We start from the raw sequence: 54,571 nt of genomic DNA on the forward strand, positions 1-54,571 counted from the left end.
CCCCCTACTGTGACGCGCCCATCCGGCACATCGACCATGTGGTCCCCTGGCGCTCCGGCGGAACCACCACACCTAACAACGGCGCAGGACTCTGCGAAGCCTGCAACCACACCAAAGAAAACCCCGGATGGAACAGCAAACCGCTCTCAGGAGAGGTCCACACCATGGAGCTCAGCACACCAACCGGGCACACGTACCAATCCACTGCGCCACCATTGCCGGGCTATGAGCGTGCCTCAGGAGGCGAAAGCGACCCCAATTCATCGGGTGACGCGTCATCATCGGATGGCGAACCATCAGGTACCGAGAGGCCCCCGCCTTCAAGACAGGAACCGCCTCATCGTGCCCGCCGACAACTCGTCCGCACCTAGATGCGAATCATTGGGATGCCGGGCGCTTCGGGCACCAGTTACTACGGTGCGCAGGCATCCTTCAATGCCTGGACTGACTCAGCCGGCACTTCGTCTCCTGCTTCCGCGATCTGGTTCAACGGCGTCGTAATCTCTGCGGGGACACCGGCAGCTTCGGCGGCCGAGACCAAGCCGACTAGGAGTTGCTTGTCCTGAACGCTGACCAAGCCGTCCTGAACTACAGCACAGACCTGCTTGGTCACTTCATCGGCGGCGGCCGTGGCCACCTTCGAGGCGGCGTCGCTGGCAGCGTTTGTGGCAGCTTCCTCCACGGCTCCACACCCGACGAGCAGCAACAACAACGGGGCGGCGGACAGGGCGGCTAGGCGACGGGTCATGAGTCCAGCCTAGCAATCGGAACGTGCTGGCAGATATCCCTATGCCATCATCTCCATGGTTGGTACGCTCACCGAATGCGGATCCGCCCGATCGATCTTGTGGATGTCCTGGTCTATCTGGTGGTGTTGGGCGTTTTTATCCAATTACTCCCGGCTGTTATTTCCGAGTCGTTCCTACTGGCCCTGCTGACGGCAATCCTGCTCAAGATCGTGCTTGAGATTGTGCTGCTCGCCAAGAAAAAGATCGTGGGGCGAATTCGGGGCGGGAAGACCGTCGTTGTCCGGGTCATTAGCATCGTGGCGCTGCTCCTTATCCTGCCAGGGAGCAAGTTCCTGGTTCTCGAGCTGGTGGCGTTCGCCTTTGGTGACGCCGTTCAGCTCGGCGGATTCTTCGCAGTTACTGCACTCATCATCGTCCTGATGCTGGCGCGCGGAGGCATGCGGCGCCTGTTCGGGCAAAAGGATGAATGACTAGGGCGGGCTACCTACCGCGAGCAAGACGGGCCGGCGATGCGCCCCACCTATGCTTGACGAATGGGAGAAAAGCCAGTGAACTTTGCGGCGTTGGCCGTCTGCATGATTGACATTTCGTCAGATATCCGGCGCAAGTCACTCAATGAGACCGGCCTGCCACCCATCTCAAACGGCGTCCTGGAAATTCTTCGCGTGGTGGAAGGCCACCCGGGCGTCACGGTGGCGGAAGTCGCTGCACGCCTGGGACGCCAACTCAGCAATGTCAGTGTCCAGCTCCGTGAGTTGGTTGCTGCCGGGCTGGTCACGCGCGTAAAAGACGCATCGGACAAGCGCTACGTTTCCCTACACCCCACGCCCGAATCCAAGAGGATCAAGGCCCTCTTGGACGGGGTGTGGGCCAGCGTTCTGGACAGTGCCAGCGAGCGACTCACCCCCGAGGAACGGGCACTCATCCAAGCCAGCCTTCCGGCGTTGCAGAAGCTGGCGGGAATACTATCCGAGCCTGAGCACCACGTGAACGGCCCCGCCACCAAGTCCACCCGGGCGTAAGCGACGTCACGCCACCTACGCTTACCGTCATCTCCAAAAGTACTTATACTTTTGTAAGTATTACTACTTCGATGATTGGTGCCCCGTGACCTCACAACTGCTCGATAAGACCACTCCCTCGGGGGGACCGGACGGGAAGAAAGCGATGGGTTGGCGGGCCCTGCCGTTCCTCGCGCTTGCCCAGTTCATGGTGGTCCTGGATGGAACCATCGTGAACCTGGCACTCCCCCGGCTTCAAATGGAAATGGGCATCAGCGACTCCACCCGAGCATGGGTGGTCACGGCCTACGCACTGGTTTTCGGCGCGTTTCTGCTCCTAGGTGGCAGGATCGCTGATTTTTGGGGCAGGAAGCGGACCTTCATCACCGCCTCCGCGGGCTTCGCGATCGCCTCACTCATCGGTGGCCTGGCCCAGCAGCCTTGGGAACTGATCGGGGCCCGTGCCCTGCAGGGTATCTTTGCTGCACTCCTGGCACCCGCAGCCTTGGCCCTGCTGACGGTCGCTTTCCCGGGAGGCAAGGATCGCGGCACCGCATTCGCCATCTTCGGTTCCATCAGCGGGGTGGGCGCGGCCGCAGGCGTCTTGCTTGGCGGCTTCCTCACCGAGTTCGTTTCGTGGCGCTGGTGCTTCTTCGTCAACGTCCCCATCGCCATCATCGCCCTCGTTGGCGTCTGGACCCTGGTGAGCGAAAGCAAAGCGGGCGGCTCCACCAAATACGACTGGCCCGGCGTCGTTCTTGCCGCGTCCGGCCTGGGCGCCCTCGTCTACGGTTTCGCGAATGCCGAACACGGCTGGGCGGCTATCGAGTCATGGGGCTTCATCGCCGCAGGCGTGGCCCTGCTGGTCCTGTTCGTCGCCGTCGAGCGAAAGGTCAAGAATCCACTGCTGCCGTTGCACGTCGCTACAGAACGCAACCGGGCGGCTGCCTTCCTGGCCTCATTCTTGGCCGGAGCGGTGCTGATTGGCGGCATCCTGTTCATCAATTTCTATCTGCAGATCGTACTGGCCTTCGCGCCCTTCGCAGCCGGAATCGCTTCGCTACCCATGACCGTGGTCCTGATCGTCACTGCTGGCCTTATTGCGAAGAACCTCCCCAAGCTGGGGGCAAGGATCCCCAGCGCGTTGGGGCCTATCTTCATTGCTGCAGCCATGCTGTGGCTTACCCAAGTCACTCCCGGGGGAACATACGCCGTCAACATGCTGCCGGCCCTCATCCTCATGGGCGTAGGCCTCGGAATGGTCTTTGTCCCCATGCAAAACCTGGCCCTGTTCGGAGTGGGCAAGGACGATGCCGGCGTCGCGAGCGCGCTGGTCAACGCATCACAGCAGATAGGCGGCTCGCTGGGCATTGCGCTTTTCAGCACCATCGCGGCGGCGGCCACAGCAGCGCTCGGCGGCGGGACGCTGGCTGCGCTGACCTCGGGCTACTCGCTGGTGTTCCTGTGGGCCGCCGGAGTGGCGCTGCTGATCGTCCCCGTCGCACTGCTCCTGATCAGGATCGACCGTAGGACCTTCAGCGGAACAAGCGATACCCCGCACGTTCACCTGGGTTGAGCCTCAGGGCCATCATCGTGTCGATGCTTTGTGGCGAAATACCTCTTCCGAAGGAGAATGGGACCATGCACAATCGAGAGCTGCCCGGCCTGGACGAGTTGCTGGCGGACGGCGAACTCCTGACCGTGGCGAAGGTAGCGGAATACCTCGCCGCGCATCGCATGGCGACCGCGAACTGGTTCGGTCCGACCGGCCGTTCACAAAACTCCACCTGGATCGACCGCGACGGCACGGGCTGGCGGGTGTGGGACACCGACGAACGAGCCGGGATCATGGACTTCACCATCCTTCGCACCCAGTCGGAAACAGAGGCGCTGCGCAGCTTTCTCCGCCGGGCGCGGCATCACCGCGACCTGGACAGCACGGCGGTCCGGCGCAACTATTGATGCGGTGCCGCACACAGGACACGGGGGGCCGCCGCGGCGGAACGGTTCTGCAATGACGACGGCGGATATCTCCCGTTAATATTGACATGACATAAGTCACATTCTGTAAGCTAATTCCACAGTCAGGCATCCGGCTTCCTTCGCCCTACCCGGGGAGGTCCTCACATGGCCCCGAATTCACTTAAGGCCGAGAATCTCATGGCCCATGGCGTCGCGCTGTCGGCGGCCACGATCGCCAGGCGACGGGCCGCCGCTCAGCACGGCAATCATGTAGTGGCAAACAAGCCCGATGCCCTCCTCGGAGCAATAGCCGTCCGGCAACTGTTCCACCGCTGGCCCTTGGTGCCCTCCCGCGAACTGGAACGCATCCGACACGTGCTGATCCACTGCGACCAACTTGGATCACCGGACACTCATCACTTATCCGAACCGGCGCAGGCGCTGCTGGATTTGATCAACTGCGAGTTGGAGCGTCGGCGCCTGGCAGGTAGCCAGGCGTCCGGAACGGCGCCGGTCGGTGACGCAGTGGTGGAAGGACAGCCGCCATCCGCCCCGGACAAGGATGCCGCCTGAGGCAGGCAGGCACCCTGGCCCCGACATTCCTGAGGGTGCGGTTGCTACGGGACGGCCGCTACGACGTCGATCTCCACCAAGAAGTCGCCCAGGAACGAACCCACGGTGGTGCGCGCCGGGTATGGGGCAACAACGTACTTTTCGTAGATGGCGTTGAACCCGTCAAAGTCGCGCCCCGGGTGGTGCAGGTGCACGGTCGCCTTGACTACGTGGGAGAAGTCCAGGCCGTGGGCACCCAGGACTTCGCCCACGTTCTTCATGGCCTGAATGGTTTGTTCCTCGATGGTGATCCCAACCCGCTCGCCCGTGATGGGGTGGTGGGGTGTTTGTCCCGCCGTGAACAGGAATCCGTTGGCCACGATGGCCTGGGAATAGGGGCCGGCCGGGCTTGGTGCGAGGTCCGTAGTGACTTGGAGTCGGGTCATGATGGTGATGCCTTTCGTGGTGCTTGGAGTTCTTACAAAACCGATGCTTACAAAACCTTGGAGAGGAACGCCTTGGTGCGTTCGTGCTGCGGATTGCCCAGCACTTGCTCGGGCGGGCCGCTTTCGACCACCACGCCACCGTCCATGAACACCACCTGATCGGCCACCTGCCGGGCGAATCCAAGCTCGTGGGTCACCACCACCATGGTCATTCCTGCTTCAGCCAGGGACTTCATGACGTCCAGGACCTCGCCCACCAGTTCGGGATCCAGCGCGGACGTGGGTTCATCAAAGAGCATCAGTTTGGGCTTCATGGCCAGCGCCCTGGCGATCGCGATGCGTTGCTGCTGTCCACCGGAGAGCTCCTGTGGGTAGGAGTGTCCGCGGTTGCCCAGGCCTACCCGGTCCAGAAGTGCCTGCGCTTCCACCACAACCTCGCGCCGGGGCCGGCCAAGCACATGCACGGGGGCCTCGATGATGTTCTCCAGCACCGTCATGTGGGGGAAGAGGTTGAAACGTTGGAACACCATGCCCGCGTTGAGCCGCGAACGGGCCGTTTGGCGTTCCTTCATTTCGTAGAGCTTGCCGTTGCGTTCGGCGTAGCCCACCAGGTGCTCGTCAACATAGAGGCGGCCGGCGTCAACCTTTTCAAGGTGGTTGATGCAGCGCAGGAAGGTGGTTTTGCCGGAACCGGACGGGCCGATCAAACAGGTCACCGATCCCTTTTCAACCCTAAGGTCAATGCCTTTCAGGATTTCAATAACGCCGAAGTTCTTCCGGACTCCCCGGGCTTCCACCATGGCGGTAGTCATCATGCTGTCCTTGTCTTAGGCTTGCGGATCCGTCGCGGCGCTGAGTCGAAACCACGGCCGTACCGGCGTTCAAGTTTGTTTTGGAAGAAGCTCAGGACGGTGGTCATGAGCAGGTACCAGAGGCTCGCAACGATCAGCAGCGGAATGGTTTGGTAGTTGTTCGCATAAATGATCTGGGCGGAGTAGAGCAGGTCCGAGATCGCCAGGACGCTCACCAAGGACGTGCCCTTCAGCATCGAAATGACCTGGTTGCCGGTGGGGGGAAGGACCACGCGCATGGCTTGCGGCAGAATCACCCGGCCCATCAGCTTGCCACCGCTCATGCCCAGGGCCCGGGCGGCGTCGTACTGGCCTTTGTCCACCGAGCCGATGCCGCCACGGATGATCTCGGCCATGTACGCAGCCTCGTTAAGGGACAACCCCAGCAGTGCCGCACCCAGCGGGGAGATCAGCACATTTGCCGATCCCAACACCACGGATGGTCCACCGAAGGGAAGCCCGAAAGCGATCACCGGATACAGCGCCGCAATGTTGTACCAAAAGATCAACTGGACCAGCAGCGGCGTTCCGCGAAAGAACCAGATGTAGCCGCGGCTGATGGTGCTCAGGATCGGGTTGTCGGAGAGCCGCATGATGGCCAGCAGCGTTCCCAGCGCGATGCCCACGGTCATGGAAACTACGGTCAGCAGAAGCGTCAGCCCTGCACCGGCGAGGATCTGTGGGGCGAACAGGTAGGACACCACAACGTCCCAGCGGTAGCGTTCGTTCACTGCGACATCCCAGGCAGCACCCGGCGCCACCAGAATGAGGACGATCGCCAAGGCCAAACGGACCGGGTGCTTCAGGGGCACCACCGGGATGGAGTCACCGGCCGCTGATGTGGCCGGCTCCTTGGTATCGGGGGCTGAGGGTTGCGTATTCATAGCAGTCACCTCTTTCACTACTGGGCGAAGTTGACGCGGGCGTCGGTGATGGCACTGGATTCAAGGCCGTACTTCCCGAGGACCTTGACGTAGGACTCGCTCTTGATCACGGCATCCAGTGCCGCGGATACGGACTTCACCAGGCCGGATTCCTTCGGCACGCCCACCCCGACGGGAGCGAACTCGTATGTCCGGGCAACCTCGATCTGCGGGTTCTGGGTGGCGGCGTAATTCAAAATGGGCGAGTCAGCCAGCACCGTGTCCAGGCGTCCGCTGGTCAGTGCGGAGATGGCCTGCCGGGTGTCCTGGAATTCGCTCTTTTGAATGGCGTCTTTGCCGGCGGCTGTGCAGGCTTGGTCATAGGTAGGGACATTCACGGTCAGCTGGTAGGAGCCCGTGAGGAGCCCTACTTTCTTGCCACAGAGTGCGTTCTCATCCTTGACTCCACCAGGGTTGCCTTTGGGCACTGCAATCGCATTGCCTATCTGCATGTAGTCAACAAAGTCCAGGACTTCCATCCGCTTCTCCGTGGGCGTCATGGAGGAAACAGTCATGTCGTAACGGTCAGCTGCAAGGCCCGGAATGATGGAATCGAAGTTGGCCACCTGGATGTCCACGGTGACACCCAAAGCCTGGCCGATCAGACGAGCCACGTCCGGGTTGGTTCCGGTCATTTCCTGCGTGCCTTCGCGGTAGAACTGCGTCGGCGGCTCGTTGGTGGGGATGGCAACGCGCAGCACCTTGGAAGCCTTGATGGACTCCGGAAGAAGGTCGACGGCGGCCTGGTTGACTTCCAGCGCAGGGACACCGGTACCCGCTGCGGCAGCGCCGCCGGACGGGTTCGACGCCGATGCGTTGCCGGCGGGGCTGCACGCCGTCACTGACAGCATCAGCGCTGCAGTGACAACGGCGACCGGAAGGCCGAGCTTGGTTCGTTGTAGCGTTGGGGAATTTTTCATGTCAGGGTGCTCATTTCTGCAAAGCCCAGGTGGGCTCCGTGGGTTGGGTGCGGGTGAACGCTTCATTGCGGTGCCGGATCAAATCCCGGCCTTCAGTGCGCAGTTCTTCGATGGTGGACACTCCCAGGAGCATCATGGTGCGGGTCATTTCTGCCCGGAACAGGGTCAGGACGTGGGCCACCCCCGCCTCGCTGGCGGCGGCCAGCCCGTACAAGTAGGGGCGCCCGATGGAGCAGGCATCCGCGCCGAGAGCCAGCGCCTTGACGACGTCGGAACCCCGGCGGATGCCGCCGTCGACGATGACTTCCATCCGGCCGGCAGTCCTCTCAACAATGTCGGCAAGGACATCCAGCGGGGCCGCCATATGGTCCAATTGCCGTCCGCCGTGGTTGCTGACCTGGATGGCGTCGATTCCCATGGAAGCCGCCAACGCGGCGTCGTTCGGGTTGACTACTCCCTTGAGGACGATCGGCCCGTTCCAGCGTTCCCGCAGGTCCCGGATGTCGTCCCAGTCTGTGGGCTCATACGAACCGGCAAGAAGCGTGCGCCACATGTCCGGCGAGCTAGCCAAGGGACCGGCCGGAACCTCAGCGTCCAGGTTGGGGAAGGCAATTGCGTCATTGGCCAGGAACCCCAGCGCCCACGCAGGGTGCAACATTCCCTCCACAACCGTCTTCGGCTTGATGGACGGCGGGGCGGTAAAGCCGTTGCGGTAATCGCGCTCGCGGTGTCCGATGGCCCGGCAGTCCACATTGACCAGCAAGGCTTCGTAGCCGGAATTGGACACCCGATCCAGGACGGCCTGCAGGAGGCCCTTGTCCGAGGTTGGTTCCAGGTTGAACCACCGGCGAAGTCCCGGCGCCGCGGCACTGACGTCTTCCATGGTGGTGGTGCTCAGGTGCGCCAAGCCATACGGGATGCCGGCGGCGAGCGCTGCGCGGGCGACGGCGGACTCACCCTGGGGGTGGAACAGCCGGGTACCGCCTGTGGGCGAAAGGGTCACCGGCATGGAAACCGGTCCGCCGAGGAGGGTTGAGCTGAGGTCCAAGTTGTCCACCGAACCCCATTTTGGGAGGAAGGACCAATCGTCGAATGACGAGCGATTGCGGCGCAGCGACACCTCATCTTCGCCGCCGCCTTCGATGTATTCGAAGATGCTCTTGGGCAGGCGCTTGGCTGCCAGCTTCCGCATGTCCTCCACGCTGTAGCACTTACGTGACAGGCGCTCCGAGACGGTTCGGGCCGGTCCCTGCACCGAGGCGAGCGCCTTGATGTCCTTGAGTTTCATGGTGTGTCCTTTGAGTTCCTGCTGGGTTACCCGTCCAGCTTCTTTCCCAATAGTGACGCAGATCTCCTCCACTCAATATGTGAATTCCTCCATAAGATAAGAAATAGGCTTGTGATAACGTCCAGCTATGGATCCAGCAGAGACGCTTCCAGAGCCCCGAACCACCGAGCGCTCCCAGTCCGGGACGCAGCAGTCCGGCATGCAGCAAACCACTGTCCGGTTGTCCGATTGCATCCAGCTCATGCAGGCCGATCTGGTGCACGCCAACCCCACGCCTGAGAACCTGGGGCATCCAGTGTCAGACGTACTGATGTACGACCCCTTGGACAACTGGTCCAGCGTGGACGACCGCATCATCCTGGCCGTGGGGTGCACGTACGGATCCCCTGATTTTGACCAACTCCTCCACAGGGCAGCGAACAGCAGCGCAGCGGCGGTGATCGTCAAAGCGCACGGGGCCCGGATGGAGGAGTTGCGTGCAGCGGCAGTCCGGCACAGCCTGTCACTGCTCGTGGCGCCGGATCATGCCGACTGGACCCGATTGGTGGCGCTAGCGCGGGCCTCGGTGATGGGCGCTGCCGCAGACTCGGTGTCCGGGGTCCGGTTGGGTGACCTCTACGCTTTCGCCAATGCCGCGGCTTCCATGACCAACGGCGCGGCAAGCATTGTGGATCCGCTGGGACGCATCCTGGGCTATTCCACACTGCCCGGGCAGCCAATCGATGAACTCCGGCGCATCACCACGCTGACCCTGCAGGAAACCATCCAGCCAGCTTTCGACCAGGATTTCAAGATGGTCTACGACGCCCCGGGAGCGGTGATGGTACCGGCGCTCGACGACGGTATGGCGCGACTTGCGCTGGCCGTCCGGGCAGGCGGAGAGCTGCTGGGTTCCATCTGGATCATCGACCCCGGCGAGGAGAAACGCGTCACGGCTTTGAATGCTTTGGACCGGATGGCGCCCTTGGCCGGGTTGCACATGCTCCACGCCCGCTCGGCCTCCGACTTTGGGGAACGACGCAACGCCGACCTCATCCGGACGCTCATGGACGACACCCCGCACGCATCGTTCGCGGCCGCGCAGTTGGGATTGGATACCGTAAATGGCCTGGCCGTGGCAGCATTTTCAATTGTCCGTCCGGAGACCGGCAGCCTGGAATCCGTGCGCGACATCCACCGGCTGCTGCACTTGGTAACAACGGTATGCAACGTGCAGTTCGGCACCAGCCACAGTGCCCTGATCGGGTCGGTGGTTTATGCACTGCTGCCCTGTAACGGGGCTGAGCCGCGAGCTGCGCACGGGCGGATCATCCAGGAAATCGAAGCATATTCGCACACCATCAGCTCGTTCCCCGTTATCGCCACAGTGGGTGGCATCGCCCACGACATCGAGCACCTGCCCCGGTCCAGGTCCGAGGCAATCCAAACCCTGCACTACCTGCTGAAGCTTAAGTCGAGTCAGGGGAAGTCGCGGCAGGGGAAGTCGCCTGGCGTGGCGCTCCATGAGGACTTCCAGATCCCCCTGAACCTGTTGAAAATCGGGGAGTTTATTGAAGACAACGGGCTGGGCGGCGCGGACCAGATCGCCAGGATTCAAGCCCGCGATGCCGAGCAGCAGACGGACTACCTGGACACCCTCCGCGCCTACCTTGCCACCAACGGGAACATTTCCGCCATGGCCGCTGAACTCCATGTACACAACAACACCGTCCGTTACCGCGTGGCCCGCCTGGCCGGGGATTTCAACCTGGACCTGGCGGACCCGCAGAAACGCCTGTGGTTGTGGCTGCGCCTGACCACCATGGACCTCGCCGCAAAGTAGTCCCGGGAAAGCCTGAACTATCGGATGATCGGAAGGCCCGCCGTCGGAAAGACGCTGGGGAAGATCGACGGCGGCGGGACGGGTACGGTGTCCAGCGGCACCGTGACGGTGTCCGCACCAACGGTGACGTTGTCCCCCCGCACGTCAATGCGCAGTGGCTCCTGGCTGTAGTCCTCCCCGGATACAAGTGTCAGGGCGATGGAACCCTGTGCGAGATCCACGGCCAACAAACGTCCCTGCACCTTAAGCCGGAAGGACAGGCCTTCCCACTCCACAGGCAGGCGGGGATCGAAGCGCAAAACTTCGCCCTGGTCCCGCATACCAGCGAAGCCGCATACCAAGGAGCTCCAAATACCGCCCGTGGAGGCGATGTGGACGCCGTCGATGGTATTGCCGTGCGAGTTGTCCAGATCAATGAACAGTGCCTCGGTGAAGTGCTGCAACGCGACGTCACCGTAGCCCACCTCGGCCGCCATGATGCCCTGCACACAAGCGGACAGGGTGGAGTCGCCGGTTGTGATGGGATCGTAGAAGTCGAAGGCGCGTTGCTTCTCCTCAGCCGTGAAGTCCTGCCACTGCAGGAACATCGCCAGCACCGTATCGGCCTGCTTGAGGACCTGGTGCCGGTAGATCACCAACGGGTGGAAATTCAGCAGCAGCGGGTACTTGGACTTGGGCGTGTTCCAGTCCCACGGCTCCAGGGTCATGAAGTCGTTGTCCTGGCTGTGCAACTGCAGGTGCGGATCGTAGGGCAGCGACATCCGCTCGGCCGCCTGCCGCCACACCAGACGCTCGGTATCGCTGACGCCTTCGTCTTCCAGCGCAGCTGCAGCCCGAAGGTTAAAGCGCGCCATGACGTTGGTGTACAGGTTGTCATTGACCACAGCCGTGTACTCATCCGGACCCGTAACGCCATGGATATGGAACAGTCCGTCCTTGCCGAAGAAACCCAGCGAAGCCCACATGCGGGCCGTCTCGATCAGCAGGTCAGCGCCCAGTTCCCCACGGAAGGTGGCATCGCCGCTGGCCCACTCGTAACGGTTGGCTGCAAAGGCGATGGCAGCAGCAATGTGGAACTGGGCCGTTCCGGCTGCGTAGTAGGCACTGGCTTCCAGGCCATTGATGGTACGCCACGGGAACAGCGCACCGTCCACACTGAGCTCCTTGGCCCGCACCCGGGCGTCGGGCAGCATGGCGTGACGTGATTCCAGGACCTTCCTGGCACCACAAGGGTTGGTGTAGGTCAGATACGGCAGGAGGTAGATTTCCTGGTCCCAGAAATAGTGGCCCTCGTATCCGGAACCGCTCACTCCCTTGGCAGGAATGCCCGCCACACCGGCACGCGCAGTGGCCTGTGCCAGCTGGAACAAGCCCCAGCGCACGGCCTGTTGCATCTCCGGCTGTCCCCCAATGTAGACGTCGGCCGTGGTCCAGTACTCGGCGTAGTGGGCCTTGCTCTGGGCCAGGATGTCGGCGAAAGGCACGAGGTTTGCTTCGGCTTCCGTCGCGAGGCTTTCGCCGCGGTCCTCGGCGTCCGAGGACCCGGCCACCACATAGCTGACCGACTTCTCCAAACGGAACGTGTCGCCGTCGTGGATGGCCAAAACGTAGCGGACAGAAGAGTCATCCTCAGCCACCAAGGTCTCAAAAGGCTGGCCTTCAGCGGAAATCCAGTGATCCACGGCCATGGCCACACGCTGGCGGGACTCGGAGGTCTCCCAGGCGAGGCGAAGTGAGCCGTCGGCACCCTGGAGGTGCAGCGGCAGCAGGACCCGGCCCGCGTGCCGGCCGGAGCGGCGCGGGTCATGGACCGAGTGGTCCTCCACAGGCTGGTCCTGGCGGTTCACGACGCCGGAGGTGATGTCCGCGGACACGTCCCGGTCCGCTGTCAGCGACAGCTCCAGGCCAAGACATCCGCGGGAATCGAAGCCCACAGCGCGGCGCTCTACCGTGGTGACGGTGGCGCCGGAACGGCAGGCCCAGGTGATGCTTTCCTCGTAGACGCCTGTGGAAAAGTCCACACTACGGTGGTAGTCCAACACCATGGATTCGGCCAGGCTCAAGGCCTCGCCATCAATGGATACGGTGAAATTGTTGGCGTCCGGCACATAGACGATCCTCTGGCCTGTCCGGGCAAAACCGTAGGCGTTCTCGGCGTGCTTGATGTCCCAGATCTCATGGAAACCGTTAATGAACGTTCCGGGAAGCTCGCCGTCGCCCGCTGTTGAATGTGAGCCACGGATGCCAAGGTGGCCGTTGCCAAGCGCAAACAGCGTTTCCAGCGTTCCCTCGTCACCGGGGACGTGGATGTTTTCCACGAGCTTCCAGGGCTCGCAGGGGAAGCGAAGCCGGTCGGAGCTGATGAGTGCCATGGGCAGTTGTTGTCCTTCGTAGAAAGTAGGGTCAGAGAAGATCGTTGAGGTCGTCGACCACCAGCGTGGCGCCCGCGTCCAGCAGGGTCTGGCGGCCGGCTCCGCGGTCCACGCCGATCACGGCATAAAAATTGGCACCTGCGCCAGCCTGAACGCCGGATACTGCATCCTCCACCACGATGCATTCCTCCACAGGCACGCCCAGCAGACCCGCCCCATATACGTAGGTGGCCGGGTCCGGCTTACCGGGCAGTCCGACGCCGGCGGCAACCATACCGTCCACCACCACCTCAAAGTGGTGGTCAAGCCCGGCGGCCTTCAGAACCGCAGGCGCGTTCCGGGAGGAAGAGACGACCGCGACCTTCAGCCCCAGCTCCACCGCAGCATTGATGAACTTGACCGAACCCTCGTACGGCTCAACACCGCGGGAATCCACGATCTCGTTGAAGATGGCATTCTTCCGGTTGCCCAAACCCTGCACGGTTTCGTTGTCCGGGTGGTCATTCACCGGACCTTCAGGGAGGGCAATCCCGCGGGACGTCAGGAAATCACGGACACCATCAAAGCGGGGCTTGCCATCGATGTGATCGAAGTAGTCGCTCTCCTGGTAACCCTGCGGGTGGCCCGTACTGGCCAGATAGCCATCGAAAAGTTCCTGCCAGGCCTGCTCGTGCACCACGGCCGTGGGCGTCAGCACGCCATCGAGGTCGAACAACAGCGCCGAGGCGCCGGTCCAGGCATTACGAAGATCAGTCATGTGCATTGTTCCGTTCAGCGCTTGTGGCGCGTGGTTTTGCGTTCGATGAGCTTGGTATCGAGCAGGTGGTTGGAGGGTTGATGGGGGGATTCAGTATTTAGCAGGCGTTCGCACAGCAGGTTTGCTGCGAAGGCGCCTTGGTCGGCAACGGGTTGCGCCACAGTGCTCAGGCCAAGGAACCAACTCATGGGGTGATCGTCTATGCCGATCACGGACACGTTCTTGGGCGCGGAAAGGCCGTGTTCCCGCAGCGCCATCAGCGCACCGAACGCGGCCTCGTCACAGTGAGCGAACACTGCAGTGGGCCTCCCGCCACGGGTCATGAGTTCAGTCATGGCCCGTCTGCCGTCGTCGATGCTTGGCCCGGTTCCCACCACAAGGTCCGGGTGGACGGTGAGGTGGTGTTCATCCAGCGCACGCCTGAAGCCGCGGAACCGTGGCGTCTCAGTCACAACGGGGTGTTCATTGCTCGAAAGAACGGCCAAGTCCCAATGGCCCAGCCCCAGCAGGTGTTGGGTAGCCTGCCAGGCTGCGTGCTCGTCATCGATACCTACATTGTCCCACGGAACATTTCGCATGCCCACGCTGGCAACTGCGAGCCCGGAGGCATCCAACGCTTCCAGTTCATGGGGCGCGAGGTCAATATTGAGCAGGAGCAGTCCGTCCACTCTTTGCGCGAGGTTTCCAAGGTCCGCAAAGAACTGCGTCCGCACGCTGGCCTTGTTGCGCAGGCTAATCAGGACGGTGTCGTACCCGCTGTCTCCGAAGACTTCCTCGGCGGCTTCCACAGCCTGGGCGAAAAACCAGGCCGTGGCTGTCGGGGCGACGATTGCCACCGATCCCGTGCTTCCACCGGCGAGCCTGGACGCTGCGGCTGAGGCTTTGTAGCCAAGTTTGCTGGCGGCTTCCGCCACGTGTCGTTGTGCTTTTTCAGAAACATTGGGGAGATTCCTGAGAGCCCGCGACGCCGTGCAAATGGACAATCCGGACAAGACGGCAACGTCCTGGATTGTCACCCTGTGAGTCCTAACCATGCAACACGGCCTCAACCCTTTCCATCCTCGCCTGACGCCTTGGCGTATGCCCCGAGCCGGGTCACCAGCCAAAAGTGTAAGCGCTTACAATTTTGTCATTCAATAGAGTGCGCTCGAATACGAAATTGTGACGCGAATCTCACCGGAAGCTTGATTCCGGAGGCTTCATGCCTTCTAATCCGGTGTCCCGGCCCTCATGCGGGGCTCGCGCCCGTTACTTGTCGCCGTTCAGAACGTAGTACTTCAGGAACGCGCTCACATCCACCAGTTCCGGCGGTTCGATCCTGTGCCCCATCCCAGGGTAGGTGCGGGCCGTCAGGGCTACATTGGCGTTCAGCCACTCCTCGGTGTGGGCTATGGCATCCTCATTGATCACGGGATCGGCCTTGTCCCGCCCCCAGAAGAACGGAGGCGGAACATCGAAGGACTCACTCAAGGCCAGGAGATCGTTGTCCAGCACGAACCCGGACAGGCCGACGGTGGCCTTAAAAGCGCTGGGCCGCAGGCGGAGGAGGGTGCTGGCCATGGCCATGCCCTGCGAATAGCCCAGCAGGCTGACGCTGCTGTGATTGTCCTTGACCGAATTGATCCAGTTGAACACCGCATTGGTGGACGCCATAACATCCGCGAAGTCGTTGGTGAGGAAATAGTCAAGCAGGAACCAGCCATAATCGTCGCCGATGACCTTGGGACCTCGCAGCGCTGCGCAGGTGAACTCGCCGGGGAGGTTCGGAAAGAGGTTTACCATCCGCTGCTCGCTGGTCCCATAACCGTGCATCATCACCAGCAAAGGCGTGCCCTTGCGCTGGTTCCCGGGCTTTGACCACACCACTGATTCCATGGGCACGAGCCTAGTGGACCGTGCCCATGACTCCGTAGACTGTGCCCATGACTCCGCAGGAACTGGCCAACCTGGCCCATCTGCGGCGCGCCCGCGACTTCATTGACCGCGAATACGCGCGTCCCCTGGACGTGCCCACCATGGCCGCCGGCGCCCTGATGTCCCCCGCGCATTTCTCACGCCAGTTCAAGGCCGCCTACGGAGAATCGCCGTACAACTACCTCATGACCAGACGGATCGAACGGGCTATGGCCCTGCTCCGGGCGGGAACTTCGGTCACCGACGCCTGCATGGAAGTCGGTTGTACATCGCTGGGCTCCTTCAGCACGCGCTTCACCGAGATCGTCGGCATGAACCCCAGTGAATACCGTGCCCGTGAGCACCATGCCGTCAAGGCCATGCCCAGCTGTATTGCCAAGCAGCACACGCGTCCTGAAAGAAGCGGCAGCAAGAACATGAGCAGGATTGAAGAAGCGCCCGCATCGTAGCTGCCATAGCGTGTGATTCATGAACATTTCATTGAAATACGCACACGTCACTGTCAACGATGTTGACGAGTCCCTCGCCTTCTACCGGGATGCCCTCGGTTTCGAGGTCCGGAACGACGTCGGCTCGGACGGTCAGCGCTGGGTCACCCTCGGCAGCGACGCCCAGCCTGATCTTGAACTGGTCCTTTCCCCGCCGCACGCCGGCCGGTCACAGGCGGACGGCGACGCCATCCAGGAGCTGCTTACCAAGGGCGTCATGCCCATGCTGGTTTTCACCACCGATGATCTTGACGCCACCTTCGAAAAGCTTCGTGCATCCGGCGCCGAAGTACTCCAGGAACCGATCGACCAGCCATGGGGTCCCCGCGACTGCGCTTTCCGTGACCCTTCCGGCAACATGATCCGCATCAACCAGGGCTGATTATCAGGCGCGACGGCGGGAGGTCACCCCCGGTGGGGCGTCTCCAGCGCTCGAGGTGACCTCCGCCGTCGTCGTACTTCTTAGCGACTTAAGAGGCCGGCGTCGGATCGCTCACCGTAATTGTGGGTGGAGGCAATGGCGGCGGAGACGACGTCGGACAGTCGCCGCCGCTGGCCGTAGGCCTGTCGCTGCAGCCGTTCGCCGGTCCCTCGCCGGAGGATGTTCGCCACCCCTGTCCGCGCGAGCGCCAGGTCCCCGGTTGCCGTCAGGGCACCACGGATGTGCCGGAGCAGGGCACCCGCCACGTCCGCGGCAGCATAAGGGGCCTGCTCCAGCGGATGCAGCAGTTGGTTGTTGACGCCAAAACGGCTGGCTTTCCAGTTGGCCATGCGGATCACCGGAGTCAAAGTGCTCGACGGCGGTCCGCCCTTCCGCCATTCGCCCGCCGACGTTTCCACCAAGGCACGGGCGAGGACCGCGATAGTGAGCGCATCCTCGGCGTAGAGGCAGACATCGGCGATCCGGAGTTCCACGGTGGGGTGCCCTCTGGACAGGCGCGCGTCGAAATAGATCATTCCCTCGTCCAGCGGAACTCCTGTGCCCAGCAGTTCCGCAAGTACCGCCCGGTATCCGGCAGCCGAGCCGAAAACATCCATGGGACCTGCGGTGGGCCACCTGTTCCAGATCTGCGTGCGGTAACTGGCGAACCCCGTGTCAGCACCCATCCAGTAGGGTGAGTTCGCGCTGAGGGCCAGGAGGACCGGCAGCCAGTGCCGCATCCGGTCCAGCACGGCTACGCCCTCGTCCGGCGACTCGATGGACACGTGGATGTGGAAGCCGCAGGTGAGTTGCTCGCGGGAAATCAGGCCGAATTCCTTGCCCATGGTGGCGTAGCGCTGGTTTCCGGTGGTGGGGGTCGCGTGAAACACCGGAGGCGTGGCCAGCGCAGCAACGCGTGCTCCCACCGCCCGGGCTGCAGAGTCGGCCAACGCCCGCCCTGAACGGATTTGAGCCCGCAACTCCTGGGCGGTCCGGCACGGGAGCGAGTTAACCTCAATCTGTTCCTGCTTGAACTCGGACTTCAGCGACGGCCCACCTCCGGCATCCCATTCCGCGTGGGAGGGGGCGGCCACATCCAGGAGGCCGGAGGCCAGAGCCAAGGGCAATCCGTCCTCAGGATCTGCGATCAGCAATTCTTCTTCGACGCCAAAGGTAAACATAATCCCCCTCCCAACCGTTAGTTTTTTAGAGACGGCGGTTAGCCAACGTGGCGCGGAACCTCCATTTGAAAACCGCAACGGCAATGGAGCACCTGCGTTTGCAGGTACACCTCAAGCAGGCTGGGGCTCTCCGGATCGTCAGTGGTCCGGGGCGCCTCGATGACGCGCTCCGTGGGGCGCCCCAGGGTCATGGGATCGCCGCAGTGGGTGCAGCTGAACCAGAGCCCGGCTGCTGAAGTGGAAAGAAATTCACTTTGGATGGCGGGAACCAGCGCGTCCAGGCGGACTGCGTGGGCGTAGAACGTATCGCATTCGCTACAGGTGTAGCTGACTTCGACGATCTCCGACTGATTCGGTGTTGCTTCCACAACCGTCTCTACGAAAACGTAGGAATCAGTATTGCAAACGGTGCACCACGGGCGTGCTCCGGTATCAACTGTTGCAGGTGCCCGTCGGCTTGCAGGCTGCGGGGCGGGAATCGGGGATCCAAGCGTCATTGCCATTCTCCTTATGCTCCTTCAAGGAGCCTGCATGGAGGCACGCTGTGAGCCGGCCGAAAGGGGCCACGGCTAAAGGGTGCAGTTTTTGGACCATCCTGGATGGTTCCCTATGAGGCTCCAAGGGCTATCTGCTTAACCCATGTATGAATGTAGTTCACCAGTGGCAGCCGTCACAAGAGATGAGACTGCTGCCAATCCGCTAGCGGGAGCGCCCTAGGCCTCGAAATGGGCCACGGGAGCTTCCCTGGCCACACTCTTGACGAGGGATTCCGCGACGTCCCGCAGCTTCTGGTTGCGGGTGCTGGACGCTTTCTTCAGGATCTGGAACGCTTCCTCCTGCGTGCAGCGGTTTTGGCCCATGATGATTCCACTTGCCAAGTCGATCACCGTTCGCGTCCGCATGGCATCCTGGAGGTCCTCAGCGTGCTGCTGCTTGACGCCAATCCGGACGGCCAGTCTCAGCGATCGCTCGGCCTGGCTTGCATAGAGTTCGCAATTCCGGATGGTTGCTTCATCGAAGGCGTTGGCCTGCGGCGCGAAGAAGTTAAGCGCCGCCGTTGCACCCTCATCCAGTTCCAAGGGAACGCAGAGAGCGGACAGATGTCCCCGCTCGGCAATGACTGAGCAGTACTCGGACCACCTCTGTTCCGTGGAGGTGTCAGCAACATGCTGCGTTACGCGGCTGCGCATGGCCTCCAGGCACGGACCATCACCGTACGCCTGCTGAACCTCATCGATCAGCCTGGCCTCGTGGTTGCTTCCCGCCACTGTGGCGGTGCGATGGCGACGGCTGAGGGTGATGCCGCAGAGCACGTCCAAGCCCACGGCCTGTGACACCGCGGATGCCGAAAAGACCGCGAGCTCATGCAGGAACCCGCCCACATCTTCGCTGTCTATCACCAGATCCTGCAGCTGCTCAGGCACCGAAGTATCGTCGGGCGCAGAGACAGCATCAGGCACCGCAAAATCCACGCTCATTTCGTCCATGCCTTATTTTACGTTCGCCTCACACCAACTCGTCACCCTTTGGACAACGGAAAACAGAATCCTTGCATCTGCGGTGCACCTATGTGCACAATCGACACATGGTCCGGATCACGGGCCCAGGCTATTGAGCTCATGCAGACGGGCGTCCCTCACTTTTTGATGCAGAGGTACAAACCCATGCCGGCTCAGCCAGCGTCCAGAGTCCCGGACGAAGCACATCCGCCACCCGATGAACCCCTCTGGTGCTCGCGCTGCAATACAGATCAGCATCTTCTGGTGAACTCCATCCAGTCCCACTATCCGCCGGCACCCAACATGGTGGACGTTGCGTATGAGTGCCATGTTTGTAGGTACTCGTATGAGCACGTTGCTTCCGTTCGGCGCGTTGCAGCAGTCCTGAACCGTCCGGGTGCCCCTCAAGGCGTCCTGCAGTTCGGCGGTCAATACCTGCACTGCGGGGAACCGATGAAGACAAAGAGTTGCGAGCTGCGAAGGATCCAATCGCCCTTGGTCCTGTCGCCGGGCGCGCAGCAACGGATGTATGAGGTACTCATCAACACGCGCATTCTCGGGTGTCATTGCGGCTTCCGCATGGAGATGCCTGACTGAGGCCGGGTGGCCATGAGGAGCTACACCAAAATTTCCGGAGCTACCGAGAGGGACAGCATGCACGCAGAATCACAACGAAATGAGCCTCAAACCACGGGCAGCAAGCCCGGCCAGGCCGGTAAGCGCAGCCTCCCTGATCCGCCGGATCCGGACAATCTTCCCATCGACTATCCGGGCTCTGGGTGGAACTCGAGCAGATACCCCTCCGGCGATCCCGGACGACTCCGGCCACAGCACGCCACTCACCGGCGGAGCGCCTGATCATGAGCGGTTCGCCACCGAATCCCTCGTACCCCGCGCACCCTGACCCCACCCGCGAAACGGGTCCCATGCCCGAGCCGGTTCCATTGCCGGAGCCGGGACCACCACCCGTAGCAGAGCCCACGCCAGGACGCCCAACGCCGGGTGAACCAGGGCGTTTGCCGTAGGCCTGCCCATCAGCACATCAGGCACCGCCTGTTTACTCCCACGAACAGGGTCCCGCTACTCCCCCAGTCGGGATCCGAATGAGGGCATGCCGCGCCACAGGGAGCGCGGCATGCCTTTTTCGTGCCCCGGACCGCCGCGCTCCTCCGGATCTTTGCCAGATCTTCCCTGCCTAAATCTTTGTTTATGTTGACTTCTATTGACTTACCAACATAAACAAAGATAGAGTCAAGCAATTCCACATCGTTGTGACAGCAGTCACTGATGTGGCTGCACTGCTAAGCAGCTTGACCAATGGAGGGTAAGTGTTCGCCGAAGAGCGCCAGCATCTGATCTCCGCACTCGTCGCAGAGCGCGGACGGGTGAGTGTCACAGACCTCGCCGACCGTTTCAGCATTACCACTGAGACAATCCGCCGCGACCTCGCGGCCCTGGAGGTCGCCGGCAATCTCAGGCGCGTTCACGGCGGCGCCGTCCCTTCGGACCGCCTCAGCACCCGCGAGGAGAGCATCCTCGAGCGTGCCGTACAGCGTCCGGAGGAAAAGCTCCGCATCGCCAACGCAGCACTCGCCCTGATCCCCCAGCTCACCACGGGAAGCATTCTCCTGGATGCGGGCTCCACCACTGAAACCCTCGCAGACCTACTGGCCCAGCAAACGCCATCGGCGAACGGAAACGATGAACTCGTGGTCATCACCCACGCCATCCCCATCGCCGGCAAGCTCTCGTCCACCCAAGGCATAGCACTCCAGATCCTCGGCGGCCGTGTCCGCGGACTGACGCAGGCCGCCGTCGGGCAGTCCACCGTGGAAGCTGCTTACAAACTTCGCCCGGACATCGCATTCGTCGGAGCCAACGGTATCCACGCAACGTTCGGACTCAGCACCCCCGATCCCGAGGAAGCCGCGGTCAAAGCCGCATTCGTCACCTCAGCCCGGCGCGTGGTTGCCCTGGCCGACTCTTCCAAGCTGGACGCCGAAACCCTGGTCCAGTTCGCCACCCTGAAGGATGTTGACACCTTGATTACTGACCAGCAGCCCTCGGCTGAACTAGCTGCGGCTTTGGCCGACGCCGGCGTTGACGTGGTGGTCGCATGATCGTCACTTTGACCGCCAACCCCAGCCTGGACCGCACGGTGGAACTGCCAGGAGCCTTGGCCCGCGGCGAAGTGCAGCGCGCCGTCGCTGTCCACCAGGAATCCGGCGGGAAGGGCGTCAATGTTTCCCGGGCGCTCGTGGCCTCCGGCCTGGACACCCTGGCCGTTCTGCCGGGCGCCGACTCGGACCCGGTACTTTCCGGACTGCACGACGGCGGTGTACCGTTCGCGGCGCTGCCCATCGGTCAGGTGCTGCGCAGCAATGTCACGCTCACCGAACCGGATGGCGTCACCACCAAGATCAACGAACCCGGCCCGGAACTGAGCGGTGAACAGCAGGAGGCCCTGATCGGGCTGCTGCTGGAACGCTCGCGTGGCGCCAGCTGGGTGGTTCTTGCGGGATCACTCCCACCAGGAGTGCCCGCGGATTTCTACGCCACCATCGCTCGTCGGCTCCGGTCGAACTCGGACGGAACGGCCTCCCCAAGCATCGCCATTGACTCCTCCGGGGCGCCGCTCGCGGCCGCTGTGGTGGGCGATGCCGCAGGGAAGCCGGACCTTCTCAAGCCGAACGCGGAAGAACTCGCAGAACTTGCTGCCGCCGCCGGTTTCACCAACGTCTCCACAGCTGACGAACTGGAAGCGGATCCGGCCAAAGCCGCCCAAGCCGCTGCCGCCGTCGTCGCCAGCGGTGTGGGCGCCGTTCTCGCAACACTCGGGTCCAAGGGCGCAGTCCTGGTGACCGCAGACGGGGCGTGGTTCGCCACGCATCCGCCCATCAAAGCCGTCAGCACGGTGGGTGCCGGGGACTCTTCACTGGCCGGCTACTTGTTGGCTGCAACCCAAGGCGGCTCCGCGCAGGACTGCCTTCGTCAAGCCGTGGCACATGGTGCCGCTGCTGCTTCGCTGCCGGGCTCCACTGTCCCGGCAGTCCACCAGACAACCCCCAATGCCGTAACCATCACGGCCCTCCAGAAGGACTCACAGTGACCCAGCTGATCACAACCCAATTGGTCACCCTCGACCAAAACCTGGGCGACTCCCCTGCCGACGTCATCCGCGTCCTGGCCGGCAAAGTTGCCGCAACCGGCCGCGCCTCCGAGGTTGAAGGGCTCTTTACCGACGCCTTCGCCCGCGAGCAGAAGACCGCAACCGGCGTCCCCGGCGGCATCGCGATCCCGCACTGCCGCTCAGCCGCCGTCCAGGAGCCTGCCTTGGCCATGGCCCGGCTGTCCCACAAGGTGGACTTCGGAGCCAAGGATGGTCCCGCTGACCTCATCTTCTTCATCGCAGCCCCGGACGGTGCGGATCAGGAACACCTGAAGCTCCTCTCCAAGCTGGCACGCTCGCTGATCAAAAAGGACTTCACGGCAGCGCTGCGTGCGGCTGCCACTGAGCAGGACATTGTTGACCTCGTGGATGGCGCGCTGGCCGATAAGCCGGCTGCTGCTCCCGCTGCTGCCGCAGCACCCGCAGAGTCCGCACCCGCCGCTGCCGCCGCCGGCACGACGACGACTGCCGCACCAAAGCGCATCGTGGCCGTCACCGCGTGCCCAACGGGCATTGCGCACACCTACATGGCTGCAGATTCGTTGGTTGCCGCGGCCAAGGAAATGGGTGTTGACCTTCAGGTAGAGACGCAGGGTTCCTCCGGCGCCAAGCCGCTGGATCCGGCAGTCATCGCAGCCGCCGACGCCGTAATCTTCGCCGTGGACGTCGACGTACGCGGCAAGGAACGCTTCGCCGGAAAGCCGGTCATCAACGCGCCGGTCAAGCGTGGCATCGACGAACCCACCAAGATGGTGGAGGAAGCTCTGGCAGCCGCCACGGACCCGCACGCCCGCCGCGTTCCGCACTTTGGTGCCGAAGAGCAGGCTGAGCGCGCCCAGGAGGAAAAGGGTGAGCACATTGGCCAGAAGCTGAAGCGCGCACTCCTCACGGGCGTCAGCTACATGATTCCGTTCGTGGCTGGTGGCGGGCTCCTGATTGCCTTGGGCTTCCTGCTGGGCGGCTACGAAATCACTGAAATTGCGGACAAGGTAGTACTGGAGAACAACTTCGGCAATCTTCCCGAAGGCGGACTCGCCATCTATCTTGGTGCGGTCTTGTTCAAGATCGGCGCCCTGTCCATGGGATTCCTTGTCCCGGCACTGGCTGGCTACATTGCCTACGCCATCGCCGACCGGCCGGGCATTGCGCCGGGCTTCGTCGCCGGTGCCGTATCAGGTTTCATGGGCGCAGGCTTCCTGGGCGGCATCGTGGGCGGTCTCCTGGCCGGCTACATCGCGCATCTCATCGGAACCTGGCAGGTACCCCGCTGGCTCCGTGGCTTGATGCCGGTTGTCATCATTCCACTGCTGGCTTCCATCGTCGCTTCGGGCTTGATGTTCCTGGTCCTTGGCGGTCCCATTGCCGGCCTTACCGTGGCTCTGAACAACTGGCTGACGGGCATGAGCGGCGCCTCTGCCGTAGTCCTCGGCATCATTCTGGGCCTCATGATGTGCTTCGATCTCGGCGGCCCGGTCAACAAGGTTGCCTACGCCTTCGCAGTGGCAGGCCTGAGTGCCGGCAGCGCTGACAACCAGGCTCCGTGGCTCATCATGGGCACCGTCATGGCGGCAGGCATGGTTCCGCCGCTGGCCATGGCCCTTGCTACGGTCCTGAACAAGAAGCTCTTCAGCCTCGCAGAGCGCGAAAACGGCAAGGCCGCCTGGCTGCTGGGTGCCTCGTTCATCTCCGAAGGTGCCATCCCGTTCGCAGCAGCCGATCCGCTGCGCGTCATACCGGCCAGCATGGTGGGTGGCGCACTGACGGGCGCACTCTGCATGGCTACCGGGGTCACCTCCCAGGCTCCCCACGGCGGGCTCTTCGTCTTCTTTGCCATTGGCAACCTGCCAATGTTCATCGTCGCCATCGTGGCCGGAATGGTGGTCAGCGCGCTGGCCGTCATCGCCCTCAAGCGCTTTGCAGTCAAGAAGCCAGTGGAAGCGGAAGCCGCCCCGGCCACCGTCAGCGTCTAGGCTCTCCACGGTCCGGGCCCCACGGTCTAGACTTCCCACAAAGCCATCTCACCTAACCGCCACCCTTCACAAAAAGGAGCACCAATGCCAGAACGTACAGCCACCATCGCAAGCCGCGTGGGCCTCCACGCCCGCCCTGCAGCCATCTTCGCCGAGGCAGCCGGTGACCTGGACATCGACGTCACCATCGCACGTCAGGGCGAGCCCGCCGACGACGCCATGGACGCCGCCAGCATCCTATCCCTCATGAGCCTGGGCGCTTCCCACGGCGATGTTGTGGTGCTGCGCGCCGAAGGTGAAGGCGCGGATGCAGCCCTGGACAGCCTGGTGAAGATCCTCGAAACGGACCACGACGCCTAATAGGGACACCCAAACCCCTCAGCGCCACGCAAAGAGCCTGGTGCCACCCGGATAGCGGTGGCACCGGGCTCTTTGAGTCTCTCTAAGGGTTTGCGAGTTCGTCGAGATGACGTGCGAGCACCAGGAGCATGGGACCCGATTCCAAGAGGTCCCCGCTCCACAGCCCGTGCATCGCGATCCCATCCAAGAGCGCACGCAACCGCTGAGCTTCATATTCGGGGTCCCGCTCCTGATGGAACTGACCCCCTTCCGCCAGGATCTGCACGGCTGCGCGGCATACGCGTTCCACTCCGTCGCTGAGCCTGATCGCTGCGGGACGAAGCGCAGCGTCATTCAGTGAAAGGACGCCGAGCTGGACCTGTGCAACCAATTCCAGACGCCGTTCCCTGTCCAGAGGCAGCAATTGCAGGAGCAATTCATCAACCAGTTCCCGGCCTGAGAGCTCAAGTGCAGCCATTCGCGCTGTGACCCGGTCTTCAATGAGTTGCAGGCAGAACTCACGCAAGGCATGTTGCGTAGCAAAGGCGCGTCGTAGTGAAGCGGCGGCTATACCCGCTTCTGCCGCCACCCCGCGCACTGAAAGGCCCGACAACCCATCCCGTTCAAGGACACGCAAGGAAGCTTCCGCAATTGCTGCGCTACGCGCCTCCGCATCGATTCTCCGGGGCATGGTTCAGCTCTTTCTCCGGGGCATGGTTCAGTTCTACAGAGCGGTAGGTGACAGGGCGCGGGCGGGCTTCTTAGGCCAGATGGTATAGCTCACGGCCCACAGGAAGTCGATGGCGAAGATGATGCCCAGGATACGGAAGAAGTCCCAGAGGGCTGCGGTTCTTTGGGCGTCGTTGACGAGGAGAATGATCGCCCCCAGTGTCGCCGCTGCGATGGCTACTGCCAACGCCGTGAGCAGCACATCCCGCCAGCATTTGATGGTGTAAGGCTTTCCCGTGAGCCGTTCCGGCGCCGGACCGCCAGCGAACCGGTGCTGGAAGTGGGCATCCGCCCACGCCACCATGCGCTTGCCGTAAGCGACGGAGATCCCAATGTAGATTGCAGCCAGTCCGTGGTGCCACGAGGCCGTGCCCCCGCCGAGCAGATCCACCGCCACAAGGCACAGCAGGATGGCATCGATCACCGGGGCAAGGATCAGCAAGACCCCGCCAAGGCGCGGGCGACGCAGCACATACCGCGCTGCGAGCCCTCCGAGAATCGCCACCCAGAAAGCAACTTCACACACCACGATTGCCAACAAAATCATTTACGCCCCCAGACGCCATGAACCCATAAAAACTTTATTAGTACGAGTGTACTCATAAAATTCCCTGGTGCGGTCTGGCCTACTTTGGCGCCTCTTCGTTCAAGTAGGCAGCAATGGACGCTTCCGTTGGCTTGACGTCCTTGAGCTCCTCGGACAGGTATCCCTCGATAATCCTTGGATCAACATAGGACGAGCGCGCCACCGAAGGCGTATTGCCCAAGAGGTCCGATGCCTCTTTGATGGCCCGCACAATGGCCTGCCTGGGAGTTCCCTTATGGCCCGACTTGATGAGGCACATGGCAGCAGCCGCCGTCCCCTTCCACGTCCGGAAATCCTTGGAGGTGTAAGCCTCTCCGGCGACTCCGCGCAGGTATTCGTTGATCATGGACGCGTCGACCGATACCCAGGAGCCATTGGCTTGGTAGGCCAGCAGGCGCTCTTTGCCCGGCCGCCCTGCCAGCGGTTCCAGGAACGCGGCAAGGGCGGGATCGTGAATGGAGGTGTCCCACAGCTGACCGCTCTTGCCGGGGAACTTGAGGAAAACGTCCGGCCCTTCCACGCGGGCGTGCCGGCATCGAAGCGTCGTGAGCCCATACGAGCCGTTTTGCTTCATGTAGACCTCGGAACCAACGCGGAGCGCACCGAGGTCCATGAACCGCACGGCGGCAGCAAGGGTCTGTTGTCGGGGGTCGTCGGAATCCCGGAGATGCACGGTCACGTTGCGGCGTACCGCAGGCAGGACCAAGCCCAGCTTTGCGGCCCTGATGAACTTTTCGGTGTCCTTCCGCTCCCGCCACCCCGGATGGTAGATATATTGGCTTCGCCCGGCAGCGTCCACACCGGTAGCCAGAATGTGCCCATGCTCGAACGGGCTGATCCAAACATCGGTCCACGCGGGCGGGATCGCCAGCGCATTGATGCGCTGGCGATCCTCCTTGCTGACCAAGCTCCCGTCAGGGTGGCGGTAGCTGAACCCCTTGCCTACCCTGCGGCGAACTATGCCGGGTTTGGAAAGGTCACTTCGCTTAAGCCTGGGCACGGCCTGCCTGCCTAGGTCGCGACAGCCGGAGCCGGGTTCCCGCTACGCCTCGTCCGGATCCGTCACGGCGGCGCCGGCATTCATGATTTCGGCGTTGATCATCCATACCAGCTGCTCAAGGCGGGAAATGAAAGCGTGCAGAAGGTCCGCCGTTGTGGGGTCTTCCTCGTCCACTTCGTCATGGACATCGCGCATGGTCTGGACTGCGCGCTCAACGCGGTCGGTGACCAGCTTGACGGCGTTCTTGGTGTTGACCAGTCCTGCCGGGAATTCCTCCAGGCGCGTGCCCTTGGCGATGGTGGCACTGCGGCCATCCGGGAGTGCGTGGAGGGCTCGCATACGCTCGGCGGTGTCGTCAGCGAACTCGCGTGTAGCCACTACCAGCTCGTCCAACTGGAGGTGAAGATCGCGGAAGTTCGGCCCCACGATGTTCCAGTGCGCCTGCTTTCCTTGAAGCTGTAGCTCAATAAGGTCCGTCAAGACGATCTGAAGGTTGTCTGCAAGCTGCTGTGACGCTTTCATGTGTTCCTCTCATAGACGTTCATGTGAGCCAAAAACGTGCCGCACAGTTTCTGCAGCACTGCCCAATCATCAAGTGACGACTGCAATAACCCTTTCATAAGGAAGCTTAGTAGTACAATGAGGAGTGTTACTGTTCACGACTGGCGAACTTCCCCTTCGGGCGCGGATCGCCTTAGTGGTACACGAAAAGGCACTTGGATCCGTAGAACGCAACCAAGTACCGGCATAACTAAATCGAAGTAACTCGGAATGCATACTCGGGAATCGGCGGTTCATCAAAGATTCCCGCGGAAAGGAATGTGCTGACCATGAATACGCTTCTGATCATTGCTGGTGTAGTAGCAATTGTTCTCCTTCTTGTAGGTGGCTTCTCGCAAGCCCTTAACTGGCTGCTGTGGGTAGGCGTCGTCCTCCTCGTTATCGCAGCCATCGGCTGGCTGCTGAGCTTCATGTCGGGTCGCAGGGGACACACGGTATAGGAGACCGAACGAGGATCGAACGCCGGGGGCAACGCCCCCGGCGTCCCTACACCCCGGTGTAGTTAGGCCTCTTCCCCACGGCTCCCGGTTGCCGAGGGCGGTGGGGCCGCATCCGGATCCAAAGGTGTGGGGAACTCGTCACCCGGAGCCGGAACTCCTTGGGCCGGCCGTTCCGGCGTCTCGCGCTCACCGCCCTGACCGGGCATTTCCTGCTCAGGCGTGGGTGTGCCGTAGCCGCCGGGCTCGCTTTCCGGGTCCACGCGGTGTTCGTCCTGACTCATAGCTTCCTCCTTGGATTTCCGATGAGGCCCCGTTCAAAAAGATCGAGGAATGCTGACAGTTCGACCGTAGTCCCGCGCAGGGTCGTCGTCCACCAAAACCACACGGAGGTGCACAGATGGTAGAACCGGAGCAGGCCCCCAGGATCGGCAGGAACGAGTCCACCGAGGAACGAATGGACCGGAACTGGATGGAACTGATCCAGGAGTTACGGGTTCTCCAAACAGGGGTGCAGATCCTTGGCGGTTTCCTGCTCACGCTGCCCTTCCAAGAACGCTTCGAACTCCTGGACGACTGGCAACGGAGCCTCTACCTCTTCAACGTGATGGTGGCAGCAGTGACCACCGTGCTGATAGTGCTCCCCGTCAGCGTGCATCGCCGCTTGTTCCGCAGGGGGCTCAAGGCCACCCTGGTTTCAAGTGCCGATGTGGTCACCAAGTGGGCGCTGGCTGGTGTGGCTTTGTTGATCGTTGGCTCTGCCACCCTTGTTTTCGACTTCACCGCCGGCCGGACGGCCGGACTTGTAGCTGCAGGATTCATCATCCTGGTGCTGCTGCTCCTGGTGGTGGGAACACCCCTATGGCTGCACCGTCGAGCAGTCCGAAACAGCGACGACAACGGAACTCCCAGGGAAGAGTGAGCCCGATGCTCAGACCCATGAAGCACCCCGGAACATCCAGCAAGGACAAAGATCCCGCGCGCCATTGGGTCAAGGACCACGGCTTGCTGCTGGTCAACGCAGGCCTGTTCGTCGTCTTCCTCGGGGGAATGATCATCTCGGGAGCGGCAACTTACAGCGAGGAACAACAGGCTCACGGCCAGCCAGCCACCGGTATCACGGATTTCCTGACATCAGGCAGCTTCTGGGAAGCCGTCTTTGAAAACTGGGAATCGGAGTTTCTTCAAATGGCCATGTACGTGGTCCTTACCGTCTTTCTGTTCCAGAGGGGTTCCTCGGAGTCAAAACCCGTGGACAAGGAAGCACCCCAGGATGAAGATCCCCGCGATGCCAGGAAGTCACCCAAGACCCCGTGGCCGGTAAGGCGCGGCGGCTGGGTGCTGAAGGTCTACGAGCACTCACTCTCCGGCCTGCTGGGCCTCCTGTTTCTGACCTCCTTCACATTGCACGCGGTAGGTGGCGCAGCCGCCTACAACGAGGAACAGCTCAGCCATGGCCTGCCCGAGGTCTCCACCTGGGAATACATGGCTTCCAGCCAGTTCTGGTTTGAGTCCTTCCAGAACTGGCAAAGTGAGTTCCTCGCTGTCGCCGTCCTGGTAGGAGCCTCCGTGTACCTCCGTGAACGTGGTTCACCCGAGTCCAAACCGGTGGCGGAACCGCACTACGAAACCGGCGCCTAACCCCTAGGCGAAGGCAACACGACCTAAGCCTTCTTCTTGGCCCGCGCCTTTGGTTTGCTGGCAGTTTTGCTGGCGGCAGCAGCGTCGTCGTCCGCTTTTTCCTTGCCGCGCTTCTTGTCCAGGCTGCGCTTGAGGGCTTCCATGAGGTCGATGACGTCGCCGCCCTCGCCCTCACCTTCCACCACGCCAAAGGTTGCCTCGGTGTCCAGGGCCTCGCCCTTCTCCAACTTGGCCTCGATCAATGTTCGAAGCTGCGCTTGGTAGTCATCGGTGTATTCGTCGGGGTCAAAGTCGTGCGCCATGGATTCCACCAAGGCGGAGGACATCTCCAGTTCCTTGTCCGAGATCTTGATGTCCGTCTCCAGTGACGGGAACTTGGCCTCGCGGACCTCATCGCCCCACAGCAGCGCCTGGAGCAACAGCACGTCCCCACGCACCCGCAGTGCCCCCAGACGGGTCTTCTGCCTCAGGGCGTACTGGACAATTGCGATTCTGTCAGTGTCCTCCAACGTCTGCCTGAGCAGCATGTACGCTTTGGGCGATTTGGAGTCCGGCTCCAGGAAATAGCTGCGCTCATACATGATGGGGTCCAGCTGCTCGGCGGGGATAAATTCCACCACCTCAATTTCGCGGCTGTTCTCCTCCGGCAACGACTTCAATTCCGCAGACGTAAGGACCACGGTGCGGCCTTCTTCTTCGTAAGCCTTATCAATATCCTCGTACGCAACAACATCGCCGCAAATTTCGCATTTCCGTTGGTACCGAATACGCCCACCGTCCTTATTGTGGACTTGGTGCAGGCCAATATCGTGATCCTCCGTGGCACTGTAGAGCTTCACTGGTACGTTGACCAGACCGAACGCGATAGATCCCTTCCATATGGCCCTCATGCACCCAGTCAACAGCACAACACAGCGGAGGAGAAGAGGTGGCAGGCAAGCAACAGGAGCGGGTGAACGTGGAAGGCCACGAGCTCACTCTCACCAATCTGGGCAAAATCATCTACCCGGAAACCGGCACCACCAAGGCCGAAGTGCTGGAATACTACGCCGCAGTGGCACCTTTCCTGATCCCCGCTGCTGCCAACAGGCCCGTCACCCGCAAGCGCTGGGTCAACGGAGTGGGTACCGCCGAAAACCCCGGGCAAGTCTTCTTCCAGAAGAACCTGGAGGACTCCGCGCCAAAGTGGATTCCCCGCGCCACAATTCAGCATTCGGACCACACCAACGTCTATCCCCTGGTCAACAACCTTGCGACGCTCACGTGGATGGCCCAGATCGCCTCCTTGGAAATTCACGTTCCACAGTGGCAAGTGGACCCTTCCGGGAAGCCGCTCCGCCCCGACCGTTTCGTCCTGGACCTCGACCCCGGGCCCGGGGCAGGTCTGCCCGAATGCGTTGAAGTGGCCAAGCTGGCCCGTTCCATCCTGCAGGACATGGGAATGGACCCGGTCCCTGTTACCAGCGGCAGCAAAGGCATCCACCTCTACACGGGCCTGGACGGGACGCTGAAGTCCGAGCAAGTGTCCGCCTTCGCCAAAGAGCTGGCCCGGGCGTTGGAATCGGACCACCCCGATCTGGTGGTCAGCGACATGAAGAAGTCCCTCCGCCACGGCAAAGTGCTGGTGGACTGGAGCCAGAACAGCGGAAACAAGACCACAATCGTCCCCTACTCCCTCCGCGGACGCGCCATCCCCACCGTGGCGGCGCCGCGCACGTGGCGGGAGCTCTCCTCCGCTTCGTTGGAGCACTTGGACTACCGGGCCGTGATGAAGCGCGTGAAGACCGGCAAAGACCACTTCGCACCCATCTCCGAACGGCACCTGCCGCCTCATGGGGAGGATGAGAAGGACGACGGCGGTGCTCCCGGAAGCGGTTCAGGCACCGGCCGTTCCCGCGAGCGGGTGGTGACAGTCGAGAACCGTCTCGCCAAATACGTCGGGATGCGCGATCCGGACAAAACCCCGGAGCCGTTCCCGTCGTCGTCGGGCGCTTCTGCCACACCGCAATCCGCGGGTTCCTCCTCCGCCCAGCCAAAGCCCGGCGACCCTCCGCCGCCCGGCGGCATATTCGTCATCCAGGAGCACCACGCCCGCCGCTACCACTTGGACCTGCGCCTGGAGCACAACGGAGTCCTGGCATCGTGGGCGTTGCCGCGCGGCATCCCGGAAACCTCCGACCGCAACAACCTAGCCGTACATACCGAGGACCACCCCATGGAATACGCGAACTTCGCGGGCGTCATTCCCAAGGGCGAGTACGGGGCCGGGACCATGACCATCTGGGACCGCGGCGAGTACACCTGCGAGAAGTGGCGCGACGGCAAGGAAGTGATCGCCACCCTCACGGGCGAACCGGGTGGTGGCCTTGGCGGCACCAAACGCTTTGCGCTGATTAATACGGGCCAGAACTGGCTGATCCATCTCATGAAGGAACAGCCAGATGGGCGTCGGGGCGGCCCGGCTGCGGCCAAAACTTCGGCACCCAAGTCCGCGCCGGCTCAGCCGCAGCCCATGCCGAACTACACCCCCATGCTGGCCACCGCCGGAACCGCCGCTGATCTCCGCGGCGACGATTGGCTCTTTGAACTGAAGTGGGACGGAATCCGGGCGATCATCACCGGTACGGAGGGCAAGATCCGGCTCATGAGCCGCAACGGAAACGATCTTACGGCCGCCTATCCCGAACTGACGGACCGCACATGCTGGCCCGACGGAGACTTCGTTGCGGACGGCGAAATCGTGGCGCTCGGCAAAGGGTCCAGGCCTGACTTCGGACGGCTGCAGCTAAGGATGAATTTGGTCAAAGGTGCGGACATCGAGCGCGCCCGGGCTACGGTTCCGGTGCAGCTCATGCTGTTCGATCTTCTGTACGACGACGGTAGGGACCTGAGCGGGCTGCCGTTCCGCGAGCGCCGCGAGAGGCTTTCCGGGTTTTCGGAGCGTCTGCGTAAAGGTTGCCCCCTTCACCTTTCAGCGGTGCTGGACCACGACGTGGAAGACCTCATGACCAGCGCAGCCGAGCTTGGCTTGGAGGGTGTCATGGCCAAGAAGGCCGACAGCAGATATGTCATCGGACGTCGCAGCAGGTCGTGGATCAAGCTCAAGCTGGAGCAAAGCCAGGAAGTAGTGGTGGGAGGTTGGCGGCCGGGGGCCGGGGCCCGAAGCGGGACTTTCGGCGCGTTGCTGCTGGGCATCCCCGACGGCCACAAGCTGCACTACGTGGGCCGGGTGGGCACCGGATTCAAGGACTGGCAGCTCCGGGATGTCATGGAGCATCTTGAGCCCCGGGTGGTAAGCGAATGCCCCTTCACAGACATACCCCGCGAAGATGCAGCGGGTGCCACGTGGGTGAGCCCTGAGCTGGTGGCCGAGGTATCCTTCGGCGAATGGACGGGGCCCGGCCGGCTCCGTCATCCGGTGTGGCGGGGCTGGCGTCCGGATAAGTCCCCTAACGACGTCAGCCAGCCCAACTGAGTCGCATTTGTGCGCGTTTTGAGGGCTCAAAACGCGCTGTGCTGCTCCTCAGTTGGGCTGGCTACGCAGGTGGTGCGGGTTCGTTCGGGTTTGTTTGGGTGGCCGGGTTATTAGGAGGAGTGCGGCATCTGCGGGCGGCTGGTCCGGTGGACCGCCGTCACAGCTGCTCCCTGGCCCACGCGGCCGTGGGCTTGTCCCCGTTCCTTCGGGTGGCGTCGTTTACCGTTACCGTCCGGCCACTGCCTGCTTTGGCCGGCGCCCAACGCGACCGCGATGGTGGTCGGTTCGGGCATGGGCGCCATGTCCATGGACTCCACCAAATGGCTTGCAACCTCAGGATTGATGCGTTCAGCAGTCATGGTTCTTCCTTTCCAGTGTGCCTATTTTTCAGTGTGCCGCCCGCAGGTTTACCAGCGGACCTTCTTCTCGGTCTTAGCCTGCTTGCCGCTGGCGGCGGTGGGCTTGTGCCCCTTGCCAGTGCTTTGCCAGCCCGCTGGAGCACCGCCCCCGGACTTGCTTGCCAGCATGGCCTTCTGCGCGTCGGTCAGCTTGGACTTGATACCGCCGGCGGCCGGGGTCTTTTTGTTTTCGGAAGGGTTGGCAGTCATATGTGGACTCCTAAAGGTGTGAGTCCTGAAGAGACACGTATCCTATGTCGTTGCGGTTCGGGAAGAAGACGTCGAGAACGGGAACGGCATGGAGGCAGGGCCTCAACAGGCGTGGATTTTTGTCAGGTGAAACTCGGCTGTGCCGCGAGGGGCAGAGGCCGGTTTACTCAAAAATCAGTGTTCCCATGCCTCATACCCTAGCTAAGTCCCGGCAGATTTGGGAACCCCTCACCTGCAGCAACTTTGAATTCCGGCGCCCAACCCCATCGGGATTCTTCCTCGGCTAGCATGGCAAACGTGACCCGGAGAGCATCCATCGCCGCCGCATTGCGTGCCGCCGGCTGCGTTTTCGCGGAGGACGAAGCCCGACTCCTCATAGACGCCGCCCGCCATCCGGACGAGCTCCACCATATGGTGGACCAGCGGCTCAGCGGATTGCCCCTGGAACACATTGTGGGCTGGGCGGATTTCTGCGGAAAGCGCATGGCCGTCAGCCCGGGGGTGTTCGTGCCCAGGCGTCGCACGGAGTTCATGGTCCGGAAGGCCGCGACCATCGCCAAGCCCGGTGTCGTCGTCGTGGACCTTTGTTGCGGTTCCGGGGCAATAGGGGCGGCGCTCCACGATCTTTTGGGGAGCTGTGAGCTGCATGCCGCGGACATCGACGCCGCTGCGGTCCGTTGCGCGCGATACAACGTCGAGCCCCGTGGTGGACGCGTCCACCACGGGGATCTGTTTGAAGCCCTCCCTGAGACGTTGCGCCAGAAGGTGGACGTGCTGCTCGCCAACGCGCCGTATGTGCCCACGGAGTTAATAGGCATGATGCCGCCGGAGGCGCGACTCCACGAGCCGAGAGCAGCGCTCGACGGCGGCGCTGACGGTTTGGCGGTACAGCGTCGGGTAGCGCTGGGCGCGGCTCAGTGGCTGGCGCCGGGTGGGTTCCTGGTGATGGAAACCTCGGGGCAGCAGGCGCTGGCGACGGCAGGGATTCTCGGCGAGGCGGGGTTCATCGCGGAGGTGGCCTCGGACGAAAGGGCAGACGCAACCGTGGTGATGGGTACCCGCGGGCCTATCGATTCATCAGCTTCCGGGACCCAAACTGCCCCGTTAAGTGGGCTCAGCTAAACAATTTGGTAACAACGTGCTCTGGAGGGCAAAAACGGAGGCGGATCCGCTTGATAGCGGGGCAAGAGCGGGTAATGAGATGCAACACAGCTAGGCAATTTGCACCCAAAAACTGCCCAAAAATCGGATCTCAACTCGGGTTTTCGGCCTAAAACCCGTAAAATTGAAACCCTGCCCAGAGCGGGGCAGCAGAAGTCGCAAGCAAATGACCTCCCTAGGAGAAGCCCAAATGCCCACAGACCAAAGCAACACCGTCTCTCCGGATGGCGCAAGGAACGCCACCGGGAACCAGGTATTGGCCGGCCCCACCCCGGCCGCCACAAACGCAGCAAACGCAGTAAAGAACGCAACGAAGAAGCTTCGCCCGAAGCGCCGGCTCAAAGAGTCCGACGTCAACGTGGTGAACAAGCCGATGCTGCGCAAAGCACTCGGCGGCACCATCGTCGGCAACACCATGGAATGGTACGACGTCGGTGTTTTCGGCTACCTCATCACCACCATGGGTCCTGTCTTCCTCCCGGAGGCAGACCCCTCGGTCCAGACTCTGTTCCTGCTGGGAACCTTCGCCGCAACCTTCATCGCCCGCCCCCTCGGTGGAATCGTGTTCGGCTGGCTCGGCGACAAGGTGGGCCGCCAGAAGGTGCTCGCCGCAACACTGATGCTGATGGCGGCAAGTACGTTCGCCGTCGGCCTCCTTCCCGGCTATGCGCAGATCGGCATCTGGGCCGCCGCGTTGCTGGTGATCCTGAAGCTCATCCAGGGCTTCTCCACCGGTGGCGAATACGCCGGTGCCACCACGTTCGTGAGTGAGTACGCTCCGGATAAGCGCCGCGGATTCTTCGCCAGCTTCCTGGACATGGGCAGCTACATCGGCTTCGCCTTGGGCGCCGCCCTGGTTTCGGTCCTGCAACTCACGCTGGGACAGGCCGCCATGGAGGAGTGGGGCTGGAGGATTCCGTTCCTGATCGCTGGTCCGCTGGGCCTCATCGCGGTGTACTTCCGTAGCAAGATCGAGGAATCCCCTCAGTTCCAGGCCACCCTTGATGCCCAGGAGGCATCGGCCAAGGACGCAACAGCGCAGGATGCCGCTGCTGCCAAGGGACCTGTGGGCATCATCAAGGCCTACTGGCGCCAGATCCTCCTGGCCATGATCCTGGCTGCTGCAGCAAACATTGTTGGCTACGCACTGACGTCCTACATGCCCACGTACCTCACGGACTCCAAGGGCTACGATCCCGTCCACGGCACCCTGCTGACCATCCCGGTCCTGGTGATCATGGCCATCTGCATTCCCCTTACCGGCCGCCTCTCGGACCGCATCGGCCGCCGGCCAGTCCTGTGGGTAGGCGCGGGCAGCACAGTGGTCTTCTCCATTCCCGCCTTTATGCTCATTGGCATCGGCGAGATCTGGTCCACGCTTGCAGGCCTGGCACTGATCGCCTTCCCGGTGACGTTCTACGTGGCAAACCTGGCCTCGGCACTGCCCGCCCTGTTCCCCACGTCCAGCCGCTACGGCGGAATGGGCATTGCCTACAACTTCTCCGTGGCGATCTTCGGTGGCACCACCCCGTTCATCGTTCAGGGACTCATTGAAGGCACGGGCAACGACATGATGCCCGCCTACTACCTGATGGGTACCTCGATCATCGGCGCCATTGCCATCTTCTTCCTGCCGGAATCGGCCCGCCGCCCGCTGCCGGGCTCCATGCCCAGCGTGGACACCCAGGCAGAGGCACGTGAACTGGTGGAAACGCAGGACACCAACCCGTTGATCAACCTGGATCAGATGCCGTTCGACGGCCGGCCCATCGATGATTCATCGCTCGGCAAAGGCAATAAGGACCTGACTCCCGCTTAGGAACTCACTGCCTGCAACTTCTGCATAGCGATTCAGTTAGTTCGCGGCAGCTTGCCGCCCACCGTAGCCACCAGCCCCAAGGCGCTCTCCTTGGCGTTGGTGGCTGCGGCGTTTAAGGGTGCACGACGGCGGCCGGTTCAGGGTTCGTGGCAAAGTAGAGCCAGGTGCGGGATAGCCAGGCTGCAAGTTGCTGTTGGTCCCATCCCATGGCCGTCCGGATCAGGAGATACGTGTCCGCTGCGCCAAGAAGCGCGGTGGTATCGGCCACCCAGTCCACGTCGATCCCGCTGCTGATCAGGCCGTCCCGCTCCAATCCGCGCCACATGCGCCGGGATGCGGCGATGGTGTCCCTGCGCGCGGCGTCGAAGGCTTCCCGGATCAGGGGTTCGCTGGCTTCGGCCTCGCGGGCAACGGCAAACAGCGGTCCGGTCCGGATCATGGTTGCAGCTATGTTGTTGGCCAGTGCCTGCAACCGGGCTTCCAAGGTATCCGGCGTCGCATTCGCTGAGCCCGGCGTCATTGGTCCCGGCTTGTCTGTGCCGGGCTCGTCTGTGCCGGGCTCGTCCGGGACCGGCTCTTCGGACCCCATTCCCGCGAAGGTCTGGTCAACCACGCGCTTCAGGAGCTCGGCCTTGCTGGTGAACCGGAGGAACAATGTGCGTTCAGCGCAGTCTGCTGCACTGGCGATTTGGCTCATGGTGGTTGCCGTGTACCCCTGACGCACAAAGAGTTCACCCGCAGCAGCCATGACCGCACGTTCGGTGCGCCTGATCCGCGGATCCACGGTTTGCCCCTTGTCCTTCACCATCATGAAGTGCAGTATAGGCGTACTAATTCAGTGACGGTGCATTAGGAGGCGTGTTGTTATGGAAGAATCCATCCCACCGCTGAACGGCCTGCTGGGAACCAAGCTGCCGGTCAGGGACCTTGCGGGGACGTGCAGTTGGTACTCCCGCGTGTTCGGCTGGGAGGCGGTCATGGAGTTCCCCGGTCCGGACGGAACAATCGCCGGTGCCGCCGGCCGCTTGCCCGGCGCCAACCCCACCGGCCTTTCCTTCCGGGCCAATCCCGCGGCCCAATCCCAGGAGGGCCTGGAACTCGCTATCGATATTTCGCACCGGGAAGACCTGGAGGCCTGGCTGGAGCACTTGGACAGGGAAGGTGTTCCGCACTCCCCCGTCATTGATGCTTCGGTGGCCTGGCTTGTGGTCCTTAAGGATCCGGAAGGCCACGAGATCCATCTCATGACCCGCGAACGGCATGGGTTCGATCAGACCGGTCGCGCAGGCTACGGCCGTACGGTGGCCGAAACACCTGCAGGCTGACCGGCGCAACCCCGTCGCTCCCCCGCGCCTGCGTCGCTGCCCCGCGACGGAATAGCGGGCCGGCAACGGGAAAGCGTCAGGATCCCAGCAACCCCCGCACCGCCTCGCCCATGATCCGCATACCTTCGGGGAACGCTCCCGGGTTGGGACCGGCATAGTTGAGCCGGATATACGGCCCCTCGGGTTCCGCGGGGAACCACTCCGTCCCTGCGGCAATGAGCACCCCGGCCGCTTCGCAATCCTTGGTGAGACGTTCGACGTCGAACCCGTCCGGCATCCTGAGCCACAGGTTCAAGCCGCCCTTGGGCAGATGGCTGAGATGGGCTTGCGGCACATGCTCCCGCAGGCTGGTGACCAGGAGGTCGCGGCGGGACTGGAGCTGGTGGCTGAGGCCGCGAAGGTGAGTCTGCCACCCTGGTTGCGTGACGACGTCGAGCGCTGCCGCCTGCAGCAGGCCGCTCACGTACATGGACTCGGCCGCCTGCGCGCCCATGATCCGTTCACGAGCCGGGCCGCGCGCGATCGCCGCTGCGATCCGAATGGACGGTGACACGCTTTTAGTCAGCGAGCGGATGTACACCACGTGCCCGGAGTCGTCCTTGGCAGCTACCGGGACGGAGGGTGCCGTGATGCCGAAGTCGTGGGCCCAGTCGTCCTCCACCAGGAAGGCTCCGTGACGGCGGACGATCTTCAGCACTTCCTCGCCGCGACGCGCCGTCCACTGGGCGCCCGTGGGATTGGCGAAATTGGGCTGTGCATAGAACAGCCTGGCGCCGGACTCCTCGAAGGCCCTGTCCAGCTCTTCGGGATCCGGCCCCTCCGGGCCGCTGGGAACAGGGATCACCTTCACGCCCGCCTGGCCGGCAGCCAGCAGCGCACCCCAATAGCTGGGCGATTCCACCAGCAGTGGCTGTCCGTGGCCCACCAGCCCGCGGAAAATCGAGCTGAGGCCGCTTTGACTGCCGGGAAGAACCACGACGTCGCTGGGCTGGGGTGGCGTGACGCCCACCGGCGTTGAGGTACTGAGTTCCTGCGCGAACCAGGTCTGCAGTTCGGGGATACCCTGCGCCGGCGGCCGGGACAGGGCTGCCTCGCCGCGGGCTGCGCGGGTCAGTGCTGCACGGACCAGACGTTCCGGAAGCAGTTCGCGGTCCGGATACCCCGAGTGGAACGCGATGACGTTGTTGGAAGCGCTCCGCATCGCGGCGGAGTTCAGCGGACGTGCGGTCTGGGCTGATCGCAGGGCAGCCGTCTGCCAGCCGTAGTCCGACGGCCTCGCTGTCCGGAATGCGCGGACGAATGTTCCAACGCCGGGGCGGCTTTCAATCAGGCCTTGCGCCGTGAGGGTCCGCAGGGCTTTTTGGACAGTCACCGGGCTCGCTTGGTACTCGGCCACCAGGTGCCGGGTTGATGGCAGCTTTGCCCCGGGCGCCGCATCAGCGATCCACTCCTTCAATCGCAGGGCGATCCGGGAACTGCTATCGTTGTTCATGAGTCACAATAGTAGCGCTACTATGCATTCGCGGGCAGTGATATCCGCCCGCACGTCCACCGGAATCTGGTGGGGCCTGCTGGGCGTCCTGGCCTTTTCCTTCACAGTTCCTTTCACCCGCGTGGCTGTTGAGGGCATGTCTCCCCTGTTCATTGGAGCCGGCCGGGCCGTGGTCGCCGCACTGCTGGCGGCATTGGCCCTGGGCATCACCAGGCAGCGGTTGCCTGGCGCTTCCCAATGGTTGCGTTTGGCCGTGGTGGCCGGAGGTGTGGTTGCCGGCTTCCCGCTGCTGACAACTTTTGCCCTCACCAGCACCTCAGCCAGCCATGGAGCGGTGGTGATCGCCCTGCTCCCGGCTGCCACGGCCACAGCGGCCGTGATTCGCGGACGGGAACGCCCGCGTCCCCTGTTCTGGGTCCTGACGTTCACCGGAGTGGTGGCGGCCTTGGTCTTTGCACTGGTCCAGTCCGGAGGGTTCGGCTCGCTCCACTGGGCGGACCTGCTCCTGCTGGCTGCCGTGCTTGCCGCTGCTGTTGGCTACGCAGAAGGTGGCATGCTGGCCCGCGAACTCGGATCGTGGCAGACCATCTCCTGGGCGCTGGTGGTCGCCTCGCCAGTGATGATCATCCTGACTGCGGTTTCGCTCAGCTCCGGACTGCCCTCCGCATCCGGCGCCCAGTGGCTCTCCTTTGTCTATTTGGGGGTGGTGAGCATGTTCCTGGGCTTCTTTGCCTGGTACCGGGGCCTCGCAATCGGCCCCATGGCCCAAGTCAGCCAAATCCAACTGGTCCAACCCGTGATGACCATTGCGTGGGCCGGGATGCTGCTGGGCGAGTCCATCACCTGGACCACCGTGGTGGGTGGCCTGGCGGTGATCATCTGCGCAGGTGCCGCTGTCCGCGTGCGCCTCAGCCCGCCGTCGAACTCCTGATTATTCCGGTTCTGAAAGGACGTACTCCATGTACACCCCAGCACACTTTGCCGCATCCCCGGAGGCTGTTGACTCGCTCCTGTCCGGAGCCAGCGCAGCCAATCTGGTCACCATGTCAGAGGATGGGCTGCTGGCCACGCTCTTGCCGTTTGTTTACGAGCCCACGGTGGGTGAGCACGGTGCCTTGCACGCACATATCGCCCGCAATAACACGCAGTGGTCATCACCAGCGATCGGCGAGTCACTGATGATCGTCCAAGGTGCCGACGCCTACATTTCGCCGTCCTGGTACGCCTCCAAAGCGGAGCACGGCCGGGTGGTGCCCACGTGGAATTACTCCACGGCCCACGTTTACGGTCAGCTTGTTATCCACGACGATGCCGAGTGGCTGGGCAGGCACGTCCGCCGGCTCTCCAATCACCACGAGGCCGGGATGCGGGACCCGTGGAGCGTGGAGGACGCGCCCCAGCGGTTCATCGCCGGCCAACTGAGGGCGATTGTCGGCGTCGAACTCTTGATTTCCCGGGTGGAGGCCAAGGCCAAGCTGAGCCAGAACCGTCCTGCCGCGGACATCGACGGTGTGATTGCCGGGCTCCGTGAACGTGGTGACGCTGCGAGCGCCGCCGATGTGGAACGGGCCCGGACCTCGTAGACTCGGCGCATGCCTGAGATCGCCGCCGCCCCTGTTGGTTCCATCCACCACCTGGAAATCTGGGTGCCCATCCTGGAGCGGGCCAGGGAAGAGTGGGGTTGGCTGCTGGGCGAGCTCGGCTATGAGCCCTTCCAGGAGTGGCCCACCGGGTGCAGTTGGAAGCTCGACGGCATGTACGTGGTGGTGGAGCAGACCGATGCCATTACCGGTACAACCCACCGCCGCACTGATCCCGGGGTGAATCACGTGGCCTTCCATGCAGGCACCCGGGAGAACGTGGACAGGATCCGGACGCTCGGCGCGGACGCAGGCTGGTACGAGATGTTCGAGTCCAAGTATCCGCACGCCGGCGGCCCGGACCACTACGCCGCGTACCTGCTCAACACGGACAGCTACGAGGTGGAGCTGGTGGCGGGCTAACTACCTGGCGGGACCGCGGCGCGCCACATGGCAACGCGCGGCCAACGGGTCAGGCCCAACTCAACCTCGTGCTCCATCAGGTGGGCCAGCTGCGGACCCCAGCTGCCGGCGTCGAGCACTTCAAAACCAAGGCGGCGATAATACGGGGCGTTCCACGGCACATCCCGGAACGTGCTGAGGGTTTGCCTGTGCATTCCGTGGCCCCGCGTCCACACGCGCGCGGCATGCAGCAGTTCCCGGCCAATGCCCTGGTGCGCATGATCCGGATGAACACTGACTTGCTCCACGTGGCCTTCGCCGTCCACGATGTCCGCCAACAAATACGCCACCGGGTAGTCGAGCCCGTCCACAGAAACCCATGCGCGCCCGGCTGTGGCATAACTGTTCAGCTCATGGATGGATAGGGGTTCGTCATCCGCGATGGAGTCCATTCCCAAAGCCCGGAAAGCCTGGCCCGCGGCACGCTCGATCTCCTGCAGAATCAGCAGGTCGTCCGCATGCGCGAGCCTGATCATTGCCGCGGGTCCTGGGCTTTAGGGGTTTGGGCTGGCTGATACTGGGCAATAAGAAACTCGTTGCGCTTCTCAATCAGGTTCTGCAGGTACCGGGCCAGGATCAGTTTCTCCACCAGCCTGCCCAGCGGGCCGAACGGCGCCGCGAATTCCACCGTATCCACCATGAGGGTCCCGCTGCCTTCGGGCCGAAACTCGTGGGTGTGGCGGAGGTACTTGAATGGGCCCTTCACCTGCTCATCAGAGAACGACGACGGCGCCTCCATCCGCGTGATGCGGCTGGTCATGCGGAACCGGACTCCCAAGTGCCACGCCTGCCAGGTGACAGTCTCACCTTCGGAGATCAGCCCGGTGGTGACGCCGCCGATTGCTTTCTCGCGGCTCTGGGTCATTGACCCCACGTGGGCATCGATGTTGCGGGAAAGATCGAACAGCTCCTGCGGTGACATGGTGGAGCGGGTACGGCAGACGAAAGCGACGGGCATACCTCGATCTTCCCAGACCTTTCCCCGTACGCGCGCCCAAGCCCACTACGGGTTGTGACCGGGCTTATGGCGGCCTGGGCGGCGACACTGCTAATTTGCAAAGACAAGCCCTAGCCGATTGGTGGTGTTCCTCTGTGACCGGATTGATGGTCCACGCCCGCGAACTCCACCGGTTGGGCCCTGCCAACAACGATCGCCTCTCGGCTGTGCGGGTGGCCCTGAGTGTGGCAGTACCCGGGCTGTTCCTCATTCTCATAGGCCGCCCGGACCTCATGATGTACGCCGTTTTCGGTGCGCTGACCGGAATGTACGGGCGCAACGAAACTCATCAGCTGCGGCTCAAGCACCAAGCCCAGGCGGCCCTGTTCCTGGTGGGCGGGCTGGCCATCGGTGTGTTCCTTTCCGTCAACCACATCCACTCCTGGTGGCTGGTACTGGTGGCCACCCTGTTTGCCGGCGTCGGGTCGCTCTACGCCGACGCCGTGCGCCTCAAACCGATCGGCCCGTTCTTCGGCATCCTCGCACTGGGCGCCTGTGCATCCGTGCCCACCAATGTTCCGTTCACGACGGCGGTACTCATCGGAGCCGCGTCCGCCGCCTTTTCGATGCTGGTGGGCTTTTCGGGCTGGCTTCGGCGACGCACGTGGGTGGCCGGTGCGGCGCGCGGGGTTCCGGTGTTGCGCGGCCCGCTTCGCCAGTCGGCCTTGGTTCACGCCGCGCGCTACTCGCTCGCTGTGGGTGCCGCCGGGGTCATCGGAGTCCTGAGCGGCAGCGGCCACCCGCATTGGGCCATGGCCGCCGCGGCCGTGCCCCTCGCCGGTGCCGACCTCCCAAGCCGCGTCCACCGAGGTATCCACCGCATCGTGGGGACGTTCCTCGGGTTGGCGATTGTCGCCGCCGTACTTTTTCCCAGTCCGCTATCGCCGCTTCAGTACTTCCCCGGTCAAACCGCGGTGGTACTGGCTGTGCTGGTGGTGCTGTGCCAGTTCCCCACGGAGTTGTTCATGGCACGGCATTACGGGTGGGCCATGGTGTTCTTTACCCCGGTGATCCTGCTGATCGCCCAGCTGGCCTCCCCCATGGATCCGGGCGTGCTGGTGATGGAGCGTGCCATCGAAACGTTCGTGGGAGCCGTGGTTGGCATCGCGGTTGCTGTGCTGGTGCGGGCGCCGCGGGGCCGGGTTCCTGAGAAAACGGGCTAGTTCGTAACTACCAGGATGTTCGGGTGGATTTTCGTCAGGCCGCTCGATTCCAACTGCTTGGTGTCGTAGCCATCGGACACCAAAACAGCGGATTTCTGGTCGGGGCCACCAATCCTCAACAACTCTCCCTGGATGGAATCGCTACAGCCACTATGCGAGAAATACGCGTCGGCGGATCCTACGATCAGGCACGTCGGCCGGTGTTGCTTGCCTTCCCCCAAGTAGTACTTTTTTCCGTTAGCCTCCGCCACCAGAAGGATCTTTTCCAGCTCAACTTCGCCCATGGTCAGCCCTTCCGGGGCCGTGTCTGCCTCCGTCGCCTCCCGTTGCAACGCCTCCAAACCGGAGTAGCTGGTACCTGAGCAGCCGCTCAGCAGCAGTCCCCCTGCAACCATTGCCATCGCGAATGTCAAGGATCCGTTCTTCATAGCACTGCCCCCTCAGGCTCGAATGAAGTGCCATAGTAACCCGATGGGCGCTAAGGGCCCTGGTCACGTCAGAAGGTGTTGGAAAAGGTCACCGTCCCTATGCCTGTGCCGCTGAATGAGTAGTCGAGCGTAGCCACCTCCGCCTCGTCCTGCTTGGAAATTCCGAGCAGGAACGTCAAATTGTCCGGGTCCACGGCGGTGCTGGTGCAACGGAATTGCGTTGTGGCAGCAGCCTCCTTTAAACAGGTCCAGCCCGCCGGTTCAACGAGCTTGCCCGGGATCATGTCCGTGCCGGCGGAAATCGTAAAGACCACCTCGGCGGACGCGGGCACCGCCGTTTGGTCCTTGAGGCGGAAAGTGACAGTGACGTTGGTGTCCGACGCCGTTGTGCCCGGCTCAGCGGTGAACGTGGCCGTCACTGCAGGCAATGGAGCCGGCGTTTCGCTGGGGCCGGGGCTCGGCGTGGGGATGGGCGTTGGGCTTGTTGTCGGGTTCGGCGAAGGACTTACGGAAGGTGCCGGCGTGGGCTGCAGCGGTGGCAAGGTGGCTGGGGCCGTAGGTGCAATGGTAGGCAATGGCTGAAGCGCTGGCGGCAGAGTTTCACCCGGCGATGGCCACGGACTGGGTAAGGGGCCGGGGTCTGGTGTGGTGCTGGGCGGGAAGGGGTAGAAGGCCGGCTTCTCGGGGCTGCCTTGGGACGAATCGCTGAAGTCCGGAAATAACGGATACTCCTCCGAAATGTCCTCAGCAACCGGTGGGATCAGCGGATTCGTGGGCTCATCCGGGGATGGCGATGCACCCGCAATCGGCGGCTCGGAGGTGGTGGCGCCCGCAACTCCCAGCGCCATGGCGGCACTCGCTGCCACTGCTGCCACCGCCAAGACGCCAGCGCCCACTTTCCAGGGCAGGGAAATTCCCCGGGGTTCCACCCCGCGGATGACGGTGCCGCCTGGTGCCGCCCCAGTGCCACCGGCTCCCCCGCCTCCGCCTGCGAGCGCAGGGAAGGCCGAGCTGAAGGCTACCCCTGCTACCAGCGGGAAGATCCATGCGCGCATGGCGGACTGAACGTCACTGAGGTCAAGGAGCAGGGCGGTGCATTTGGGGCAGCCTTCCAGATGTTCCTGCACCCGGGCTTGCTTGCGCCTGCTCAGTCCTTCGCGCGAGTACGCACCCAATTGCGTTGAGTATTCCTCGCAGTCTTCCCCTGCCGATGTACTGATGTGGTTTTGGAGGTACGCCTGGCGCAGGCCCTCCCGCGCCCGGAGTGCGAGTGCGGACACTCCATTGGGCGTCAGGCCCAGGAGCGGCGAAGCGGCTGCAGGCTTCAACCCTTCAATGTCCACGTACCAAAGGACTTCCTGCCAGCGTTCCGGTAGGGACCGGAACGCCTGAGCCACCGCCGCCGATTCGAACGTCGCTACGGCGGGATCATCATGGGCATCCACGGTATCCAAAATGTACGATTCGGATGTCGGGCTGGTACGGGTCGCGTCCCGGTTGACGCGGTGGGCCACACGCCGAACCGCGGTCAGCAGATAGGCGCGGAAAAAGGAATCGGGCCCCTTCCCGGCAGCCAGGGACTGATAGACCGAGGCAAACGCGTCCGCCACAACATCGTCAACATCAGCAAAATTGTCCAGCTGGGCGGCTGCCACGGTTCGAGCCATGGACTGATGCCGCGCATAGAGCGTCTCGAACGCGGCCGTGGTTCCTGCTCGGACAAGCAGCACCAGGTGTGCGTCGCTGTCCTCGACGGCGACCGTTCCGCCGTCGTGTCCTCCCTGCCTGGAGCCGTCCGTGGGAGCTGCCTCGTCCATGCGTTACCTGCTTCGGACACGGCATGGTTCGCGGGAAAGCGGGACGACTCGCGGGCCCCGTTTGCGGGACCACGCTGCTGTAGCCCCAGCGCAGCAGCCGCGCCCGGTGCCGCACTCCAGCATCAGCCTAAAGCCAGCCACCCCGTCAGGAAAGCAGCGGCAGGACAATTTTTGGGGCTTATGGTTCCAACGGCCGGCGAGCTAGGGTTCCAACGGCCGGCGAGGCGGGCCGGACGTGAGCTTCGCCGGGAGGACACGGGCGAAGAAGCTGACCACCTTGTACCGACGCGTCGGAATGGAGACTGCCTTGCCTTTGGCGTTGTCCTCCAGCCCTTCGCGCACTACGCGATCGGCTGTCAGCCATAGGAATCGGGGTGCAACGGATTTGTCCATGCCCATGCGATCGTGGAATTCGGTGTGGGTGAAACCGGGGCAAACGGCCGTGACCTGCACGCCGGATTTCGCGTAGGCGATGTTGGCCCACCGGCTGAAGGTCACTTGCCAGGCTTTGGCCGCCGAGTAGCTGCCCCTATTGGCGAACGCTGCCACACTGGCGACGTTAATGATCCGTCCCTTCCCCCGGGCCAGCATGACTTCCAATGCCGCGTGGCTCAGCTCCATGGGTGTCTGGACGTGGAGCCGCAGGTGCCGGCGTTCCTCGTCCAGCTCATTCCGTTCGAACGACTTCAACAGCCCGATTCCGGCATTGTTAACAAGGACATCCACAGGCCGTGAAGCGTCCCGCAAACGGTCTGCGACGGCTGAGACGCCGACGTCGGTGGTCAAGTCCGCGGAAAGGACCTCCGCCGAGATACTGAAGTCGCGTTCAAGTTCCTCGGCTGTTTCTTTGAGGCGCTGTTCATCCCGGGCTACCAGGATCAGGTGGTGTCCGGCTTCGGCAAGTTGGCGGGCGAATTCTGCACCGAGACCGGCGGTGGCCCCGGTTACCAAGGCTGTAAGTTCGTTGGCTCGAGTGGTCATGCGCCTAGACTAGTACCCACACCGGAATTGAAACGATGCAAAGCGGCAAAGGATTCCCATGGTCAACTCTTTCCCCCAAGAGCCACTTGTCCTCAACAACAACGGGGCGTGGTGTTGGTTCCAGGACGAGCGCGCACTGATCGACCCCGCAAACAACACCTTGCTGGTGGGCTCGGTCGCTGCACCTGAAGGACAGGGTGGTGCGGAACGTGGCGGCAACATTGAAGTTGCGGAGGTGAACCTTGCTACCGGTCAGAGCCGCGTCCACGTACTCCATGAAAGGTTGGAGTCCGATGACCACAACGCTCCCGCCCTCCTCATCCGGCCCGACGGCCACTATGTGGCGATGTATGCCAAGCACAAAACGGACAACTACTCCCGCTGGCGCGTCTCCACCAAGCCGCACGACGCTTCCCAGTGGGAACCGGAGCAGCAGTTCGATTGGACGGAACTCGCCGACGGTCGCGGCGCCACCTACTCCAACCTGCACGCTCTAAGCACCGAAGGCCGGGTCTACAATTTTGTCCGCGCCATCAACGACGACCCCACGCTGATGATTTCCGAGGACCACGGCAGCACCTGGAGCTACGGCGGCAAACTCTTCACCCGACCCAAAGTCGGTTACGTCAACGGCTACACCCGCTATGCCGGCAACGGCACGGACCGGATCGACCTCATCACCACGGACCACCACCCACGCGACTACAACAACAGCATCTACCACGGCTACATCCAGGGCGATGCGCTCCACGACGCCGAGGGCAAGGTGGTCAGCAAGCCCGTCATCGGCTCAGTCGGGATCAACCAGACGGCCCTCACCACCGTTTTCGAAGCCGGGCTAACGCTCGACGGCGATGCCCTCACCCATGGCTGGACTACTGACCTTCGCCGGCGGGGCACGGAACTCGCGGCGATCCTCACGTGCCGGGCCAACGACGTGAACGGTCCGCTGCAGCGGGAGCAAATGCTCGACGTCGACGATCACCGCCTGCTGTACGCCCGCTTTGATGGGTTGCGCTGGAAGCTGCATCCCCTCGCCGTCGCCGGTCCCGGCTTGCTACCGCACGAGCAGGACTACACCGGGCTGGGTGCTGTGGACCCGAACAACCTGGATCGCGTCTACATCTCCGCACCCGTGGACCCGCGAACCGGTGCAACCACTGCGCACTACGAGATCTACCGGGGCCGGACTTCCGATTCCGGCGCCAGCTGGACATGGGAAGCCATCACCGAGGGATCGGATGTGGACAACCTCCGGCCCATGGTCATTCCCGGCGATCCCTCGGTCCACGCAGTGTGCTGGTTCCGGGGATCAATGAGCTCGTCGCAGAGCTACTCCACGGAGGTATTGCTGCTTCTCTAACGCGCTACATGGGTTGTTGGGTTGGCCTAGTTCGTTGGGTTCGCCATGGGCGGATGGATGTGCCGGTCAGTGGCGGTGAACAGCGCTGCCGGGGCACCACCGGTAGCCGCCCTCGCCTTCCGGCCTGTGGCAGTCAAGTGGGGCATCATCTTTCGGGTGAAGTTTCCCGCCGGAAGGGTGGTGTCCCACACTGCGTCGTAGACGGTGCGAAGCTGCGTCAAGGTGAACTCATGCGGCAGCAGGCGGGCTGCGACCGTGGTGTATTCCATCTTGCCGGCCAGCCGCCGCAGACCGTCCTGCAGAATTTCGAGGTGATCGAAGGCCAGATCGTTGCTGCGCAGGACGTCGTGGACAGGGTGCCACGCAGCAGCTGCGGCGTCGGACCCTGCGGCAATCCCCGGCAGGACACTCCCGTCCGTCGCGAGCAGGGCCAGGTGGGCAACGGAAACAACTCGCATCCGCGGGTCCCTATCCGGGCTGGTGTACGTGGCCAACTGCTCGATGTGTACCGGCAACTTCCCAAGGTCCAGCCCCGTCTCTTCTACGAGCTCCCGTTGTGCCGCTTGTTCGGCAGACTCCTTAGGTCCGACGAAACCACCGGGCAGCGCCAGCGCATCCTTAAACGGATGCCCGCCCCTGCGAACCAGCGCCACGTTCAAAGCGCCCGCGGACACCGCGAAGACCACCAGATCTGCGGTGAGGGCCACGGAAGGGTAATCCCCGGGGTTATAGCTTTGGAGGAATTCCTTCGCGGACTGTGAATTCGCCGTCATGCCGATGCCCTTTCCAGAACGGATGGGGCCACAACGGTTCGGCTTGCCCACGGCGGTGAAGTGAATCCGCTCCGTTGCGCAAGGATGAGGTCAATCGTCTCGACGGCAGTCTTCACACGCCGATCATGGTCACCTGTGACCAGAATCCAGGAATGCCCCTCGTCGGTCAGGGTTTCCTTGAACCACTCGGTCATTTCTGCCCGCCGGTGCTCGCCTTCACGCCACCCGTCGTCTTCAAAGTCCACGCCCTCGTGATCGGTGATCAAGTACAGATCCCGGCGGGGCAGAACATCTGCCGCGTGGAAGGAGCCAAAGCTTCCTTCGCCGAGGTAGTACCGCTCCCACAGCGTGGTGGCCAGGGCATCGGTGTCTGCTATCACCAAGGGGCAGGCATCCGCTGCAGCGTTTTCCATCGCGTTCTGCCGTGCGCCAATCAAACTGAAGTCTTCGGCGGTCCACACCATGTCCTCTATACCGGCGTCGGGCGTCTCCGAGCGGAGGCTGTGGAACTTCTCGTAGGTGAACTGACGGCCATACTCGGGGACGTCGGCAATCCGGGGGAACCTCGGCCGGTAATGTTCGGTCAGCGCGTTGGCCAAAGTGGTGGTGCCAGTGGATTCGGCGCCCACCACGATGATCCGCGTTGCCAGTTCCTGGCGGGCGGAAGCGATGATGTACGGCCATGAGGTGCCGAGGTCCTCCCTGCACATGGTGCCGCTGATCGGATAGGCCCGCCGGGACGGGTCCACCAGCACGTGCTCTGCTCCAAAAGCCGCAGCAAGGCGTGAACCGTATTCTTCGGAGCTGAAGACCGCGTCGATTGATGTCACACCATGGCTCTTCAGGGCCAGCCGCATCAGCTCGTTCTGGGCAGTCCAAATTTCGTCCGAGTGGTAGTCCTCGGGGCAGTCATTGCGCATTCCGAAGATTTCCACTCCGTCGACGTCGTTGAATTCGGCCGCCAGCCACCTGACCCGTTCATCACTGGTGATGGACTCAAAACGACTGCCAAGTACCAGGACGGCAACCTTCCGGGACTGGGCCGCGGCGGTGGCTATCAAATGTGCGTGGCCCGCGTGCGGCGGGTAGAACTTGCCGATGACCATTGCTTGCTTGTACATCTCAGGCTCCTGCCTTGATGGCTTCGGGGGTGGCCGGCGTTGCAGCGCTTCGGGTGCGCTTCCAGTCGATGAGTCCATAAACGCAGAGAGCGAGGAACCCGAGGTAGAGGATGGCGGTCAACGTCAGGCCGCGGCTGAAGTAGAGCGGGATGGAGACCACATCGATGAAGATCCACACGTACCAGTGCTGGAAGATCTTTTTGGCCTGCCCGTAGGTGGCCACCAGGGATGCGGTCAGCACGAAAGCGTCCGGCCAGGGAACCTGGGAATCTGTTCCGTGGGTGAGGACCATCGCCACGGCTGCAGTGCCGGCTGCCGTGGCCCCGAGGCCGAGGAACAACTCATTGCGGCTCGCATCGCGGATGGGGAGGTCGTTCCGGCTCCCGGTGCCAGCCGTGCCGCGGATCCAGTTGTACCAACCGTAGACAGCGACGGCGGCGAAAATGACCTGCAGGACGGTTTCACCGTAAAGACCGGCTCCCAGGAACAGGATAATGAACGCGATGTTGTTCAGGATTCCGATGGGCCAGTTCCACAGCTTCTGCTTCGCGACTCCGTAGACGCAGGCGGCGCCGGTGACGAAACCAATAATCTCGATCCAGCTCACCGGAGTGCCGAAGAGGTTGGGGATTGCCGCGGAGTTCATCCAGTCGAGCAGCGCCATCATCGTCATCCTTCAGTTCGTTATTATCATTCTGACAATAATGACTGTAGCAGGGTTATCGTCACTTTGACAATAACCCCGTGGAGGGCGATGACGGCAGGGACCGCAGGCAAGTCTTCCCCTGCGGTCCCTGCTGTATTTGCTATCTCCGGTGCAGCCTAAGCAAACTTGGCCAAGGGGTTGGCCAGGCGACCGGCCATCTGGAGCCCGCCGGAGGGATCGGAGATGTCCAGCATCTGCTGGTTGTTCCTCAATTGCAGGCGATTGAGGCAGGACAACTCAAAGTCCGCCGCAAAGAGATCGTGCATAGCGAACTGGTCAGCAAGCTCCGGGTGGCGCTGCTGGTACTCCCGCAGTACGGAGGCAGCGGTCCCCCAGAACTCGTCCTCGCGCAGCGTCCCGTCTTCCACAAGGATGGCTCCGAGGAAGCGGAAGATGCAGTCGAACACGTCCGTGAAGATGGCCAGGACCATCTCCTCGGCAGGGATTTCAGCCTTGACGCGGGAGACTTCCTCCGGAAGCTCCAGCCTGTCCCCCATGACCACGATTTCCTCGGCGATGTCCTTCATGATCGCCCGGACGGGCACGCCGTTTTCGAGGATCAGAATGACGTTCTCACCGTGCGGCATGAAAGCGAGCTCGTACTCATAAAGGCAGTGGACCAGCGGCACGAGGTAGGCCTCGAAGTAGCGGCGAAGCCACTTGGTGGGCGCCAGGCCGGACCGGGAAATCAGGGCAGAAACCACGGAGTTTCCGGACGAATCCACGTGCAGCAGCGATGCCATGGTGGCCAACTGCTGGCCGTCCTCCAGCAGCGGCAGCGGACTTTCCCTCCACAGGGCAGAGAGCATCTTGCGGTAGGGCGAACCCTTGGCCGAGGCAGCCTCGTAGTAGTGGTTGTGGTACCCGATTGCCGCGGTTTCACGGATCATGGCCAGGCCCCGGTTCTGGAGCTCCTGGTCATTGCCGATCAGTTCCTGCAGCCAGTCATTGATGGCCGGAGTTGCCTTCATATACTGCGGAGACAACCCGCGCATGAAGCCCATGTTCAGCACAGACATGGCCGTCTTGACGTAGGCCTTCTCCGGGAAATCGGTATTGAAGAACGTACGAATGGACTGCTGCGCCTGGTACGAATCTTCGCCCGTACCAAGGTTCACGATGTGGCGCTGGGCGATTTCTGCCGCGAACGTCACCGTGAGCTTGTTGTCCCACTGCCACGGGTGGACGGGCATGAGGAGATAGTCCTCCGGATCCAGCCCGGATGCGGACAGTTCCGCGTTGAACCACGCAAGAGTGGCCGGCCCCAGTTCAGCCTCGAAGTGCGTCCGGTAATCCAGCCCGGCACTCGATGTGAACACAGCCTTGCTGCGGTGCACGGCGATCCACTGCAGCTTCACGGTGGCACCGGTCTCCGGAGCGAACGCGTGGTAATCCTCAATTCCGAATCCAAGCCTGCCGTTGTTGGCCACGAAGCACGGGTGCCCCTCGGTCATGCTGTGCTCAATGGCCTGGAAGTCCGCAGCCCGATCAGCACCACCGGTGATGCCCGCCGCCAACTGGGCCGAGTTGAAGGGCTTGCCCTGTTTATAGGCATGGCTGGCCAGCGTGCTGCTGATTTCCTCCAGGTACACGGGCAGCATTTCCTGGCGGATGGCCAGGGCCTCGTGGAACTCGGCAATGAAGTCCAAGGCATCCACAGGGAGCTCTTTACCGTCCCGCAACCGAACGATGGATTCGGCGGTGACGGACCAGTGCTCCAATTGCAGCAGCCTGGCGCGGAAACGGTACTCAGTAGCGGCGTCATCGCTCACCACCTTGTAAAGCCCCACGCCGGCGCCCTCCTGACGGATCAGCTCCGGGACCAGGATGCGCTCGTGCGAGAACTCGGCGATCGCCTTTCGGACCAGGTGCCGGTTGGCGGCTGCCCAGCGTTCCGGGGTCAGGTGGGACACGGAATCAACAGCCGCAGTGGTGGTGGCGTTATCGGCAGTGGTGGTCACAGGAATTCTCCTCTGGTCGCCGCGGCAGGCGCGGCCAGAATCGGGGTCAGGGTAGCGAGAAAATCCTCGCGGGTGCAGAAGCTCAGCAGCCCTTGCTTATGGTCTTCGGCGGGGTCGACGGCGGGAAGGGTCACCACGCCGTGCGGCCGGAAACCGACCTTCTCGTTCAGGACATGGATTTTGTGGTTGCGGGCGTCAGGCTCGACGACGACCCGTCGGGTCACCGGGTCGGCGAACAGTTCCGCCATCACGGACTGCATGACGCCGGTGGTAAAACCTGGCTGGGGATCGCCTGCGGGCGGTGACACCAGAAGGTGCATGCCAACATCACCGGGTTGGACCTCGTAGACGTCTGCCAGCGGCGATGACTCCGGGCGGTAACGCTCCATCAGGAAGGCGGGGACGCCGTCGTCGAGCCCCAAAAAGGCTTGGTGATGGCCCGATTCGGCAATCTTGGAGTACTCCTCCACAACGTCCTTCTCGGTGGCCGAAACCATGCCCCAGAATCGCGCGTATTCCTGACTCACCCAGCTGTGGAGGACAGGTGCGTCCGCTACGGGATCGACGGGCCGGAAGGTGAAGCTCATACTGTTGCCCCCGCTGTCTCAGCGACGTTGGCAGCCACGGGAGCGGGAGCGCCAAACTGCTGGAACGCGATGCTTCGCTCGATCGGATACACTTCGCGGCCCGTGATTTCGCGCAGGATGCAGGAGTTCCGGTAAGCAGCCATGCCGAGGTCCGGGGTGACGAAGCCGTGGGTGTGCAGCTCGGCGTTCTGGACGAAGATTTCGCCAGCCTCCACACCGGTGCCGTAGTTCCGATCGACGTCGAAACGGCCCTTGATGTCGCGGCGGATCCTGTCCTGGATACCGGCCAGGAAGGCGGGCTCCTTGTAGCTGTACCCGGTGGCGAGAACCACGGCTTCGGACTCCAGGCTGTAGCTCTTCCCGTGCTCCTCGTGGTGCAGCTGGAGCGTGTGGGCGCCCGTGGCAGCGTCCCACTCCGCGGCGGTGAGCGACGAGTGCGTGTGCAGCTGCGTGTCCACCATTCCGGAGAGGCTCTTGGTGTACAGGAGATCGTAGATGTCGTCGATCAGGTCCGAGTTGATGCCCTTGTAGAGGTTCTTCTGGCTCTTGATCAGGGAATCGCGCTGCTCCCCCGGGAGCGAGTGGAAGTAGTCAACGTACTCCGGCGAGGTCATCTCCAGGGTGAGCTTGGTGTACTCCAGCGGGAAGAAACGGCCCGAGCGCGTGACCCAGTTGAGCTGGTAGCCATACACATCGATTTCCTGAAGCAACTCGTAGTACAGCTCCGCGGCGCTCTGTCCACTTCCCACGATGGTGATGCTGCGCTTGGACTGCAGCTCACTCTTCCTCGACAGGTAATCGGCGTTGTGGAGGACAAGTCCTCCGGCGTCCACTATCCCTGCACAGGAATCCGGAACATAGGGCGAGGTGCCGGTGCCCAGGACCAGCTTGCGGGCGCGAAGCACCTCGGCCCCCTCCGGGCCTTGCACCGAAAGCCGGTACACGCCGTCGTCGTACGTCACATCCAGCACATCCGTGCTAAAACGAACAGACTCAAGCTGCCCGGCCACCCACTGGCAGTACTGGTTGTACTCGGCACGCAGCGGGTAGAAGTTCTCCCGGATATAGAAGCGGTACAGCCGGCCGGTCTGCTTCAGGAAGTTCAGGAACGAGAACGGCGACGTCGGATCGGCGAGCGTCACGAGGTCCGCCATGAACGGGACCTGCAAATGCG

General features: G+C 62.8%; 60 protein-coding genes (1 of these 60 cut by a window edge). 26 read left to right on the forward strand and 34 right to left on the reverse strand.

From position 1 onward, the window contains the following. Positions 1-371 (forward strand): HNH endonuclease (locus tag MOD31_RS11275; protein WP_250820640.1); only part of this gene is annotated, 371 nt, incomplete at its 5' end. 41 nt (positions 372-412) lie between these two features. On the opposite strand, the gene MOD31_RS11280 is transcribed toward MOD31_RS11275, so the two are convergent. Then, positions 413-748, reverse strand: a complete 336-nt coding sequence (locus MOD31_RS11280; protein WP_166841119.1) for a hypothetical protein — start codon at positions 746-748, stop codon at positions 413-415. A 75-nt stretch (positions 749-823) separates the two neighbouring features. Here MOD31_RS11280 and MOD31_RS11285 point away from each other — a divergent pair, with 75 nt between their 5' ends. The 5 genes from MOD31_RS11285 (at position 824) to MOD31_RS11305 (ending at position 4,285) form a co-directional block, all read left to right on the forward strand. Further along, entirely contained in the window at positions 824-1,219 is a 396-nt protein-coding gene (locus MOD31_RS11285) for a hypothetical protein (RefSeq protein ID WP_166841118.1), read from the forward strand. Positions 1,220-1,282: 63 nt separating this feature from the next. After that, positions 1,283-1,771, forward strand: coding sequence for a MarR family winged helix-turn-helix transcriptional regulator (locus MOD31_RS11290; protein ID WP_166841117.1), 489 nt, complete (start codon positions 1,283-1,285; stop codon positions 1,769-1,771). A gap of 85 nt (positions 1,772-1,856) precedes the next feature. After that, positions 1,857-3,326, forward strand: a complete 1,470-nt coding sequence (locus MOD31_RS11295; protein WP_250820641.1) for an MFS transporter — start codon at positions 1,857-1,859, stop codon at positions 3,324-3,326. Positions 3,327-3,391: 65 nt separating this feature from the next. Next, positions 3,392-3,712, forward strand: coding sequence for a hypothetical protein (locus MOD31_RS11300; RefSeq protein WP_142937014.1), 321 nt, complete (start codon positions 3,392-3,394; stop codon positions 3,710-3,712). A 165-nt stretch (positions 3,713-3,877) separates the two neighbouring features. Next, positions 3,878-4,285 carry a hypothetical protein gene (locus tag MOD31_RS11305; protein ID WP_223941521.1) on the forward strand — a complete coding sequence of 136 codons (408 nt, stop codon included), beginning with the start codon at positions 3,878-3,880 and terminating at the stop codon, positions 4,283-4,285. A gap of 44 nt (positions 4,286-4,329) precedes the next feature. On the opposite strand, the gene MOD31_RS11310 is transcribed toward MOD31_RS11305, so the two are convergent. The 5 genes from MOD31_RS11310 to MOD31_RS11330 are packed head-to-tail and all read right to left on the reverse strand — an operon-like array spanning position 4,330 to position 8,692. Continuing rightward, positions 4,330-4,710, reverse strand: a complete 381-nt coding sequence (locus MOD31_RS11310) for a RidA family protein (protein WP_142937015.1) — start codon at positions 4,708-4,710, stop codon at positions 4,330-4,332. A 47-nt stretch (positions 4,711-4,757) separates the two neighbouring features. Continuing rightward, positions 4,758-5,522, reverse strand: a complete 765-nt coding sequence (locus MOD31_RS11315; RefSeq protein ID WP_284705371.1) for an amino acid ABC transporter ATP-binding protein — start codon at positions 5,520-5,522, stop codon at positions 4,758-4,760. Next, complete coding sequence (locus MOD31_RS11320) at positions 5,522-6,445, reverse strand: amino acid ABC transporter permease (RefSeq protein WP_250820642.1); 924 nt, start codon at positions 6,443-6,445, stop codon at positions 5,522-5,524. Before MOD31_RS11320 ends, MOD31_RS11315 begins: the two co-directional genes overlap by 1 nt. A gap of 17 nt (positions 6,446-6,462) precedes the next feature. After that, on the reverse strand, positions 6,463-7,404 hold the full coding sequence (locus MOD31_RS11325) for an ABC transporter substrate-binding protein (protein WP_250820643.1): 942 nt from the start codon (positions 7,402-7,404) through the stop codon (positions 6,463-6,465). A 10-nt stretch (positions 7,405-7,414) separates the two neighbouring features. Next, a complete protein-coding gene (locus tag MOD31_RS11330; protein ID WP_250820644.1) occupies positions 7,415-8,692 on the reverse strand; it encodes an alpha-hydroxy acid oxidase in 1,278 nt (425 codons plus the stop codon). Positions 8,693-8,819: 127 nt separating this feature from the next. On the opposite strand from MOD31_RS11330, the gene MOD31_RS11335 reads away from it, so the two are divergent. Continuing rightward, positions 8,820-10,514 carry a CdaR family transcriptional regulator gene (locus tag MOD31_RS11335; RefSeq protein ID WP_250820645.1) on the forward strand — a complete coding sequence of 565 codons (1,695 nt, stop codon included), beginning with the start codon at positions 8,820-8,822 and terminating at the stop codon, positions 10,512-10,514. A gap of 17 nt (positions 10,515-10,531) precedes the next feature. Here MOD31_RS11335 and MOD31_RS11340 read toward each other — a convergent pair whose 3' ends face one another. The 4 genes from MOD31_RS11340 to MOD31_RS11355 form a co-directional block, all read right to left on the reverse strand. After that, entirely contained in the window at positions 10,532-12,886 is a 2,355-nt protein-coding gene (locus MOD31_RS11340) for a glycoside hydrolase family 65 protein (RefSeq protein WP_250820646.1), read from the reverse strand. Positions 12,887-12,917: 31 nt separating this feature from the next. Then, a complete protein-coding gene (locus tag MOD31_RS11345; RefSeq protein ID WP_142937018.1) occupies positions 12,918-13,649 on the reverse strand; it encodes an HAD family phosphatase in 732 nt (243 codons plus the stop codon). An 8-nt stretch (positions 13,650-13,657) separates the two neighbouring features. Beyond that, positions 13,658-14,659 carry a LacI family DNA-binding transcriptional regulator gene (locus MOD31_RS11350; protein WP_250820647.1) on the reverse strand — a complete coding sequence of 334 codons (1,002 nt, stop codon included), beginning with the start codon at positions 14,657-14,659 and terminating at the stop codon, positions 13,658-13,660. 232 nt (positions 14,660-14,891) lie between these two features. Then, positions 14,892-15,518, reverse strand: coding sequence for an alpha/beta hydrolase (locus MOD31_RS11355; protein ID WP_250820648.1), 627 nt, complete (start codon positions 15,516-15,518; stop codon positions 14,892-14,894). Positions 15,519-15,565: 47 nt separating this feature from the next. Between MOD31_RS11355 and MOD31_RS11360 the strand changes: the two genes are divergently transcribed. Beyond that, positions 15,566-16,006: a helix-turn-helix transcriptional regulator gene (locus MOD31_RS11360; protein ID WP_223941512.1), complete on the forward strand. Its 441-nt coding sequence runs from the start codon at positions 15,566-15,568 to the stop codon at positions 16,004-16,006. A 19-nt stretch (positions 16,007-16,025) separates the two neighbouring features. Next, entirely contained in the window at positions 16,026-16,427 is a 402-nt protein-coding gene (locus tag MOD31_RS11365; RefSeq protein WP_142937022.1) for a VOC family protein, read from the forward strand. Between the two features lie 80 nt (positions 16,428-16,507). Here the strand turns inward: MOD31_RS11365 and MOD31_RS11370 are convergent, their stop codons facing one another. The 3 genes from MOD31_RS11370 to MOD31_RS11380 form a co-directional block, all read right to left on the reverse strand. Next, a complete protein-coding gene (locus MOD31_RS11370) occupies positions 16,508-17,647 on the reverse strand; it encodes a glutamate--cysteine ligase (RefSeq protein ID WP_250820649.1) in 1,140 nt (379 codons plus the stop codon). Positions 17,648-17,685: 38 nt separating this feature from the next. Next, positions 17,686-18,144, reverse strand: a complete 459-nt coding sequence (locus MOD31_RS11375; protein WP_223941510.1) for a hypothetical protein — start codon at positions 18,142-18,144, stop codon at positions 17,686-17,688. Positions 18,145-18,360: 216 nt separating this feature from the next. After that, complete coding sequence (locus MOD31_RS11380) at positions 18,361-19,134, reverse strand: GAF and ANTAR domain-containing protein (RefSeq protein ID WP_166841111.1); 774 nt, start codon at positions 19,132-19,134, stop codon at positions 18,361-18,363. A 688-nt stretch (positions 19,135-19,822) separates the two neighbouring features. Here MOD31_RS11380 and MOD31_RS11385 point away from each other — a divergent pair. The 5 genes from MOD31_RS11385 (at position 19,823) to MOD31_RS11405 (ending at position 24,645) form a co-directional block, all read left to right on the forward strand. Further along, positions 19,823-20,050, forward strand: a complete 228-nt coding sequence (locus MOD31_RS11385; protein WP_223941509.1) for a hypothetical protein — start codon at positions 19,823-19,825, stop codon at positions 20,048-20,050. 424 nt (positions 20,051-20,474) lie between these two features. Then, complete coding sequence (locus tag MOD31_RS11390; RefSeq protein ID WP_142937027.1) at positions 20,475-21,266, forward strand: DeoR/GlpR family DNA-binding transcription regulator; 792 nt, start codon at positions 20,475-20,477, stop codon at positions 21,264-21,266. Then, positions 21,263-22,255 carry a 1-phosphofructokinase family hexose kinase gene (locus tag MOD31_RS11395; RefSeq protein ID WP_250820650.1) on the forward strand — a complete coding sequence of 331 codons (993 nt, stop codon included), beginning with the start codon at positions 21,263-21,265 and terminating at the stop codon, positions 22,253-22,255. The genes MOD31_RS11390 and MOD31_RS11395 overlap by 4 nt, the downstream gene beginning before the upstream one ends. Continuing rightward, a complete protein-coding gene (locus tag MOD31_RS11400) occupies positions 22,252-24,285 on the forward strand; it encodes a fructose-specific PTS transporter subunit EIIC (protein WP_250820651.1) in 2,034 nt (677 codons plus the stop codon). The genes MOD31_RS11395 and MOD31_RS11400 overlap by 4 nt, the downstream gene beginning before the upstream one ends. 84 nt (positions 24,286-24,369) lie before the next feature. After that, a complete protein-coding gene (locus MOD31_RS11405; RefSeq protein WP_014920471.1) occupies positions 24,370-24,645 on the forward strand; it encodes an HPr family phosphocarrier protein in 276 nt (91 codons plus the stop codon). 82 nt (positions 24,646-24,727) lie between these two features. On the opposite strand, the gene MOD31_RS11410 is transcribed toward MOD31_RS11405, so the two are convergent. The 4 genes from MOD31_RS11410 to MOD31_RS11425 form a co-directional block, all read right to left on the reverse strand. Next, a complete protein-coding gene (locus tag MOD31_RS11410) occupies positions 24,728-25,315 on the reverse strand; it encodes a TetR/AcrR family transcriptional regulator (protein WP_142937030.1) in 588 nt (195 codons plus the stop codon). Positions 25,316-25,348: 33 nt separating this feature from the next. Continuing rightward, positions 25,349-25,900 (reverse strand): hypothetical protein, encoded by a 552-nt coding sequence (locus MOD31_RS11415; RefSeq protein WP_250820652.1) that lies wholly within the window; start codon positions 25,898-25,900, stop codon positions 25,349-25,351. A gap of 79 nt (positions 25,901-25,979) precedes the next feature. Beyond that, positions 25,980-26,939 carry a DNA topoisomerase IB gene (locus MOD31_RS11420; RefSeq protein WP_250820653.1) on the reverse strand — a complete coding sequence of 320 codons (960 nt, stop codon included), beginning with the start codon at positions 26,937-26,939 and terminating at the stop codon, positions 25,980-25,982. Between the two features lie 42 nt (positions 26,940-26,981). After that, positions 26,982-27,461, reverse strand: a complete 480-nt coding sequence (locus MOD31_RS11425) for a Dps family protein (RefSeq protein ID WP_024819119.1) — start codon at positions 27,459-27,461, stop codon at positions 26,982-26,984. Positions 27,462-27,769: 308 nt separating this feature from the next. Here MOD31_RS11425 and MOD31_RS11430 point away from each other — a divergent pair, with 308 nt between their 5' ends. Beyond that, entirely contained in the window at positions 27,770-27,940 is a 171-nt protein-coding gene (locus MOD31_RS11430) for a hypothetical protein (protein WP_018778938.1), read from the forward strand. A 62-nt stretch (positions 27,941-28,002) separates the two neighbouring features. Here MOD31_RS11430 and MOD31_RS11435 read toward each other — a convergent pair whose 3' ends face one another. Next, a complete protein-coding gene (locus MOD31_RS11435) occupies positions 28,003-28,221 on the reverse strand; it encodes a hypothetical protein (protein WP_250820654.1) in 219 nt (72 codons plus the stop codon). 116 nt (positions 28,222-28,337) lie between these two features. Between MOD31_RS11435 and MOD31_RS11440 the strand changes: the two genes are divergently transcribed. Both MOD31_RS11440 and MOD31_RS11445 read left to right on the forward strand, forming a co-directional pair. Then, on the forward strand, positions 28,338-28,859 hold the full coding sequence (locus MOD31_RS11440) for a DUF6328 family protein (RefSeq protein WP_142937035.1): 522 nt from the start codon (positions 28,338-28,340) through the stop codon (positions 28,857-28,859). Between the two features lie 17 nt (positions 28,860-28,876). Next, positions 28,877-29,578, forward strand: coding sequence for a DUF6766 family protein (locus MOD31_RS11445; RefSeq protein ID WP_223941502.1), 702 nt, complete (start codon positions 28,877-28,879; stop codon positions 29,576-29,578). Positions 29,579-29,601: 23 nt separating this feature from the next. Here MOD31_RS11445 and MOD31_RS11450 read toward each other — a convergent pair whose 3' ends face one another. Further along, positions 29,602-30,468: a Ku protein gene (locus MOD31_RS11450; RefSeq protein WP_166841101.1), complete on the reverse strand. Its 867-nt coding sequence runs from the start codon at positions 30,466-30,468 to the stop codon at positions 29,602-29,604. A gap of 38 nt (positions 30,469-30,506) precedes the next feature. On the opposite strand from MOD31_RS11450, the gene MOD31_RS11455 reads away from it, so the two are divergent. Beyond that, a complete protein-coding gene (locus MOD31_RS11455) occupies positions 30,507-33,053 on the forward strand; it encodes an ATP-dependent DNA ligase (protein WP_250820655.1) in 2,547 nt (848 codons plus the stop codon). 110 nt (positions 33,054-33,163) lie between these two features. Here the strand turns inward: MOD31_RS11455 and MOD31_RS11460 are convergent, their stop codons facing one another. Both MOD31_RS11460 and MOD31_RS11465 read right to left on the reverse strand, forming a co-directional pair. Next, positions 33,164-33,412 (reverse strand): hypothetical protein, encoded by a 249-nt coding sequence (locus MOD31_RS11460; RefSeq protein WP_250820656.1) that lies wholly within the window; start codon positions 33,410-33,412, stop codon positions 33,164-33,166. A gap of 48 nt (positions 33,413-33,460) precedes the next feature. Further along, positions 33,461-33,661, reverse strand: coding sequence for a hypothetical protein (locus MOD31_RS11465; protein ID WP_142937040.1), 201 nt, complete (start codon positions 33,659-33,661; stop codon positions 33,461-33,463). A gap of 288 nt (positions 33,662-33,949) precedes the next feature. On the opposite strand from MOD31_RS11465, the gene MOD31_RS11470 reads away from it, so the two are divergent. Together MOD31_RS11470 and MOD31_RS11475 are read left to right on the forward strand one after the other, a co-directional pair. Continuing rightward, entirely contained in the window at positions 33,950-34,783 is an 834-nt protein-coding gene (locus tag MOD31_RS11470) for a putative protein N(5)-glutamine methyltransferase (RefSeq protein WP_374206987.1), read from the forward strand. A gap of 229 nt (positions 34,784-35,012) precedes the next feature. Further along, positions 35,013-36,641 carry an MFS transporter gene (locus tag MOD31_RS11475; RefSeq protein ID WP_142937042.1) on the forward strand — a complete coding sequence of 543 codons (1,629 nt, stop codon included), beginning with the start codon at positions 35,013-35,015 and terminating at the stop codon, positions 36,639-36,641. 112 nt (positions 36,642-36,753) lie between these two features. Here MOD31_RS11475 and MOD31_RS11480 read toward each other — a convergent pair whose 3' ends face one another. Next, positions 36,754-37,452: a TetR/AcrR family transcriptional regulator gene (locus MOD31_RS11480; RefSeq protein WP_250820658.1), complete on the reverse strand. Its 699-nt coding sequence runs from the start codon at positions 37,450-37,452 to the stop codon at positions 36,754-36,756. Positions 37,453-37,507: 55 nt separating this feature from the next. Between MOD31_RS11480 and MOD31_RS11485 the strand changes: the two genes are divergently transcribed. Continuing rightward, on the forward strand, positions 37,508-37,966 hold the full coding sequence (locus MOD31_RS11485; RefSeq protein WP_166841095.1) for a VOC family protein: 459 nt from the start codon (positions 37,508-37,510) through the stop codon (positions 37,964-37,966). Between the two features lie 76 nt (positions 37,967-38,042). Here MOD31_RS11485 and MOD31_RS11490 read toward each other — a convergent pair whose 3' ends face one another. Beyond that, entirely contained in the window at positions 38,043-39,458 is a 1,416-nt protein-coding gene (locus MOD31_RS11490; RefSeq protein WP_250820659.1) for a PLP-dependent aminotransferase family protein, read from the reverse strand. Here MOD31_RS11490 and MOD31_RS11495 point away from each other — a divergent pair. The 3 genes from MOD31_RS11495 to MOD31_RS11505 are packed head-to-tail and all read left to right on the forward strand — an operon-like array spanning position 39,457 to position 41,461. After that, positions 39,457-40,389, forward strand: a complete 933-nt coding sequence (locus MOD31_RS11495; RefSeq protein ID WP_250820660.1) for a DMT family transporter — start codon at positions 39,457-39,459, stop codon at positions 40,387-40,389. The two genes, MOD31_RS11490 and MOD31_RS11495, sit on opposite strands and share 2 nt — an antisense overlap. 28 nt (positions 40,390-40,417) lie before the next feature. Next, on the forward strand, positions 40,418-41,041 hold the full coding sequence (locus tag MOD31_RS11500; RefSeq protein WP_250820661.1) for an FMN-binding negative transcriptional regulator: 624 nt from the start codon (positions 40,418-40,420) through the stop codon (positions 41,039-41,041). A gap of 18 nt (positions 41,042-41,059) precedes the next feature. Further along, positions 41,060-41,461 (forward strand): VOC family protein, encoded by a 402-nt coding sequence (locus MOD31_RS11505; protein WP_142937125.1) that lies wholly within the window; start codon positions 41,060-41,062, stop codon positions 41,459-41,461. Here MOD31_RS11505 and MOD31_RS11510 read toward each other — a convergent pair. Together MOD31_RS11510 and MOD31_RS11515 are read right to left on the reverse strand one after the other, a co-directional pair. Continuing rightward, complete coding sequence (locus MOD31_RS11510; RefSeq protein ID WP_166841090.1) at positions 41,458-41,976, reverse strand: GNAT family N-acetyltransferase; 519 nt, start codon at positions 41,974-41,976, stop codon at positions 41,458-41,460. The two genes, MOD31_RS11505 and MOD31_RS11510, sit on opposite strands and share 4 nt — an antisense overlap. After that, positions 41,973-42,458, reverse strand: a complete 486-nt coding sequence (locus tag MOD31_RS11515) for an SRPBCC family protein (RefSeq protein ID WP_142937049.1) — start codon at positions 42,456-42,458, stop codon at positions 41,973-41,975. The genes MOD31_RS11510 and MOD31_RS11515 overlap by 4 nt, the downstream gene beginning before the upstream one ends. 74 nt (positions 42,459-42,532) lie before the next feature. Here MOD31_RS11515 and MOD31_RS11520 point away from each other — a divergent pair, with 74 nt between their 5' ends. Further along, positions 42,533-43,660 (forward strand): FUSC family protein, encoded by a 1,128-nt coding sequence (locus tag MOD31_RS11520; protein ID WP_250820724.1) that lies wholly within the window; start codon positions 42,533-42,535, stop codon positions 43,658-43,660. Here the strand turns inward: MOD31_RS11520 and MOD31_RS11525 are convergent. From MOD31_RS11525 to MOD31_RS11535, 3 genes are all read right to left on the reverse strand, one after another. Then, positions 43,657-44,088, reverse strand: coding sequence for a hypothetical protein (locus tag MOD31_RS11525; protein WP_250820662.1), 432 nt, complete (start codon positions 44,086-44,088; stop codon positions 43,657-43,659). The genes MOD31_RS11520 and MOD31_RS11525 overlap by 4 nt on opposite strands. A gap of 68 nt (positions 44,089-44,156) precedes the next feature. Next, positions 44,157-45,905 carry a sigma-70 family RNA polymerase sigma factor gene (locus tag MOD31_RS11530; RefSeq protein WP_250820663.1) on the reverse strand — a complete coding sequence of 583 codons (1,749 nt, stop codon included), beginning with the start codon at positions 45,903-45,905 and terminating at the stop codon, positions 44,157-44,159. A 201-nt stretch (positions 45,906-46,106) separates the two neighbouring features. Then, positions 46,107-46,886: an SDR family oxidoreductase gene (locus tag MOD31_RS11535; protein ID WP_142937052.1), complete on the reverse strand. Its 780-nt coding sequence runs from the start codon at positions 46,884-46,886 to the stop codon at positions 46,107-46,109. 58 nt (positions 46,887-46,944) lie between these two features. Between MOD31_RS11535 and MOD31_RS11540 the strand changes: the two genes are divergently transcribed. Next, positions 46,945-48,249 carry a BNR-4 repeat-containing protein gene (locus MOD31_RS11540; protein WP_250820664.1) on the forward strand — a complete coding sequence of 435 codons (1,305 nt, stop codon included), beginning with the start codon at positions 46,945-46,947 and terminating at the stop codon, positions 48,247-48,249. A 26-nt stretch (positions 48,250-48,275) separates the two neighbouring features. Here MOD31_RS11540 and MOD31_RS11545 read toward each other — a convergent pair whose 3' ends face one another. From MOD31_RS11545 to MOD31_RS11570, 6 genes are all read right to left on the reverse strand, one after another. Beyond that, entirely contained in the window at positions 48,276-49,022 is a 747-nt protein-coding gene (locus tag MOD31_RS11545; protein ID WP_142937054.1) for an NUDIX hydrolase, read from the reverse strand. After that, positions 49,019-50,143: an AAA family ATPase gene (locus MOD31_RS11550; RefSeq protein WP_250820665.1), complete on the reverse strand. Its 1,125-nt coding sequence runs from the start codon at positions 50,141-50,143 to the stop codon at positions 49,019-49,021. The genes MOD31_RS11545 and MOD31_RS11550 overlap by 4 nt, the downstream gene beginning before the upstream one ends. A gap of 1 nt (position 50,144) precedes the next feature. After that, a complete protein-coding gene (gene pnuC, locus MOD31_RS11555) occupies positions 50,145-50,810 on the reverse strand; it encodes a nicotinamide riboside transporter PnuC (protein ID WP_142937056.1) in 666 nt (221 codons plus the stop codon). Positions 50,811-50,965: 155 nt separating this feature from the next. Further along, positions 50,966-52,810, reverse strand: coding sequence for an IucA/IucC family siderophore biosynthesis protein (locus MOD31_RS11560; RefSeq protein WP_250820666.1), 1,845 nt, complete (start codon positions 52,808-52,810; stop codon positions 50,966-50,968). Continuing rightward, on the reverse strand, positions 52,807-53,397 hold the full coding sequence (locus MOD31_RS11565) for a GNAT family N-acetyltransferase (RefSeq protein WP_250820667.1): 591 nt from the start codon (positions 53,395-53,397) through the stop codon (positions 52,807-52,809). Before MOD31_RS11565 ends, MOD31_RS11560 begins: the two co-directional genes overlap by 4 nt. Then, a protein-coding gene (locus MOD31_RS11570) for a lysine N(6)-hydroxylase/L-ornithine N(5)-oxygenase family protein (protein ID WP_250820668.1) crosses the window boundary here: on the reverse strand, positions 53,394-54,571 show its 3' portion. It continues 166 nt past the right edge of the window; 1,178 of the gene's 1,344 nt are visible here — the last part of the coding sequence; its start codon lies off the right edge, out of view — the gene reads right to left on this strand; the stop codon is at positions 53,394-53,396. The genes MOD31_RS11565 and MOD31_RS11570 overlap by 4 nt, the downstream gene beginning before the upstream one ends.

It is taken from the genome of Paenarthrobacter sp. TYUT067, from assembly GCF_023656375.1.
In the GTDB taxonomy this organism is placed as follows: domain Bacteria; phylum Actinomycetota; class Actinomycetes; order Actinomycetales; family Micrococcaceae; genus Arthrobacter.

What these genes read in the sequence shown, in the direction of transcription:
- MOD31_RS11280 (WP_166841119.1), bottom strand. Translation starts at nt 748, where the DNA reads ATGACCCGTCGCCTAGCCGCCCTGTCCGCCGCCCCGTTGTTGTTGCTG.
- MOD31_RS11285 (WP_166841118.1), top strand. Translation starts at nt 824, where the DNA reads ATGCGGATCCGCCCGATCGATCTTGTGGATGTCCTGGTCTATCTGGTG.
- MOD31_RS11290 (WP_166841117.1), top strand. Translation starts at nt 1,283, where the DNA reads ATGGGAGAAAAGCCAGTGAACTTTGCGGCGTTGGCCGTCTGCATGATT.
- MOD31_RS11300 (WP_142937014.1), top strand. Translation starts at nt 3,392, where the DNA reads ATGCACAATCGAGAGCTGCCCGGCCTGGACGAGTTGCTGGCGGACGGC.
- MOD31_RS11305 (WP_223941521.1), top strand. Translation starts at nt 3,878, where the DNA reads ATGGCCCCGAATTCACTTAAGGCCGAGAATCTCATGGCCCATGGCGTC.
- MOD31_RS11310 (WP_142937015.1), bottom strand. Translation starts at nt 4,710, where the DNA reads ATGACCCGACTCCAAGTCACTACGGACCTCGCACCAAGCCCGGCCGGC.
- MOD31_RS11315 (WP_284705371.1), bottom strand. Translation starts at nt 5,522, where the DNA reads ATGACTACCGCCATGGTGGAAGCCCGGGGAGTCCGGAAGAACTTCGGC.
- MOD31_RS11320 (WP_250820642.1), bottom strand. Translation starts at nt 6,445, where the DNA reads ATGAATACGCAACCCTCAGCCCCCGATACCAAGGAGCCGGCCACATCA.
- MOD31_RS11325 (WP_250820643.1), bottom strand. Translation starts at nt 7,404, where the DNA reads ATGAAAAATTCCCCAACGCTACAACGAACCAAGCTCGGCCTTCCGGTC.
- MOD31_RS11330 (WP_250820644.1), bottom strand. Translation starts at nt 8,692, where the DNA reads ATGAAACTCAAGGACATCAAGGCGCTCGCCTCGGTGCAGGGACCGGCC.
- MOD31_RS11335 (WP_250820645.1), top strand. Translation starts at nt 8,820, where the DNA reads ATGGATCCAGCAGAGACGCTTCCAGAGCCCCGAACCACCGAGCGCTCC.
- MOD31_RS11340 (WP_250820646.1), bottom strand. Translation starts at nt 12,886, where the DNA reads ATGGCACTCATCAGCTCCGACCGGCTTCGCTTCCCCTGCGAGCCCTGG.
- MOD31_RS11345 (WP_142937018.1), bottom strand. Translation starts at nt 13,649, where the DNA reads ATGCACATGACTGATCTTCGTAATGCCTGGACCGGCGCCTCGGCGCTG.
- MOD31_RS11355 (WP_250820648.1), bottom strand. Translation starts at nt 15,518, where the DNA reads ATGGAATCAGTGGTGTGGTCAAAGCCCGGGAACCAGCGCAAGGGCACG.
- MOD31_RS11360 (WP_223941512.1), top strand. Translation starts at nt 15,566, where the DNA reads ATGACTCCGCAGGAACTGGCCAACCTGGCCCATCTGCGGCGCGCCCGC.
- MOD31_RS11365 (WP_142937022.1), top strand. Translation starts at nt 16,026, where the DNA reads ATGAACATTTCATTGAAATACGCACACGTCACTGTCAACGATGTTGAC.
- MOD31_RS11370 (WP_250820649.1), bottom strand. Translation starts at nt 17,647, where the DNA reads ATGTTTACCTTTGGCGTCGAAGAAGAATTGCTGATCGCAGATCCTGAG.
- MOD31_RS11375 (WP_223941510.1), bottom strand. Translation starts at nt 18,144, where the DNA reads ATGACGCTTGGATCCCCGATTCCCGCCCCGCAGCCTGCAAGCCGACGG.
- MOD31_RS11380 (WP_166841111.1), bottom strand. Translation starts at nt 19,134, where the DNA reads ATGGACGAAATGAGCGTGGATTTTGCGGTGCCTGATGCTGTCTCTGCG.
- MOD31_RS11385 (WP_223941509.1), top strand. Translation starts at nt 19,823, where the DNA reads ATGAGCCTCAAACCACGGGCAGCAAGCCCGGCCAGGCCGGTAAGCGCA.
- MOD31_RS11395 (WP_250820650.1), top strand. Translation starts at nt 21,263, where the DNA reads ATGATCGTCACTTTGACCGCCAACCCCAGCCTGGACCGCACGGTGGAA.
- MOD31_RS11405 (WP_014920471.1), top strand. Translation starts at nt 24,370, where the DNA reads ATGCCAGAACGTACAGCCACCATCGCAAGCCGCGTGGGCCTCCACGCC.
- MOD31_RS11410 (WP_142937030.1), bottom strand. Translation starts at nt 25,315, where the DNA reads ATGCCCCGGAGAATCGATGCGGAGGCGCGTAGCGCAGCAATTGCGGAA.
- MOD31_RS11415 (WP_250820652.1), bottom strand. Translation starts at nt 25,900, where the DNA reads ATGATTTTGTTGGCAATCGTGGTGTGTGAAGTTGCTTTCTGGGTGGCG.
- MOD31_RS11425 (WP_024819119.1), bottom strand. Translation starts at nt 27,461, where the DNA reads ATGAAAGCGTCACAGCAGCTTGCAGACAACCTTCAGATCGTCTTGACG.
- MOD31_RS11430 (WP_018778938.1), top strand. Translation starts at nt 27,770, where the DNA reads ATGAATACGCTTCTGATCATTGCTGGTGTAGTAGCAATTGTTCTCCTT.
- MOD31_RS11435 (WP_250820654.1), bottom strand. Translation starts at nt 28,221, where the DNA reads ATGAGTCAGGACGAACACCGCGTGGACCCGGAAAGCGAGCCCGGCGGC.
- MOD31_RS11440 (WP_142937035.1), top strand. Translation starts at nt 28,338, where the DNA reads ATGGTAGAACCGGAGCAGGCCCCCAGGATCGGCAGGAACGAGTCCACC.
- MOD31_RS11445 (WP_223941502.1), top strand. Translation starts at nt 28,877, where the DNA reads ATGAAGCACCCCGGAACATCCAGCAAGGACAAAGATCCCGCGCGCCAT.
- MOD31_RS11450 (WP_166841101.1), bottom strand. Translation starts at nt 30,468, where the DNA reads ATGAGGGCCATATGGAAGGGATCTATCGCGTTCGGTCTGGTCAACGTA.
- MOD31_RS11460 (WP_250820656.1), bottom strand. Translation starts at nt 33,412, where the DNA reads ATGACTGCTGAACGCATCAATCCTGAGGTTGCAAGCCATTTGGTGGAG.
- MOD31_RS11465 (WP_142937040.1), bottom strand. Translation starts at nt 33,661, where the DNA reads ATGACTGCCAACCCTTCCGAAAACAAAAAGACCCCGGCCGCCGGCGGT.
- MOD31_RS11470 (WP_374206987.1), top strand. Translation starts at nt 33,950, where the DNA reads ATGGCAAACGTGACCCGGAGAGCATCCATCGCCGCCGCATTGCGTGCC.
- MOD31_RS11475 (WP_142937042.1), top strand. Translation starts at nt 35,013, where the DNA reads ATGCCCACAGACCAAAGCAACACCGTCTCTCCGGATGGCGCAAGGAAC.
- MOD31_RS11480 (WP_250820658.1), bottom strand. Translation starts at nt 37,452, where the DNA reads ATGATGGTGAAGGACAAGGGGCAAACCGTGGATCCGCGGATCAGGCGC.
- MOD31_RS11485 (WP_166841095.1), top strand. Translation starts at nt 37,508, where the DNA reads ATGGAAGAATCCATCCCACCGCTGAACGGCCTGCTGGGAACCAAGCTG.
- MOD31_RS11495 (WP_250820660.1), top strand. Translation starts at nt 39,457, where the DNA reads ATGAGTCACAATAGTAGCGCTACTATGCATTCGCGGGCAGTGATATCC.
- MOD31_RS11490 (WP_250820659.1), bottom strand. Translation starts at nt 39,458, where the DNA reads ATGAACAACGATAGCAGTTCCCGGATCGCCCTGCGATTGAAGGAGTGG.
- MOD31_RS11500 (WP_250820661.1), top strand. Translation starts at nt 40,418, where the DNA reads ATGTACACCCCAGCACACTTTGCCGCATCCCCGGAGGCTGTTGACTCG.
- MOD31_RS11510 (WP_166841090.1), bottom strand. Translation starts at nt 41,976, where the DNA reads ATGATCAGGCTCGCGCATGCGGACGACCTGCTGATTCTGCAGGAGATC.
- MOD31_RS11515 (WP_142937049.1), bottom strand. Translation starts at nt 42,458, where the DNA reads ATGCCCGTCGCTTTCGTCTGCCGTACCCGCTCCACCATGTCACCGCAG.
- MOD31_RS11525 (WP_250820662.1), bottom strand. Translation starts at nt 44,088, where the DNA reads ATGAAGAACGGATCCTTGACATTCGCGATGGCAATGGTTGCAGGGGGA.
- MOD31_RS11530 (WP_250820663.1), bottom strand. Translation starts at nt 45,905, where the DNA reads ATGGACGAGGCAGCTCCCACGGACGGCTCCAGGCAGGGAGGACACGAC.
- MOD31_RS11535 (WP_142937052.1), bottom strand. Translation starts at nt 46,886, where the DNA reads ATGACCACTCGAGCCAACGAACTTACAGCCTTGGTAACCGGGGCCACC.
- MOD31_RS11540 (WP_250820664.1), top strand. Translation starts at nt 46,945, where the DNA reads ATGGTCAACTCTTTCCCCCAAGAGCCACTTGTCCTCAACAACAACGGG.
- MOD31_RS11545 (WP_142937054.1), bottom strand. Translation starts at nt 49,022, where the DNA reads ATGACGGCGAATTCACAGTCCGCGAAGGAATTCCTCCAAAGCTATAAC.
- MOD31_RS11550 (WP_250820665.1), bottom strand. Translation starts at nt 50,143, where the DNA reads ATGTACAAGCAAGCAATGGTCATCGGCAAGTTCTACCCGCCGCACGCG.
- pnuC (WP_142937056.1), bottom strand. Translation starts at nt 50,810, where the DNA reads ATGATGGCGCTGCTCGACTGGATGAACTCCGCGGCAATCCCCAACCTC.
- MOD31_RS11565 (WP_250820667.1), bottom strand. Translation starts at nt 53,397, where the DNA reads ATGAGCTTCACCTTCCGGCCCGTCGATCCCGTAGCGGACGCACCTGTC.